Source organism: Bacteroidota bacterium, from assembly GCA_008933805.1.
GTDB lineage: Bacteria > Bacteroidota > Bacteroidia > UBA8524 > UBA8524 > SB11.
Genome location: WBUH01000020.1, coordinates 1 through 57,671, shown reverse-complemented (window position 1 = coordinate 57,671; position 57,671 = coordinate 1). Strand labels below are relative to the sequence as shown.

General features: G+C 42.0%; 59 protein-coding genes and 1 pseudogene (1 of these 60 running past the window's edge). 31 read left to right on the top strand and 29 right to left on the bottom strand.

Translation table 11 applies throughout. The features are described 5' to 3' along the window. The 6 genes from F9K23_16670 to F9K23_16645 all read left to right on the top strand — a co-directional run. Nucleotides 1-782, top strand: partial view of a hypothetical protein gene (locus F9K23_16670; protein ID KAB2913656.1) — the 3' portion only. 1,492 nt of this gene lie to the left of the window's left edge; the window shows 782 of its 2,274 coding nt (coding positions 1,493-2,274); its start codon lies off the left edge, out of view; the stop codon is at nt 780-782. A gap of 77 nt (nt 783-859) precedes the next feature. Beyond that, nucleotides 860-1,768: a DUF3078 domain-containing protein gene (locus tag F9K23_16665; GenBank protein KAB2913655.1), complete on the top strand. Its 909-nt coding sequence runs from the start codon at nt 860-862 to the stop codon at nt 1,766-1,768. 127 nt (nt 1,769-1,895) lie between these two features. Beyond that, on the top strand, nt 1,896-2,840 hold the full coding sequence (locus F9K23_16660) for a transcription antitermination factor NusB (GenBank protein KAB2913654.1): 945 nt from the start codon (nt 1,896-1,898) through the stop codon (nt 2,838-2,840). A gap of 40 nt (nt 2,841-2,880) precedes the next feature. Further along, nucleotides 2,881-3,390 carry a DUF1573 domain-containing protein gene (locus F9K23_16655; GenBank protein ID KAB2913653.1) on the top strand — a complete coding sequence of 170 codons (510 nt, stop codon included), beginning with the start codon at nt 2,881-2,883 and terminating at the stop codon, nt 3,388-3,390. Nucleotides 3,391-3,413: 23 nt separating this feature from the next. Then, the gene (yajC, locus tag F9K23_16650) at nt 3,414-3,746 is read left to right on the top strand and encodes a preprotein translocase subunit YajC (GenBank protein KAB2913652.1); all 333 of its coding nucleotides are present in this window, start codon (nt 3,414-3,416) and stop codon (nt 3,744-3,746) included. Nucleotides 3,747-3,820: 74 nt separating this feature from the next. Continuing rightward, complete coding sequence (locus F9K23_16645; protein ID KAB2913651.1) at nt 3,821-4,423, top strand: dephospho-CoA kinase; 603 nt, start codon at nt 3,821-3,823, stop codon at nt 4,421-4,423. Here the strand turns inward: F9K23_16645 and F9K23_16640 are convergent. After that, nucleotides 4,420-5,736 (bottom strand): hypothetical protein, encoded by a 1,317-nt coding sequence (locus F9K23_16640; protein ID KAB2913650.1) that lies wholly within the window; start codon nt 5,734-5,736, stop codon nt 4,420-4,422. The two genes, F9K23_16645 and F9K23_16640, sit on opposite strands and share 4 nt — an antisense overlap. 104 nt (nt 5,737-5,840) lie before the next feature. Further along, on the bottom strand, nt 5,841-6,656 hold the full coding sequence (locus F9K23_16635; protein ID KAB2913681.1) for a 2,3,4,5-tetrahydropyridine-2,6-dicarboxylate N-succinyltransferase: 816 nt from the start codon (nt 6,654-6,656) through the stop codon (nt 5,841-5,843). 66 nt (nt 6,657-6,722) lie between these two features. Here F9K23_16635 and F9K23_16630 point away from each other — a divergent pair, with 66 nt between their 5' ends. Beyond that, entirely contained in the window at nt 6,723-8,261 is a 1,539-nt protein-coding gene (locus tag F9K23_16630; protein KAB2913649.1) for a GNAT family N-acetyltransferase, read from the top strand. A 2-nt stretch (nt 8,262-8,263) separates the two neighbouring features. On the opposite strand, the gene F9K23_16625 is transcribed toward F9K23_16630, so the two are convergent. Further along, complete coding sequence (locus F9K23_16625) at nt 8,264-8,965, bottom strand: Crp/Fnr family transcriptional regulator (protein ID KAB2913648.1); 702 nt, start codon at nt 8,963-8,965, stop codon at nt 8,264-8,266. A 118-nt stretch (nt 8,966-9,083) separates the two neighbouring features. Between F9K23_16625 and F9K23_16620 the strand changes: the two genes are divergently transcribed. After that, nucleotides 9,084-10,466, top strand: coding sequence for a T9SS type A sorting domain-containing protein (locus F9K23_16620; protein ID KAB2913647.1), 1,383 nt, complete (start codon nt 9,084-9,086; stop codon nt 10,464-10,466). Between the two features lie 60 nt (nt 10,467-10,526). On the opposite strand, the gene F9K23_16615 is transcribed toward F9K23_16620, so the two are convergent. After that, nucleotides 10,527-10,907 (bottom strand): hypothetical protein, encoded by a 381-nt coding sequence (locus F9K23_16615; GenBank protein KAB2913646.1) that lies wholly within the window; start codon nt 10,905-10,907, stop codon nt 10,527-10,529. A gap of 10 nt (nt 10,908-10,917) precedes the next feature. Here F9K23_16615 and F9K23_16610 point away from each other — a divergent pair, with 10 nt between their 5' ends. After that, complete coding sequence (locus F9K23_16610; GenBank protein ID KAB2913645.1) at nt 10,918-11,850, top strand: hypothetical protein; 933 nt, start codon at nt 10,918-10,920, stop codon at nt 11,848-11,850. Here F9K23_16610 and meaB read toward each other — a convergent pair. Continuing rightward, nucleotides 11,847-12,836: a methylmalonyl Co-A mutase-associated GTPase MeaB gene (gene meaB / locus F9K23_16605; GenBank protein KAB2913644.1), complete on the bottom strand. Its 990-nt coding sequence runs from the start codon at nt 12,834-12,836 to the stop codon at nt 11,847-11,849. The genes F9K23_16610 and meaB overlap by 4 nt on opposite strands. Before the next feature lie 178 nt (nt 12,837-13,014). Between meaB and F9K23_16600 the strand changes: the two genes are divergently transcribed. The 5 genes from F9K23_16600 to F9K23_16580 all read left to right on the top strand — a co-directional run bounded on the left by F9K23_16600 (nt 13,015) and on the right by F9K23_16580 (nt 15,261). Beyond that, nucleotides 13,015-13,242: an SMI1/KNR4 family protein gene (locus F9K23_16600; protein ID KAB2913643.1), complete on the top strand. Its 228-nt coding sequence runs from the start codon at nt 13,015-13,017 to the stop codon at nt 13,240-13,242. A gap of 1 nt (nt 13,243) precedes the next feature. Next, a complete protein-coding gene (locus F9K23_16595) occupies nt 13,244-13,516 on the top strand; it encodes a hypothetical protein (GenBank protein KAB2913642.1) in 273 nt (90 codons plus the stop codon). 386 nt (nt 13,517-13,902) lie between these two features. Continuing rightward, on the top strand, nt 13,903-14,328 hold the full coding sequence (locus F9K23_16590) for an SMI1/KNR4 family protein (protein KAB2913641.1): 426 nt from the start codon (nt 13,903-13,905) through the stop codon (nt 14,326-14,328). Nucleotides 14,329-14,424: 96 nt separating this feature from the next. Further along, nucleotides 14,425-14,874 (top strand): SMI1/KNR4 family protein, encoded by a 450-nt coding sequence (locus tag F9K23_16585; GenBank protein KAB2913640.1) that lies wholly within the window; start codon nt 14,425-14,427, stop codon nt 14,872-14,874. A 75-nt stretch (nt 14,875-14,949) separates the two neighbouring features. Further along, nucleotides 14,950-15,261 carry a hypothetical protein gene (locus F9K23_16580; GenBank protein KAB2913639.1) on the top strand — a complete coding sequence of 104 codons (312 nt, stop codon included), beginning with the start codon at nt 14,950-14,952 and terminating at the stop codon, nt 15,259-15,261. Between the two features lie 207 nt (nt 15,262-15,468). Here F9K23_16580 and F9K23_16575 read toward each other — a convergent pair whose 3' ends face one another. From F9K23_16575 to F9K23_16545, 7 genes are all read right to left on the bottom strand, one after another. Next, on the bottom strand, nt 15,469-15,834 hold the full coding sequence (locus F9K23_16575) for an iron-sulfur cluster assembly accessory protein (protein ID KAB2913638.1): 366 nt from the start codon (nt 15,832-15,834) through the stop codon (nt 15,469-15,471). A 69-nt stretch (nt 15,835-15,903) separates the two neighbouring features. After that, nucleotides 15,904-16,404, bottom strand: coding sequence for a hypothetical protein (locus F9K23_16570; protein KAB2913637.1), 501 nt, complete (start codon nt 16,402-16,404; stop codon nt 15,904-15,906). A gap of 23 nt (nt 16,405-16,427) precedes the next feature. Next, nucleotides 16,428-18,077 carry a T9SS type A sorting domain-containing protein gene (locus tag F9K23_16565; protein KAB2913636.1) on the bottom strand — a complete coding sequence of 550 codons (1,650 nt, stop codon included), beginning with the start codon at nt 18,075-18,077 and terminating at the stop codon, nt 16,428-16,430. Further along, nucleotides 18,067-19,449 (bottom strand): M20/M25/M40 family metallo-hydrolase, encoded by a 1,383-nt coding sequence (locus F9K23_16560; GenBank protein ID KAB2913635.1) that lies wholly within the window; start codon nt 19,447-19,449, stop codon nt 18,067-18,069. The genes F9K23_16565 and F9K23_16560 overlap by 11 nt, the downstream gene beginning before the upstream one ends. Before the next feature lie 264 nt (nt 19,450-19,713). Continuing rightward, entirely contained in the window at nt 19,714-19,899 is a 186-nt protein-coding gene (locus tag F9K23_16555) for a hypothetical protein (protein ID KAB2913634.1), read from the bottom strand. Continuing rightward, entirely contained in the window at nt 19,886-20,125 is a 240-nt protein-coding gene (locus F9K23_16550) for a hypothetical protein (GenBank protein KAB2913633.1), read from the bottom strand. The genes F9K23_16555 and F9K23_16550 overlap by 14 nt, the downstream gene beginning before the upstream one ends. A 214-nt stretch (nt 20,126-20,339) precedes the next feature. Beyond that, nucleotides 20,340-21,467 carry a type IX secretion system membrane protein PorP/SprF gene (locus F9K23_16545; GenBank protein KAB2913632.1) on the bottom strand — a complete coding sequence of 376 codons (1,128 nt, stop codon included), beginning with the start codon at nt 21,465-21,467 and terminating at the stop codon, nt 20,340-20,342. 110 nt (nt 21,468-21,577) lie between these two features. On the opposite strand from F9K23_16545, the gene F9K23_16540 reads away from it, so the two are divergent. Next, nucleotides 21,578-22,861, top strand: coding sequence for an HlyC/CorC family transporter (locus tag F9K23_16540; GenBank protein ID KAB2913631.1), 1,284 nt, complete (start codon nt 21,578-21,580; stop codon nt 22,859-22,861). Between the two features lie 50 nt (nt 22,862-22,911). Next, nucleotides 22,912-23,493 (top strand): hypothetical protein, encoded by a 582-nt coding sequence (locus F9K23_16535; GenBank protein ID KAB2913630.1) that lies wholly within the window; start codon nt 22,912-22,914, stop codon nt 23,491-23,493. Between the two features lie 58 nt (nt 23,494-23,551). On the opposite strand, the gene F9K23_16530 is transcribed toward F9K23_16535, so the two are convergent. Next, nucleotides 23,552-24,118 carry a hypothetical protein gene (locus F9K23_16530; protein KAB2913629.1) on the bottom strand — a complete coding sequence of 189 codons (567 nt, stop codon included), beginning with the start codon at nt 24,116-24,118 and terminating at the stop codon, nt 23,552-23,554. Nucleotide 24,119: 1 nt separating this feature from the next. Continuing rightward, nucleotides 24,120-25,043, bottom strand: coding sequence for a tRNA epoxyqueuosine(34) reductase QueG (gene queG, locus F9K23_16525; protein KAB2913628.1), 924 nt, complete (start codon nt 25,041-25,043; stop codon nt 24,120-24,122). 159 nt (nt 25,044-25,202) lie between these two features. Between queG and F9K23_16520 the strand changes: the two genes are divergently transcribed. Beyond that, nucleotides 25,203-26,270, top strand: a complete 1,068-nt coding sequence (locus F9K23_16520; protein ID KAB2913627.1) for a hypothetical protein — start codon at nt 25,203-25,205, stop codon at nt 26,268-26,270. 31 nt (nt 26,271-26,301) lie between these two features. Here F9K23_16520 and F9K23_16515 read toward each other — a convergent pair whose 3' ends face one another. Then, complete coding sequence (locus tag F9K23_16515; protein ID KAB2913626.1) at nt 26,302-26,865, bottom strand: GNAT family N-acetyltransferase; 564 nt, start codon at nt 26,863-26,865, stop codon at nt 26,302-26,304. Nucleotides 26,866-27,246: 381 nt separating this feature from the next. Further along, the gene (locus F9K23_16510) at nt 27,247-28,230 is read right to left on the bottom strand and encodes a cation transporter (protein KAB2913625.1); all 984 of its coding nucleotides are present in this window, start codon (nt 28,228-28,230) and stop codon (nt 27,247-27,249) included. Between the two features lie 38 nt (nt 28,231-28,268). On the opposite strand from F9K23_16510, the gene F9K23_16505 reads away from it, so the two are divergent. Beyond that, nucleotides 28,269-28,691, top strand: a complete 423-nt coding sequence (locus tag F9K23_16505) for an acyl-CoA thioesterase (protein ID KAB2913624.1) — start codon at nt 28,269-28,271, stop codon at nt 28,689-28,691. 7 nt (nt 28,692-28,698) lie between these two features. On the opposite strand, the gene F9K23_16500 is transcribed toward F9K23_16505, so the two are convergent. After that, on the bottom strand, nt 28,699-29,985 hold the full coding sequence (locus tag F9K23_16500) for a M24 family metallopeptidase (protein ID KAB2913623.1): 1,287 nt from the start codon (nt 29,983-29,985) through the stop codon (nt 28,699-28,701). Between the two features lie 284 nt (nt 29,986-30,269). Between F9K23_16500 and F9K23_16495 the strand changes: the two genes are divergently transcribed. Genes F9K23_16495 through F9K23_16485 form a run of 3 tightly spaced genes read left to right on the top strand, consistent with a single transcriptional unit; the run spans nt 30,270 to nt 32,658 of the window. Continuing rightward, on the top strand, nt 30,270-31,238 hold the full coding sequence (locus tag F9K23_16495; GenBank protein KAB2913622.1) for a M23 family metallopeptidase: 969 nt from the start codon (nt 30,270-30,272) through the stop codon (nt 31,236-31,238). Then, a complete protein-coding gene (locus F9K23_16490) occupies nt 31,238-31,588 on the top strand; it encodes a MerR family transcriptional regulator (GenBank protein ID KAB2913621.1) in 351 nt (116 codons plus the stop codon). Before F9K23_16495 ends, F9K23_16490 begins: the two co-directional genes overlap by 1 nt. Next, complete coding sequence (locus tag F9K23_16485) at nt 31,585-32,658, top strand: CapA family protein (GenBank protein KAB2913620.1); 1,074 nt, start codon at nt 31,585-31,587, stop codon at nt 32,656-32,658. The genes F9K23_16490 and F9K23_16485 overlap by 4 nt, the downstream gene beginning before the upstream one ends. 99 nt (nt 32,659-32,757) lie before the next feature. Here F9K23_16485 and F9K23_16480 read toward each other — a convergent pair whose 3' ends face one another. The 7 genes from F9K23_16480 to F9K23_16450 all read right to left on the bottom strand — a co-directional run bounded on the left by F9K23_16480 (nt 32,758) and on the right by F9K23_16450 (nt 39,702). After that, complete coding sequence (locus tag F9K23_16480) at nt 32,758-33,069, bottom strand: rhodanese-like domain-containing protein (GenBank protein KAB2913619.1); 312 nt, start codon at nt 33,067-33,069, stop codon at nt 32,758-32,760. Nucleotides 33,070-33,076: 7 nt separating this feature from the next. Further along, a complete protein-coding gene (locus F9K23_16475; protein KAB2913618.1) occupies nt 33,077-34,951 on the bottom strand; it encodes a T9SS type A sorting domain-containing protein in 1,875 nt (624 codons plus the stop codon). A gap of 2 nt (nt 34,952-34,953) precedes the next feature. Continuing rightward, a complete protein-coding gene (locus F9K23_16470; protein KAB2913617.1) occupies nt 34,954-35,724 on the bottom strand; it encodes a PASTA domain-containing protein in 771 nt (256 codons plus the stop codon). Continuing rightward, nucleotides 35,724-38,399 (bottom strand): D-alanine--D-alanine ligase, encoded by a 2,676-nt coding sequence (locus F9K23_16465; GenBank protein ID KAB2913616.1) that lies wholly within the window; start codon nt 38,397-38,399, stop codon nt 35,724-35,726. Before F9K23_16465 ends, F9K23_16470 begins: the two co-directional genes overlap by 1 nt. Before the next feature lie 67 nt (nt 38,400-38,466). Next, the gene (locus tag F9K23_16460; GenBank protein ID KAB2913615.1) at nt 38,467-39,048 is read right to left on the bottom strand and encodes a HAMP domain-containing histidine kinase; all 582 of its coding nucleotides are present in this window, start codon (nt 39,046-39,048) and stop codon (nt 38,467-38,469) included. Nucleotides 39,049-39,135: 87 nt separating this feature from the next. Next, nucleotides 39,136-39,324 carry a hypothetical protein gene (locus F9K23_16455; GenBank protein ID KAB2913614.1) on the bottom strand — a complete coding sequence of 63 codons (189 nt, stop codon included), beginning with the start codon at nt 39,322-39,324 and terminating at the stop codon, nt 39,136-39,138. Beyond that, nucleotides 39,325-39,702, bottom strand: a complete 378-nt coding sequence (locus F9K23_16450) for a hypothetical protein (protein ID KAB2913613.1) — start codon at nt 39,700-39,702, stop codon at nt 39,325-39,327. It abuts the gene before it with no gap. Nucleotides 39,703-40,010: 308 nt separating this feature from the next. On the opposite strand from F9K23_16450, the gene F9K23_16445 reads away from it, so the two are divergent. Beyond that, nucleotides 40,011-42,554, top strand: coding sequence for a PIG-L family deacetylase (locus F9K23_16445; protein ID KAB2913612.1), 2,544 nt, complete (start codon nt 40,011-40,013; stop codon nt 42,552-42,554). Nucleotides 42,555-42,672: 118 nt separating this feature from the next. After that, entirely contained in the window at nt 42,673-44,367 is a 1,695-nt protein-coding gene (locus F9K23_16440) for a sodium:solute symporter (GenBank protein ID KAB2913611.1), read from the top strand. A 461-nt stretch (nt 44,368-44,828) separates the two neighbouring features. On the opposite strand, the gene F9K23_16435 is transcribed toward F9K23_16440, so the two are convergent. Both F9K23_16435 and F9K23_16430 read right to left on the bottom strand, forming a co-directional pair. After that, nucleotides 44,829-45,359, bottom strand: coding sequence for a hypothetical protein (locus F9K23_16435; GenBank protein KAB2913610.1), 531 nt, complete (start codon nt 45,357-45,359; stop codon nt 44,829-44,831). 350 nt (nt 45,360-45,709) lie between these two features. Further along, a pseudogene (locus F9K23_16430) lies at nt 45,710-47,806 on the bottom strand (sodium-translocating pyrophosphatase). Between the two features lie 372 nt (nt 47,807-48,178). On the opposite strand from F9K23_16430, the gene F9K23_16425 reads away from it, so the two are divergent. The 4 genes from F9K23_16425 to F9K23_16410 all read left to right on the top strand — a co-directional run bounded on the left by F9K23_16425 (nt 48,179) and on the right by F9K23_16410 (nt 51,376). Then, nucleotides 48,179-48,670 carry an NlpC/P60 family protein gene (locus F9K23_16425; GenBank protein ID KAB2913609.1) on the top strand — a complete coding sequence of 164 codons (492 nt, stop codon included), beginning with the start codon at nt 48,179-48,181 and terminating at the stop codon, nt 48,668-48,670. Between the two features lie 89 nt (nt 48,671-48,759). After that, nucleotides 48,760-49,227 (top strand): nucleoside triphosphate pyrophosphohydrolase family protein, encoded by a 468-nt coding sequence (locus tag F9K23_16420; GenBank protein ID KAB2913608.1) that lies wholly within the window; start codon nt 48,760-48,762, stop codon nt 49,225-49,227. 71 nt (nt 49,228-49,298) lie between these two features. Next, nucleotides 49,299-49,862, top strand: a complete 564-nt coding sequence (efp, locus tag F9K23_16415; protein KAB2913607.1) for an elongation factor P — start codon at nt 49,299-49,301, stop codon at nt 49,860-49,862. Between the two features lie 347 nt (nt 49,863-50,209). Beyond that, on the top strand, nt 50,210-51,376 hold the full coding sequence (locus F9K23_16410; GenBank protein ID KAB2913606.1) for a T9SS type A sorting domain-containing protein: 1,167 nt from the start codon (nt 50,210-50,212) through the stop codon (nt 51,374-51,376). 39 nt (nt 51,377-51,415) lie between these two features. On the opposite strand, the gene mtaB is transcribed toward F9K23_16410, so the two are convergent. After that, nucleotides 51,416-52,726: a tRNA (N(6)-L-threonylcarbamoyladenosine(37)-C(2))-methylthiotransferase MtaB gene (gene mtaB, locus F9K23_16405; GenBank protein ID KAB2913605.1), complete on the bottom strand. Its 1,311-nt coding sequence runs from the start codon at nt 52,724-52,726 to the stop codon at nt 51,416-51,418. 206 nt (nt 52,727-52,932) lie between these two features. On the opposite strand from mtaB, the gene F9K23_16400 reads away from it, so the two are divergent. The 3 genes from F9K23_16400 to F9K23_16390 all read left to right on the top strand — a co-directional run bounded on the left by F9K23_16400 (nt 52,933) and on the right by F9K23_16390 (nt 55,423). Next, on the top strand, nt 52,933-53,451 hold the full coding sequence (locus F9K23_16400; GenBank protein ID KAB2913604.1) for a hypothetical protein: 519 nt from the start codon (nt 52,933-52,935) through the stop codon (nt 53,449-53,451). A gap of 78 nt (nt 53,452-53,529) precedes the next feature. Beyond that, nucleotides 53,530-54,780 (top strand): FtsX-like permease family protein, encoded by a 1,251-nt coding sequence (locus tag F9K23_16395; GenBank protein KAB2913603.1) that lies wholly within the window; start codon nt 53,530-53,532, stop codon nt 54,778-54,780. Nucleotides 54,781-54,937: 157 nt separating this feature from the next. Further along, entirely contained in the window at nt 54,938-55,423 is a 486-nt protein-coding gene (locus F9K23_16390; protein ID KAB2913602.1) for a hypothetical protein, read from the top strand. On the opposite strand, the gene F9K23_16385 is transcribed toward F9K23_16390, so the two are convergent. Together F9K23_16385 and F9K23_16380 are read right to left on the bottom strand one after the other, a co-directional pair. Next, nucleotides 55,398-56,039, bottom strand: coding sequence for a carbonic anhydrase (locus tag F9K23_16385; protein ID KAB2913601.1), 642 nt, complete (start codon nt 56,037-56,039; stop codon nt 55,398-55,400). The genes F9K23_16390 and F9K23_16385 overlap by 26 nt on opposite strands. 9 nt (nt 56,040-56,048) lie before the next feature. Next, nucleotides 56,049-57,206 carry a homogentisate 1,2-dioxygenase gene (locus tag F9K23_16380; GenBank protein ID KAB2913680.1) on the bottom strand — a complete coding sequence of 386 codons (1,158 nt, stop codon included), beginning with the start codon at nt 57,204-57,206 and terminating at the stop codon, nt 56,049-56,051. A gap of 146 nt (nt 57,207-57,352) precedes the next feature. Here F9K23_16380 and F9K23_16375 point away from each other — a divergent pair. Then, on the top strand, nt 57,353-57,671 hold a 319-nt coding region (locus tag F9K23_16375), incomplete at its 3' end, for a hypothetical protein (protein KAB2913600.1).

The following is a 57,671-nucleotide window of genomic DNA, read 5'->3' as shown; positions in this document are numbered from 1 at the left end:
TTGGCGAAATGAAAGTGGTGTACCACGTAGGTACCTGCACACCCGGCAAAGTGGATAGCCTTGCCAATAAAAAGTTTATTGGTTTGCTCAACTACCTTCGCCGTCAAGCCGGGATGTATGATAGCTGTGTATTGGATGCCGAGCTGAATGAAATTGCACAGCAAGCTGCATTGATGATGACAGCCCGCGGCGACCTTGACCATTTTCCTGACAGCAGTTGGAAATGTTTTTCGGCTAAAGGCAAACGCGGTGCAGGTAGCAGTAACCTATCGTTAGGTCACAGCGGTACCGATGCCTTGTTGGGGCAAATGGAAGACCAAGGAGAAAGTAACTTTTCAGTAGGTCATCGCCGTTGGATTATTAACCCGCACAACAAGGTGTTTGGCCACGGCAGCACCGATATGAGCATGGCCTTGTATGTGTTTGGTAAATACTACAATAACCCTGAAAAAGACCGTTTACCCAAGTGGAACAAAGAAACCTTTGTCAGCTGGCCGCCTCAAGACTATGCTCCGTCAACATTAGTGCCTCGCAGGTGGTCGTTCTCGCTTGAAGACGGCGATTTCAGCAAAGCTAAAATAAGCGTTACCCTAAAAGGAAAGCCTGTAAAGATTAAAACCGAGCCGCAACAGCAAGGATACGGGCTTAATACCGTGGTTTGGAGAATGGAAAACGAGGTGAAAGCAGGCGAAGTTTATACCATAAAAATTACAGGGGTGGCCGCTTACGGAAAAACCACCACACAAAACTATACTTATACCATAGAGGTACTTGATTTATAGTGTTATTAACAGGTGGTAAAACTATCCACCATAAACCCTGTACAATAACTTTTATTTTTGTTGCAAAACTACTAGCCATGAAAAAAGTTTTGCTAACTGTTTGTAGTGTAGGGTGTATGTTGACAGCCTTTGCTCAAAATCAAAAAATCGAGATTAAAGAAGCCTCGTTATACTCAGATACGGGTAAGTGGAATAATACACTTGAACTGGGTATTAACTTTAACCAGTCAAGCTTTAGTCCTAACTGGAAGGGCGGGGGTACCAATTCATACGCTATTGGCGGTTTGCTAAACGGTACAAGCTCGTATACAAAAAAGAGGTTTGCGTTTGATGGTAAGATAAATGCACAACACGGTATTCAAAACACCAAAGGGCAAGAACTGCGTAAAACCATCGACGTATTATTGATAGATACCAAAATAGCCTACCTGTTTAAAAACCCTAAATGGAGCGGTTACTTGGGAGCCAACCTTATTACCCAGTTTACCCCCGGTTATGAGTATGACGACGATACCTTGTACATAGAGCGTCAAAGTAATCTGTTTGCTCCCGCATATTTAACCATTCCGCTGGGAGTGCAATACAAACCCAACAGCTACTTTTTTGCCCGCTTTGGGGTAGCATCTCTGCGCTACACATTTGTTACCGACCCTGAAATCCGTAAAACGGTAGCCAACAACTACGGAGTTGATACCAACAAAAAAGTGTATCGCCAGTTTGGTATGCAAATCGTTTCAGGCTATAACCGCGATATTACCAGCACTATTAACTTTAAGGCCAATTACTTCGGCTTTTTTGATTACGACAGGGTGAGAGTAACCGACTTTGTTCACCGTTTGGATATTGTGTTTACAGCCAAAGTAACCAAGTACATCAATACCACACTCTCATCCATCTTGTTTTACGACCTTACACAAGATAAAGACGTACAGTTGAGTCAGGTTTTGAACGTAGGCTTTTTGATGAAACTGGGCTCTACAGAATAACAAAGAGGGTATTTGTTTGAAAAACAGTGGGTTGCTTGTTTGCTAACAAGCAACCCACTTTGTTAATAAAAAGTAATCTATCACAGTGCATAATTGATTTATTACTCTATTTTTGCAGCCATTTTTTATGCTCAACAGACGTATTCTCAGAATCAAGGTCTTTCAAGTTCTTTATGCGTATTATCGGGAAGAGCAGCCCGTTATGCAACGCCACGAAACCTTTTTGCTCACCAGTATTTCCCGTATTGAAGAAATGTACCATTTTGTACTTAGCCTTCCGGGAGAAATTAAGTACTACATACAAAACGATGCTAACCCCGAGGAGGTAAAGTATTTTCCTACCGAAAGGGACATCGCCACCGGCCGAACTTTCGTTTACAACGAGATTATCACCAAGCTGCAACAAAACCAGTATTTTGTTGATAAGCTGAAAAAGGTGAAGTTTAACTGGCAGGAAAACAAAGACCTGCTTCGTATTCTATTCAGGGAGTTTAAAGGCGGTAAGTATTTCCAGCAATACCTTGATGAGCCTTTAAAAGACTTCGCAGCCCAAAAAAGGCTGATGAGTAACTTTTTCACTCAATTTTTGGCCGAATCTGAAGATTTTGAACAATACATGGAAGAACTCTCTATGCATTGGCAAGACGACAAGAAGTTGATTTTTAACTTCCTTGCAAAATCTGTAGAAGCCGTAAACGAAGAAAACGATAAGAATTTCTTATACCCGCTATCAGAAGATTGGGACGAAGATTGGGGATTTGCTTTGAAACTATTCCGCAAAACGGTTGTTAACAATCAGGAATACCAAGAGCTGATAGCCAAAAAGACTGAGAAGTGGGATAGCGATCGTATTGCGGTATCAGATTTGGTGTTGATGAAAATGGCGCTTTGCGAAATGATAGAGTTTCCCTCTATTCCTGTTAAGGTTACCATTAACGAATACCTTGAAATATCAAAAATTTACAGCACCCCAAAAAGTAACTCATTTTTGAACGGTATCTTGGATAAAATCAAAAACGAATTGCTGGACGAAAATAAAATAATTAAACAAGGGCGCGGTTTGGTGGAGTAAAGGTGTCTTATTATTTTTGAACTATAAACATAGAAACAAAATGAAAAAAATACTTATAGCAGTTACAGTTTTAGCACTTGCCGCTTGTGCCGAAAAAAAAGGTAATACCGACGGAGCTACTGATGGTGGCGCACAAAACAGTGCAACCCCAAACACCGATGTAATTAACAACCCGGCTACTCCGCAAAATCCTGCGGCGGCATCAGACCCTGCTAACTCACCGGCCATTAGCTTTGAGAACACCCACGTAACCGTAGAGCCTATTACCGAAGGCGAGTCAATAGAAATTGTTTATACATTTACTAACACCGGAAACGCACCGTTGGTGCTTAAAGCTGTACAGCCTACTTGCGGATGTACCGTAACCGATGATTGGCCAAAAGAACCTATTGCACCCGGTGCTAAAGGAAAAATCAAAGCGGTTTATAACAGCAAAGACAGGGGAACAGGAAGCATCACTAAAAACATCAGCGTGCAATCAAACGCTCCCTACCCCGGTGATGTTACCGACTTGAAATTTACCGTACAGGTGAACCCTAAAAAAGGATAATTTAATTAGCTATACTACACAAAATGACTTTAAGTATTTTATTAATGGCCGGCGGCCAACAAGGTGGAGGATTAGGACAATTAGTACCATTGTTACTTATTATGGTGGTGTTTTATGTGTTTATGATTTTGCCCCAAACCCGCAAAGCCAAAGCCCAACGTAAGTTTCGTGAAGAATTGAAAAAAGGTGACCGTATTGTGAACCTTGCCGGAATACACGGAAAAATTAAGGACATGGACGATACTACGTTGGTGATTGAATTAGAGGAAGGTGTGAAAATGCGTATCGAAAAATCTTCGATATCAATGGAAGCTACCAACGCCCTTAACAATCCAAAAACTGAAGAGAAAAAGTAATCTTTCAAACCATATTCATCAGAAAACTCAGGTACTTTTGTGCCTGAGTTTTTTGTTTTTAAAGGTAATAAGTAATGTTGAAAATAGGGATAACCGGTGGTATAGGCAGTGGCAAAAGCACTGTGTGCAAAATATTTGAACAATTGGGAATACCGGTATATAGTGCCGATTTGGAAGCCCGTGAGTTGATGAATACGGATGTAACGTTGGTAGCAGCCCTTAAAAAAGAGTTTGGTGCTGATATTTATGATGCAAAAGGCGAGTTGATACGCCCTAAACTGGCAACATTAGTGTTTAGAGATAAAACCAAGGTTGAGAAACTAAATGCGTTGGTGCATCCTGCGGTTAAAGAACATTTTAAGCAATGGGCTAATGCCCAAACCAATTGCCCGTATGTGATAAAAGAAGCAGCATTGATGTTTGAGAGTGAAAGCTACAAAGGCTTGGATTATGTGATTACCGTTACAGCACCCAAAGAAGTGAGATTAAAAAGAGTAATTGAGCGAGATGGAGCAAAGCGTGCCGATGTGTTGAAACGAATGAACAACCAACTTAGTGAAAAGGAGAGGGTGGAACGTGCAGATTTTGTCATTAAAAATGATGGTAAGCACCCGTTGATTCCTCAGGTAATGCACTTTCACCAGATGTTTTTAGAGGCAGGCCAGCCCTTGGTTTAGTAACGGGTATATTCAACAATAAAAGGGTAAGATGTTAGCCCTGCTTTCTTTTGTAAATCCGTAATAGTGATTAAGCTCACCCTATTTTTTGTATCGTATTCAAAGGCATATTCTAAGCAGTACGGGGTAGAGTTATAAGAAAACGTTTCTTCGTAATCATCTCCCCAAAACGTAAACACATACAAAAAGCACTTTTGTACCCTGCCCTTTGTATCGTACTGAAAATAGCGCGATAACTTATAATTTCCTGAAATATTATCTAAGCCGTAGGGCGATTTAGTATAGGAGTAATCGTATTTGAAATGCCAAGAATCCCATTGTGTAACCTGTCGGGTATTATTGTACGCGTATTTGTCAATTTGTTGCACATCATCCCCGTCAAACACCCCCGAAACGGTTAATAATCCGTTTTTATCATACATGTAGCCTGTGTAACTTTCAGCAAGCTCATTATAAATCTCAAGTATCGAGTCGTTCAAGTTTTCAATAGCCGTTTCATAATCATAAAATTCATCGCTACGGTCATTTTGCTCTAAACTGTCTGATAAATAACCGGTATTAGCAATAAAAGTACTGTCGTACCAAGCCCCCCAAGGGTTGGTCATCAAATAATACAGTAAACTGTCTTGTATGTTGTTTATAAGAGTATAATGTTCAGCACCAATATTGTTCCTTAATTTAAACTCCCCTTTGATACGGTTCTTAGGTCCATAAAACGTGCAAGATGTATTGGTGAGAGTATCGGAAGTTAAGTAGCTCACTTTTTCATTAAACACTGCATTTTTACGACTTATTTCATTGTAAAGTGTAGTTGAACCATCACTACTTTTTCCGTTGGTAATAAAACCTGAAACGGTTTTTATCAGTTTAGATTTTTTGTAATACAGATTGACATATCGGTGATAACTAGAAAACACGAAACCGCCCGTAGCGCAACCTTGCTGTATAGTTTCGACATAGGTATAAGAAACCGGCAGCCCTCGACGATTGTAGTTTACCACAGCATCTTTAGGGAAAACCCTTTTGGGTTGTCCGTTTTTTTCAAACTCAGAAAAAAGTACACTATCAGGGGTATGTTGCTCAAACCCGTATAAACCTATTCTGGGAAAAGTGCCGGTTTCTTTTATTGAGATAGTTTTTAAACCTGCTTTTGCAACAGCTGTTGATGCCTGTTCGTTTTTATAATCCCAGTTTACTTGCCCGTTGGCCAGTATTATAGGTATATCATTCTGTTGTAAGAAATCAATATCAATTTGAGCAGAAGCACAAAGGCTCGTTACCCAACTAAATAAACAGAGAAGCCATTTAATCATAATTGAGTAACGAACCTTTTAGTAAAATGGTTGCCATAAGCACAGCAGCCGGCAATTATATAATATTGAGTGCCGGCTCACAGTGCTTATAATATATGAGATACTTACACAGCTACACTATGCTCGCGTAGAGCGTCGTTCAAGCTGGTTTTAAGGTCGGTGCTTGGTTTGCGGCGACCGATAATCAATGCGCAAGGCACTTGGTATTCGCCCGCAGGGAACGTTTTTGTATAGCTTCCGGGTATCACCACACTTCTTTCAGGTACAACACCTTTAGTTTCAATCGGCGTTGGCCCTGTTACATCAATAATTTTGGTACTTTGTGTTAAAACAACACCGGCACCCAATACTGCTTCACGCTCTACACGTACCCCTTCAACCACTATGCAGCGTGAACCTATAAAACAGTTATCCTCAATAATTACAGGGGCGGCTTGTACGGGCTCTAATACCCCGCCAATACCTACACCACCGCTAAGGTGTACATTTTTACCTATTTGGGCACAGCTACCCACAGTAGCCCAAGTATCCACCATCGTTCCTTCATCTACATAAGCACCAATGTTTACATAACCGGGCATCATAATCACCCCTTTGGCAAGGTAGGCACCGTAGCGCGCAATAGCGTGAGGCACCACACGAACGCCTAATTGGGCATAACCGGTTTTTAGTTTCATTTTATCATGAAATTCCATCGGACCCACTTCAATAGTTTCCATTTGGCGGATAGGGAAGTACATAATAACGGTTTTTTTTACCCAATCGTTCACTTGCCAGCCGTTATCAGTGGGTTGTGCCACCCGTAAACGACCTTTGTCCAACTCTTCAATTATCGTGTTTATAGCCTCTTGCGTAGCAGAGTCTTTTAGTAACTCGCGGTTTTCCCAAGCACTCTCAATTATTGTTTGCAGGTTTTGCATCTTTATTCGCTCTTTTTCGGGCAAATTTGTTATATTAATTTCGCACAGCCAAAAAAAGTATCCATTATGTCGCAAATACGCCGTTCAAGAAAACCAAGGTTAAAGCAACGCCACGCCACACCCGATGATTTTCATGATATTATCAAACTCTCAAAAATATGCTTCCCCGAGCATCAACCTTGGAAACTTGAGATGCTGGAAAGCCAGTACACGATGTTTCCCGAAGGAATGCAGGTGATTGAATACGACGGAGAAATTGTGGGTAGTGCCACCAGTTTGATTGTGAACATGGAAGACTATACCGATAACCACACTTGGGCAGAGGTATGCGATAACGGTTACATTACCAACCACGACCCTGAAGGCGATACTTTGTATGGAATTGAGGTGATGGTGCACCCCGAATATCAAGGCTTGAAAATTGGCCGCCGTTTGTATGAAATGCGCCGCCAGCTTTGCGAGGATTTGAACTTAAAAGAAATTTTGATTGGGGGTCGTATTCCTAACTTTTTTAAGTACGAGGAAGAGTTTGGTGCGCGGGCATACCTGAAAAGGGTATTGGATAAGAAGATTAAAGACCCTGTGGTGAATTTTCAGCTTTCGCAAGGGTTTCAAATCCGTAAGATAATAAAAGACTACCTGCCCAGCGACTGGGAGAGCGGTGGCTATGGGGTGCTGATGGAGTGGAACAACATTGACTATGTGCCTGAAACACCGGAACGTAGCGTGTTGATGAAAAACATCCGTATTTGTTGCATACAGTATGAGTTGCGTAAAATACAGTCGTTTGAAGATTTTGCCACCCAATGCGAGTTTTTTACCGATGTGGCTTCTAACTACAAATCGGATTTTGCGTTGTTTCCTGAACTGTTTACCACCCAATTGCTATCGTTTATTGATTCTTCGGAAATGAGTATCGAGGATAGCATTCGTAAGCTGGATGATTACACGGGCGATTTTATTAACCTGTTTTCTCGTCTTTCGTTAGAGTATAACATTAATATTATAGCCGGAACCCACTTGGTGGTTGAAGGTGGAGATTTGTACAACGTTTCGTTTTTGTTTAAACGCGACGGTACTTTTGAGAAACAATACAAAATACACGTTACCCCTAACGAATCGAAATGGTGGGGTGTGAAAGCAGGGAATGAAATAAAAGTGTTTAATACCGATTGCGGTAAGATTGGTATAAACATTTGTTACGACTCTGAATTCCCTGAAATTGCCCGTATCATGGCACAAAAAGGAGCTAAAGTGATTTTTGTACCTTTTTGTACCGATGAGCGACACGGTTATTTGCGCGTAAAACTATGCTCACAAGCCCGCGCTATCGAAAATCAGATATATGTGGCAACGGCCGGAACGATTGGAAACATTCCTTCGGTAGAGAATATGGACATTAACTATGCCCAAAGCGGTATTTATACACCCAGCGATTTTGCGTTCCCGCCGGAGGCAGTTGCGGGTGAATGCAGTCCTAACTTGGAAACAGTGGTAATTGCCGACCTTGACTTGGCTACGCTGGAACGTACCCGCAAAAGCGGTACGGTTACTAACTGGCGCGACCGACGTGAGGATATGTATAGGGTGGTAGAAGTGGAGTAGGTTTATATCAGCTCTACGCTGTTACGGCCTAATTTTACCAATCCTTTTTGCTCCATCGTACGCAGTAATCGGCTAATTACCTCGCGGTGGGTATGCAGTTCATCAGCAATTTGTTGGTGGGTAATATCCAGTGTTTTAGTAGTAAGGGCCTTGCTGCGTTCGGTAAGGTAATGCAGCAACTGTTTATCGAGATTGCTAAATGCAATCAAATCCACCACTTGTAATAATTCAGCAAATCGGTTGTTGTAGTTGTTGCTCACAAAGGTTTTCCATTCGGCATATTTAAACCAGTCTTCGGTTTGCCCTACAGGTATTTGCAAAACCTCTGTATCGTCTTCGGCTACGGCTTTTATCATACTTTTTTTACCTATTTGGCAGCAAGTAAGCGACATAGCACAAGTTTGCCCCGGATACAAGTGATATAAGAATACCTCGCGGCCTTCCTCATCTTGTCGTATAATCCGTATGCAACCGCTTAATACAATGGGTATAAAAACAATTTCATCTCCGGTATTAATAAGTGCTTCGTCCTTGCCCACTGTTTTCAGTCGGCCATATCGGTTTATCTCATCAAGTAGGGCTGTATCTTTAAAAATCAGTTTTTCTTGTATAGGAAGGGGCAGCATACTGGCAAAGATACAATCAGACAGTATAAATGTTTTGTGCGTAACGCTAGACTTAATTTTTAGCAGCATTGATTGCATAAACGATAAAATACCCCCGATAAATTTTACGTGAGAAAGGTCATTCTTATTTTGTGATAAATATCACAAAATAAGATAGTTGTAGTGCGTAGGTTTGTTAAACCTAAATGCAAATACTATGAAACTAAAAACTTTACTTAGCCTTATAAGCGCATTTGCCTTTGTCGGTGCAATAGCGCAACCCGTTATTAAAAACGGAGCATTAGAAAACTGGAGCATCACCAACTACGAAGACCCTTCTGGATGGTTTACAGCTAACGAGGAGCAAAGCAACTCAGGAGGATTGGTTACGGTTTCAAAAGTGACTGGACAAAACGGAAACGCCATTAAGTTGGAAACCAAAGCCTCAGCAACCGATACCTTTCTCGGATATTTTAATTCCACTCAGGGCGACCCTATTGCGGGACAAGGTGGTTTCCCGTACTCGCAAAAGCCGGATAGTATTACAGGATATTACCAATGCAATATAGGTGCGGGTGATTCAGGCCTTATATTGATTGTATGTAAAAAGAACGGGATTGTGATTGGTTTGGATTTATTTAAGTTTGGCGGCACACAAAGCACCTTTAAGCGGTTTGCATTCCCATTATCATTAGCTGCAGTACCCGATTCTATTATTATTGCAGCAGCCTCTAGCAATGCAATTGATGAAATTGGCGTATTGCCGGGCAGCACGCTTACAATTGATGAGTTGGCCTTTACCGGTACAGGTATAACACAGGCTATTCCAAACGGAAATTTTGATAATTGGATAGCTAAAACCTACGATGTGGCTACCAATTGGGAAAGGGGAGGCTCAGGTGTTTCAAGAACAACGGATAAATACAGGGGAGACTATGCCGTATTGATGGAGACCAAAGATTTGAGTGATAACGGAGCCAATGCGTCAGCCATAACCAACGGAAAATTTAACGAAGATCAAGGCCCGAGTGGCGGAGTACCTTTTACAAATATGCAAGACACGCTGGTGTTTTATTATAAATATACTCCTGTAGGTAATGATTCGGCGGTGGTGTTTATCAGTTTGTTTAATCAAGGAAACTCAGTAGGCGGTAATGGTAAATTTTTGGCAGCCGCAAGCAGTTATACAAGAGTAGAAGTACCCTTTCAATCAATGACAGCACCTGATACATTTCGACTTGAGTTTATTTCTTCAAAATATCCTGCGTCAATCTCAAGTTTGGGAAGTAAACTATACATTGATGAAATTCAATTAAAATCACAACCGTTGAATACAGGAGTTAAGCAAATATTTACCAGCAAGGTGAGCGCATACCCTAATCCGGCAACAAGCAATATTACCCTAGCGTTTGGTGAGAACACGGCATTTACAACATTAACGGTTACCGATGCTTTGGGACGAATAGTGAATAGCATGGCGGTAGAAAGTGCTATCGGCAGTATTACTGTTGAAACCGACTTGATGCCTTCGGGAGTTTATTTTTACCAATTTTCGGGCACAGGAGTACAAGCCGCAACGGGTAAATTTTATAAGAAATAAAATAGTGTTTACTAATTTTCAGTCCCTTGCTTTTGAAGTAAAAGCAAGGGATTTTTTTGTTTAATTGGTTATAGAAGAGCTTTCCAATTCAGTCATTAACTCTTCAACTTGCACGATATAATTATTTCGGCGTATTGCACTACGTGATAACCAAACAATAATTCCTGAAATTGTTATAAAGAAAATTGAAGTACCCCGCATTGCTACCAAAAGTGCATCCATGGCTTCATAATCTTCTGCAGTAACAACCTCTTCAAAAGCAGGGAGCCACATCTCCCTTGAGAAGGTGGTCATTAGTACGGCAAAAGAAATTAGAATAATCAAGTTAAATAGAACCCTTAAAATCCAGAAAATAACTGAGTTTCTAAATGTTGAGGGGCGGTTTGGGTATAAGATACTCCACTTAGCTAAAATGTGTTGCAGCGCTTGATTAGATAGCATAAGAATTAATTTGATACGTGAAGGTAAAATTTTTTTTATACAGCACAATGTTTTAATAGGTTTTGAAGTTAATGAAAGGATGAAAATTGGTATAATAAAATGCTTTGTGGTTATATTTTTTTTTCTTGTAGCTATAAGCTGCGGTAAGGTCAACAAACATATAACTGCTGAAACTGTTGACGATACAACCGAGTCTACAAAAATTGTGTCGGAATTATTAGATAGTCATTCAGAAGAAATAGTACAGGTTTATCCTGATAGTTTTTCTAATGAAATTTTAAGTATGGTTGAAGATACAATAAGTCATTTCATTAATTATAAGTCATTTACTATAACAGAAAGAAAAGATTTTTACCCACTATTGATAAAAGGTTTTACCATTAATAGCCAAAAGTTTGTAGCTAGTATCATATTTGGAAATGATTTAATAATACACAAGCGAATTGGAAATGAGTATAAAAGAATTTTTTACAATGAAAACGCAGGAATGGACCCTTATCATTTAGATATTAAAGCTATGGATGTAAATTTTGACGGGTATAACGATGTTGTATTTACGGATATGCAAGGCGCTTGGGGAAACTCGTTCTCTACTACTTTTTTATACGATTTAAAACTAAATACATTAAAACGAACACCACAATTTGATTTACGTAATTTATCACTTGATAAAAACAGAAAGCTACTTCGAACGCATAGTTATAGAGGACTCTGTTGGACTATTGATAAGGAACTGTATAAAGTAGTTAATGATAGTATTGAGTTAGTAGCCAGCGCTGAATATATTCCGTTTGACGGATGTAATACAGATAGTTTATGGACAACAAAAGTTTATTTTTATGAAAACGGAAAGTTAAAGGACTCAACAGTAACAAAAGCTGAAAACTCTTGGGATGTGTACTTAAAAGCCCTTTGGGATTTAAGTGATGACTACAATCGTTAGTGGGTTTTTATCAACTCCTCAGCAGCACTGTAGGCACTTATTTTCTTATCGGCCACCTGTTGTTCCAATTCTTTAATCTTTTTAACTACTGCCGGGTTATGGTAAAAACGGTCTTTTAGCAGTTGCTCAATGGTTTCGTGCAAACGTTGTTTTTCCTGTTCGGTACGGTGGGTAGCAAAATATCCGTTTTGTTTCGTCAGCGTCTCGTATTCAGTAATAATATCCCATACTTCGGGCACACCTTCCCCCGTCAGCGAAGAACAAATACCCACCTTTGCTGCCCATCCTGATTGTGTTGGCGGGTACAAATGCAGCGCATTCCGGTACTCAACAATCGCCCGTTGTGCTTTGGTTTTGTTTTCGCCATCCGCTTTGGTAATAATCAGTGCATCGCACATTTCCATAATACCGCGCTTAATTCCTTGCAATTCATCGCCTGCACCTGCCAGCATCAGCAGTAAAAAGAAATCTACCATGCCGTGTACAGCCGTTTCACTTTGTCCCACGCCCACAGTTTCAATAATTACCGTGTCAAAGCCCGCTGCTTCACAAAGTATAACTGTTTCGCGGGTACTGCGGGTTACACCGCCCAAAGAGCCGCTACTGGGCGAAGGACGTATAAACGCATTGGGGTGCGATGAAAGGTTTTGCATACGGGTTTTATCGCCCAATATGCTGCCGTGTGAGATTTGCGAAGTAGGGTCGATGGCCAGCACACACACCTTACGGCCTGCCTCTGCCAAAAACATCCCGAATGACTCTATAAACGTGCTTTTGCCCACACCGGGCACTCCCGTAATCCCCACACGAATGCTGTTGCCGCTGTGCGGCAGGCAGCGTTCTATTACCTCATTAGCAAGTTGTTTATCAGTATCCAACGTGCTTTCAATCAAGGTGATAGCTTTGCCCAATACTGCACGGTCGGCATTTAAAATGCCCGTGTAGTATTCATCCGCCGTAAGGCGCTTGCGTTTATAAGAAGTCAAAATAGTATCGCAGCGGGTTGTTATACGCCCGTTCTACAAAAGTATTTAATACAAACTTCTTTTTTACAAGCAATACTTTAGCCGTTTAAACTTTGCAACAGGTTGTGCTATATTGGTACAAAAAACTTTTATCAGCGTGGGTGTTGAATGATTATTTCTGTAGGTAACACAAATTGGAATGAAAAAAATTGATTTTTATGATGTTGGTAATCCGATTATTCAAAAGGATATTGATGATTTTGAAGCCAAGTTTAACATAAGACTTCCTCAAAACTATAAGAAACTGCTGTTGAGGTTTAACGGGGGCATTCCTTCAGAAGATTGTATTTATATTGACATCAATAAAGTTCCAATTGTTAGAAAAGAAATAGACATTAATACAATACTAAATTCGCAAGTAAAATAGTATGATAACCAAAGAAGTTGCTAGAAAACTGGCAGAAGAGTATTTGAAACAAAACTCTCGTGATTTCACATTTATCGATTCCAATGATAAAATTTATTTTGAAGAAACCCATGTTATTCCTTTTGGAGCAAAACTTGGTGAAGTTCACAGCACTTATAGTATTGGCTTTGGTGAGGTTTGGGGTGATGAAGTTAAAGTGTCATTCGTCATGTTAGATGCAAAAGATGGTGCGATACTATATTTAATTACACCTCAAAAATTTGTTAACCCTTAATTTTTTTGCAGTATATAATTGAAAATATAATATAGTTTTGATATTGAAAAACACCCTAAAGTTTTAGAGAAATTGAAATTAATCAATTATTATATTGATTATGATAACACCAAAACAAGCATTGGAGATTGCTAAAAATTATTTAAAAGAGAAAAAGAGGAGTTTTACATCAATAAATTCTGTTGAGGAAATAGAAAGATTTTGGTTTTTAAAGAAATGAAAGTTTTCTATGGAGTAAGGGAAGGACAGTATATTGATACCTATGTTGTTGGGTATGGAGCCCCATGGGGAATGGGTGCGCGAGCGATGGGGGTTAGAATTGATGCAAATACAGGTGAAGTCTTGTACACTGTGGGACCCCATGGTCCTATTGAAGAATTAGAAGAATGAAAAAAATTGATTTTTATGATGTTGGTAATCCGATTATTCAAAAGGATATTGATGATTTTGAAGCCAAGTTTAACATAAGACTTCCTCAAAACTATAAGAAACTGCTGTTGAGGTTTAACGGGGGCATTCCTTCAGAAGATTGTATTTATATTGACGGCGAAGAAGGATCAATTGGAGGGTTCTACAGTTTAACAAGAAACGAAGCATTGTTAGAAAATGCAATTACTGATTTCCAATTAATTGAAGATATCATCCCTAAAAATTATGTTCCTATTGCATACGATGCGTTCGGTAATCCATATTGTATATCTATTGATAAAAAAAACTATGGTGAGATTTTTTGCTGGTTCCTTGATACAGGGGACGAGGAAGGAATTTTTGTTGCTAATACATTAGAAGAATTTTTAGGTGGTGAGATATGAAAACAAAAAAAATAGATGAATTTATCAGGCATTATTGAATTTGATTATCTTGAATAAGAGGGGTTAAACTTGCATTTAGTTATTTTAAGAAATTTAATGAGTAGCATTGAAACACTTATCGCAGAAATAAAAAATGATAGGGGAGAGTTTGGGCTTTCTATTCCTCAAGGACTGGACAATAAAGATGTTGATTCATTTCGCATAAAATTTAAAGAGTATTTTAAAACAAGTTTGGACGATGGATACTTAGAATTTTTGAAGATTTGTAATGGGTTGGAGGAAAATGGAGTAATAATTTATTCATCAAATGATTTTGATGTAAATAATGTTTTGTACGGCATTTTTGAAAACAACGAAGTTTGGTATGATCAGGATAAAGAAAACAGAAGGTATATCTTTTTTGCTGAATCAGGGCAATACACTTTTGTTTTTAATAAAACGGAAATGAATTTTGAGTTACTGGATCGTTATAGTGGGGATGTAGTTGAAGTTTTTGATTCATTTAACAAAATGCTAGAACGTATATTAAAGCTAATGCTTACTTAACGTATTTCTATAGTTTACCTACTATTCGGGGATTTTTTTTGTTAGCAGTACATTGCTGATAAATGAAATTTATTCATGAAACATACAGAAAAAGAAATTTTAGACATCGCAAAAGACGTTTTAAGGAAACTCGAATTTCCATATGACAAATCTGTTGAATTAAAAGCAATCGCAGTGGATAAAAAAGACAATAGATTTTCTAAACCTACTTGGGTTGTAGCTTATCAGATTGCGATACAATTTACCCCTAGGCGACTTGCTTTTTTGTATATTGATGATGAAACAGGGGCACCCTTGTTAATATTTCACAGTCATGCAAATGTGTATCTAACCCTTAATGAGGACGGAACAATAGAAAAAACGGTTAAACGCTATGGGGAGGATTAGCTCTATATGGGCATGGGAAACGGCCACAATAGTATAATTAAAAGGCATTGACGACAGCAGCTTGAAGGAACAAAAGTATTACCCATACGACACTGTGCATTGGTAGTACTATACTGAGTATATTTAATACAATCCCCGAAAGGTTTCCGTCCTATTCGGGGATTTTTTGTTCTTGGACGTTTTATTTGTTATCGCGTTCGTAAAATATTACCCCGCCGCAAACGAAGTGCCGCAGCCGCAGGTAGTTGTAGCATTAGGATTGCTAAACGTAAAGCCTTTGTTATTCAGTCCGTCTTCCCAATCTACCTGCATACCTACCAAATACATTAAGTGGGCTTTGTTCATCAGTATTTTAATACCGTCGGCCATGTACTCCGTATCACCTTCTTCCTTACTGTCAAAAGCCAACAGGTACGATAAGCCCGAACAGCCGCCGCCTTTTACACCAATACGTAGTCCCTGCTCGTCAGAAATACTCAGCGTGTTTATCAGCTTTAATAATTCGGTACGCGCACCTTCAGTAAACGTAATGGGCGAAGGGGCAAGGGTTTTGGGTGCATCTACTACTTCCATAATGGGTATGGTTTTATACTGCAAATATCGCAAAAACAAGGCCAATAGCACAGCCGTGTCAAATTGCCATTATTTGTAACGTTTAACGGTTACCAATTTATTAAACCCGGTAAACATAAGGTTTGCCTCGGCATGGTTGCTTAGAATATCCCTTATATCTACTGCCAAGGTGTACATGGCGGGTTTTTCTTCACACTCTTTGGGCTCACCCTTAGAAATACGGCAGCGCAAACGTACAGGGTAAGTTTTTAGCTCAATCTTACTTTGGTATAACTTAAAATCATCCTTTTTGCAGTTGAAATAACTACTGATGGTGATGAACAAAATACTGTCTTTTTGCTCTGTATGCACAATATTAAAATCAACTGAGCCTTCGTCAAGACCAAAAAGACTATCGCTTACAACAATTCGCTTCACAAATACAGTAAGTGTATCGGTTTGGTAGTTTACAAGCATTTTCAGTGTATCCGTGTGGGGCGAAAGAGGTTTTACGGCTGCATTTTTCCCCGTTTTGCAACTATACATACTGATTGCGGCCAGCAAACTAATAATTACTACAACTACTCTCATTATTCCTGTTACTCTTTATCCTGTTATTGTTTTATAAACCTGCCCGTGTAGGTAGTGTTGCCATTGTTGACACTCACTATATAAACGCCCGCAGGCAGTGTTTCTATATGTAACCAACCGTTTTGTAGCGCAATAGTTTGTAATTGTTGCCCCAAAACAGTGGTGATGGTGGCATTATCAAACTCACTGCCGCTAATACGCAGCCAATTATTGGCAGGGTTGGGGTATAGTGTCAGTTTATCTTTTTCAACAGTTTCGCCTACACTTTCGGGGTATAAGTATGCTCCGCTTACGCTGGTAACTCCGGTATTGGTCGAGTCTAGCCAATCTTTCAAACGGCTGCGCGGCGTTGAGCCGTTTTTGTCCCAATGCCAATCCAATCGGCCGTAAAAATCAGTACCGTTCAACTTATTACAAGATGCACTTCCGCCCGTAAGGGTTCCAATCAGGTACCCTTTTTTATTAAATAATGCTGAACCGGATGAGCCTGGTTCGGTAACTCCATGACCGTTGGCAGTGGCCGACCATAACACTTCCCAATGGGTATTATCGGGAGAAGTAGGGTAGGGAGCCCCTTTTTTAAGCGGCCATGTAGAGGTAGATATTTTTTTGATATCGTATTTAGGGTGATGGATGCATACTGCGCTATCGGTATAATCTTCGGTAGTATCCAAACTCCAACCTGAATAATACACTCCGTAGCTTGGGGGGATGGGTTGGGTAATTTCAAGCAACAAAAAATCGCTTCCCAGCTCGCCGCCTTTGTCTTCTGTATGTGCCAACACTTTTGAGCCTGTAATTTTATTATCGGCAAGATTGCCTTCGCTCATGGGGTTTGCACACGAGGGGGCTTGGTAGTTAAACGTAAACAACCAGTATTTAAACATGGTATCGTTGCTCAAACTATCATTAAAACCTAAACCGCAGTGCATGGCCGTTAACAAATACGGTTTAATTTTTTGCGAGGTATTGTTTACCATCGTCCCCGTGCACCATTGGGTATTAAAATCAGTATAACTTAAAATGCGCACCACCGAATTGCGTTGGTTTCTCCAGTTATCACCTTCGCTGCAATTTACATTTACATTACAGCTTGAGGCATCACCAAAGCCATCGGTTTGGGTTTCGTTGGGGTCGGTATATCGGTAAATGTAGCAAAGCCTTTCAATTGTTAAATGTGCAGTATTGCTGGTTCCGTTAGGCACAAAATACTCAATCACTGCTTCTTGCCCTGCAACGGGAGTGGTAGAGATGATATTTTGGGTAGAAAAATCAGCCGTTTTGTACGTGTTTTTTACTGCCGGTGTATTATTACCATAAACAATCAGCGATGCTCCGTTGGGCATATTTTCCATCTTACCCAGCAGGGTAACGGCTTTTGCTCCGTCAAGCTTCACTTTTAACCGCCAAACAGAACCTTTATCGGTTGTAATCCACTCACCCGAGTTGTAGGGGGTGAGGTTTACAACTAATAATCGGCCTACGTTCTCAGGGTGGTAAGGCTTTTTACGGCTGTTATCTTCGGCATACATTTGCTCGGCATCCAACCCATTTATGGTATGCACCGCGTTTGGGGCAATGGCAGGCAAGCCGTTTTGTTGCCCTTGTACAGACAAAGCAAGGCCAAAGGCCATTGCCAATGCAGTATATTTTGGTAACGATTTAATACCCATGTTGTGTTAATAAATACATAAACGCAGCAATGGATGCTGCACCTAATTCAAGTTCTCTTTTATTGACGTTCTCAAAGCGGTCGGTGTTGGCATGGTGGAAATCAAAATATCGTTGAGAGTCAGGCACGAACCCTGCCAGCAAAATACCTTTTTGTGATTTTTTTAGGGGACTGATGTCTGCTCCGCCGCCACCGTTGGCAAAATCATGCAGACCGTAAGGCTCAAACAATTTCACCCATTGGCGCACCAACTCTATCTTGCCCGAATCTCCCTCTAAATGAAAACCGCGGGGTGTGAAACCGCCTCTATCGCTTTCAATCGCTGCAATATGTTTTTCTTGCAAACTATCCGCTTGGCGGGCATATTGCAAGGCACCCTTTAACCCGTTTTCTTCGTTCATAAACAACACAGCACGTATGGTACGTTTGGGACGGATACCCAACGCTTTAAATATCCTTACAGCCTCTATCGAGTGTACACAACCCGCACCGTCATCGTGTGCGCCTTCGCCATTATCCCAAGCATCCAAGTGGCCACCTGTAATCACATACTCTTGCGGAAACTCTGTGCCGCGTATTTCTCCTACTACGTTGTACGAAAGTACATCGGGCAAGGTTTCACACGTTTGGCGGAAATAGAACTGCAATTCGGGCTCGCTTTGCAGCAGCAGGCTTAGTTTATCAGCATCCTCGGTGCTAATCGCCGCTGCGGGTATTTTCTGCACACTGTCATCATACACCAACGTACCCGTGTGCGGATGCTTATCTTGTGATAAATTCATCGATCGGACAATAACACCCACCGCACCGTGTTTGGCAGCTTCTTTGGCACCCCAAACCCGTTGATCGACACAACTGCCATAAGCGGCAAACGTATATATTTTACGGGCATCCATAGGGCGACTGTAAAACACAATTTTACCTTCTACCTTATCACGCCCCAGTTTTTCAACCTCTTCAATGCTTTTTACTTCGATTACTTGGGCTTTTATTCCTTTTTTGCCCGTTCCTATACTACCTCCCAAGGCACAAATGTTAACCTTCTCCTTTACGCGCTTACCAATAATTTTTGCTTCTTCAGCGTCGCCACGCACCCAATGGGGCACCATACAAGGTTGTAAAAACACGGTATCAAACCCCAAATCGCTCATGGTTTTATATCCCCATTCAACAGCTTTTTGTGCATTTGCCGAACCGCTTACACGTCCCGGTGCGGTTTTGCATAACTCGCCCAACATGGGGTGGGCTTTGCCACGCAGCAAGGCTTCATCAAACATACGGCGTATAACAGCACTATCAGAGTTGGGGTTTTGGGCTGAGAGGCAAAAGGGTATTGCAAGCAGCCAATAAATAGCAAGTAATTGTTTCTTCATTCGGTGTACCTCCAAATTAACACTAAAAAAACAAGAAGTTAAAATTTGAGTGGTTGCTCATACCTGCACAACAACCTATTGATAGGAGGAGGGCTTAAAGACAGGTATTTAAAATTCTAAAGGGAAACGCCTTATCCTGTCATTCTGAGCGCAGCGTAGCACCTTATAACAACTGTGTAAACAAGGCGAGATAAGATGCTTCTTCGTCAGCAGGACAGAGGTTTCCCCGTCATTGCGAGGTCTCCCGAAGCAATCCCTGCCCCATCAATACAAACGGATTGCTTCAAAACTCAAAAGCAGTTTTTCGCAATGACGATAGACAGGCGCAAGTGCTGTTGCCCATCCTGAGCCTGTCGAAGGGGTGCGGTTGGTATGAATGTGCGGTTTCACCCTATCAAGAGGGAAGGCTTGCGCCCTGCCCAACCACTCCTCGCCTTTAGGAGAGGGCAAAGTTGAGCAATTCAACCATCCTTGCCCTTCGGGTGAGGTAAGCTACAACCCCTAAATCCCCTAAAGGGGACTTTACCCAACGACGTGCAAGTGCTGTTGCCCATCCTGAGCCTGTCGAAGGGGTGCGGTTGGTATGAATGTGCGGTTTCACCCTATCAAGAGGGAAGGCTTGCGCCCTGCCCAACCACCCCTCGCGTTTAGGAGAGGGCGAAGTTGAGTAATTCAACCATCCTTGCCCTTCGGGTGAGGTAAGCTACAACCCCTAAATCCCCTAAAGGGGACTTTAAGCACGACGAACAAGTGCTGTTGCCCATCCTGAGCCTGCCGAAGGAGTGCGGCTGCAATAGCCCTGTCCTGCTGACAAAGGAAGCCTCTTATCCCGCTCTGTTGGCACAATTGCAATAAGGTTCTTCGCTGCGCTCAGAATGACAATACAAACCCTACAAAATGGGGCAGTTAATAGGTTTCCAGCCTACACGGCGTTTTACACACCACTCGATAGAAACCGAGATTTCATGAGAGCCCGGTGCAGCTTGCCGTGCGCTTGATACAGTAATGTCATAGCTATACCCAATTTTAAATTTATCAAACTTAAACCCAACCAACGCAATAATAGCATCAGAGTTAGGGGCAGTTTGCCTAAACCATAACCCCGATACAAAAGAGCCTTTGTTCAGGTAAAATCCGATATTGGTTTGAAAAAATCGCTGCTGCGCCATTATCAATATATTTGGAGAAATGGTCATTGGTTGTTCCATTGGGTTGGGCTTCGATTTCTTTAAAGAGATTACAGTACCCGCGTGCAGCGTATAACGGCGTGGTAGCGTAGTACCCTCGCCGGTATTGTGAAAAAACGATTGGTTAGGCTCGGTAATATTGTGTACTGCAACCCCAGCATAAAACGACCCTGAATAAATGAGCCCGCCTGCCGAAAAGTTGGGATAGGTTACCGTGTTGGTGGCAAAGGTTTCTTTGGTAGGCTCAACAAAACCTCTTTTGGGCACAATTTCATCGCCAAAATGCAGTCGGCTAAAGTCAATAGAGCGCTGCATAATGCCCGCTTGTATAGCCAAACTAAACCCAAAGCGTTTGTGGTTGTGGCCGCCAAACATCCCCATAAATGAATAAACGCCGCTTACTGCCGTGGTAGTTAGCAGCCCGTCTCCGGCTACATCACGCAGGGCAAGCATACCCACACCGCCGTGTGCCCCGCCCGCATATTGGTCGAAAGATGCCGCGAAGGTTTTAAAGCTACCCGGTAACGATGGCCACTGATTACGGTAATTAAGCACCATACGTCCGCCTGCCTGCTTATCGCTGCAAGCCGAAGTACCCGCCAAAGCCGGGTTGGTGTACACGGGTGCTGCATAAAACTGTGTAAACTCAGGGTCTTGGGCGTTTGCAATGCAACAAACCATCAATAAAGCCATTCCGGTAATAGCCCTTTTAGGACTTACTTTTTTAAGTACAAATAGTGCCATTGGAGTAGGTTGGGGCTTAGTTAATAAAACAGGTGTAATATTTAATTGGATACAGTGCGCGCTGGTTTTCGTTGCCCCTTTTACCATATTTTAGACAAATGCCTATTACTGTCACCGTCAAGGTTTCCCGATTGTGGATATGAGGATTTATAATCTATCGCTGTTATTGCTGTTTTACTACCTTTGCTCATATTCCTATGGAAATACTGTTTATTTTTTTATTGATTTTACTGAACGGGGTATTCTCGATGGCCGAAATCGCTTTGGTATCAGCCCGTAAATCAAGACTTGAAAGTGCCGCTAAAAAAGGTAGTTCAAAAGCCAAACTGGCATTAGAGTTATCCAATGCACCCAATAAATTTCTTTCAACCGTACAAATCGGCATTACGCTGATAGGCATTTTAACGGGTATTTATAGTGGTGAAAACATTACCAATCAATTACAGGCCAATGTTGAGAAAATAGAGTCATTAGCCCCTTACAGCAATACCATTGCCATTGTGGTGGTGTTGGTGTGTATTACGTTTTTCTCGTTGGTATTAGGCGAATTGCTGCCAAAACGTATCGGACTTACCAATCCTGAAAAGATTGCCAAAGCGGTAGCACAGCCCATGAATATTATTTCAAAAATCACAGCTCCGTTTGTATGGCTGCTTACCAGTGTTACCGATGGGTTGATAGCCTTGTTGGGTATTAAACCTTCTACCGATAGCAAAGTAACGGAGGAGGAAATAAAATCGATTATACAGGAAGGAACTACTTCGGGTGAAGTGCAGGAGATTGAGCAGGATATTATGGAGCGGGTATTTAATATGGGCGACCGTAATGTAAGCTCGCTGATGACTCACCGACAGGACGTAGTATTGCTAGATATTAATTTTTCTCCCGACAGGATTAGGGAAGAGGTAGCCAAGGGGGTGCACTCGGTATATCCGGTGTATGAAAACGATAAATACGAGATTGAGGGATATATTTTGCTGAAGGATTTGTTTATGCACCTGCAAAAGCCTGATTTTAAAATAGCCGAGCACATGCACCAGCCGCATTTTATCAGTGAGCATCTATCGGCATACGAGGCGTTGGAGAATTTTAAGAAAAGCCGCATACACCATGCGATAGTGAGCGATGAATACGGCCAGATGCAGGGGTTGATAACTATGAATGATTTGCTAACGGCGTTGGTGGGCGATGTGGACGAGTTTTATAAAGAAGATTACACGCTGCAACAACGCGAAGACGGCAGTTGGATTATTGACGGGGATTATCCGTTTTACGACTTTTTGAATTATTTTGAAGTGGACGATAGTAATATGCAGCACACGTTTAATACAGTGGGCGGCTTAATTATCCATGAATTAAAAAATATACCCAGCGAAAAAGATACACTTGTGTGGCAAAACCTGCGCCTTGAGGTGATAGATATGGACGGTGCCCGCATTGATAAAATTATGATTACACAGGTGAAAGAGAACGGGGACTAAATTATCCGTTAGCAGGTTAAAATTCTCGGTATAAGTTTTATTTTTAAAACGTGAATGACTTATATGAAGGTATTGGAGTAGTTCTATTCGAATACCCCCTTTATTGGGTAATTCCTGCTACATTTTTTGTGTTGTATAAATATAACGAGAATACTATTAGGGAGTATGTACTCAATAAAAACTATCTATTCAGCGCTTTATTTGTAGTAATACTAATAGGGTTTTTAACAAACATGGACAACGACCAGCAATACGGTTGTATTATTGATAGACAGCCAATATTTGCACCTCAAAACATCTTGTACACGACGATTTCATTGCTATTGGCTCTTTCAGCTACATTAATACAAAACACCAATTACCGACTACTGTTTTTATCTATCGAATTATTATACTGGTTGTATAAATTGTATTATATAAATAAAGTAAATGTTGTTGGTTTTGTTGGTGTTAGTGTGCCTAATGTTTCTGTGTTTGAGTTCTTTGCCTTAGCGATACGTTTGCAGTTGATAAATCTTTTAATGAACCTCAATAAATCCTTAAAATTTGTATTTGGTATTTCAGCCGTTTTAATAATTTTAAAAATTGTAATTGATTTATCAGGCATATTCAAAGTGACAACTGATTTTTAACGTAACCATAGTATTGATAAAATCATAATTACACAGGTGAAAGAGAATGGAGATTAAGTTACTCCCTTACTTCAATTACCCTATATATCTCAGGCCAACGGGTTGAATATTCTATTTGAAGCGTTTCTCCTGCTTTGTATTTAGAAAAAGTAATAGGGCGCATTACCAACGGCCCGTTAGGAATACGATACGATAGGCGTTTATCGCAATACCAGTTATTGTTATAGTATACCCTTCCTCCTCTACGGCTGTATGGCATACAAAGCACATGCGCTTCGCATTTACCGGTAGTACTATTTAGCAGCAGGTATTTTGTTGTATATGCCGAAGAAATCACAATAATAATAAGCAGGGATTTTGTGAGGATAGATAATTTACGCGAGGAAAGGTTTTTTATAAGACTGAATCGGGCGTTTCGGGTGCTGTTTCGTTGTTTTAGCAGTATGTATAAAGCGTTGCAAAACAAGCTTGAAAAGAAGTATCCGAGAATGGCCGATGCGGGAAGAAGAAATAGGTGTGGCTTTTTTGTATTAATAAAAAACGAAAAATAGGCGGCTACAACACATAACAGCACTAATGCGGCGTAAAAAAATAAATACTGTTTTGTTTTTTGCGGGGTAATCAAATCAATCTCCTTTTAAAAAAGTAAGAGTACGCTTTAAGCCTTTGTATCCGGTACGTTTCACCGGACTGTTTTTAAACAGTTGCTTAAACACATCTTCGGTTATTTCGTGCCATTGGCGGGCATCCATCGTCATCAAATCAGGGTGAGGTTCAAACTCAGGTTCGTTGTGGGGTTGGCTAAAACGGTTCCAAGGGCATACCTGTTGGCATATATCGCAGCCAAACGCCCAGTTATCCATTTTCCCTTTAAACTCGGCAGGTATCTCGTCCTTCAACTCAATAGTAAGATAGCTGATGCACTTGCTGCCATCTACCCAATAGGGGGTAATCGCCTCCGTAGGGCAGGCATCAATGCAGGCGGTGCAAGTACCGCAATAGTCCTTAATAGGGGCATCAGGCTCCAATTCAAGGTCAATAATCAACTCCCCCAAAAAAAAATAACTGCCCCGTTGTTTATTAATCAGCAAGGTATGCTTACCCGTCCAGCCCAAACCACTTTTCTTAGCCCAAGCCCGCTCCATCACAGGGGCACTGTCAACAAACGCCCGTCCGTGCACCTCGCCAATCGTATCGGTAATAAATTGCAATAGTTGTTTCAGCTTATCCTTCACCACAAAATGATAATCCGTGTGGTAGGCATACTTGCTTATTTTGGGAGCATCAGCGTGTTGTTGTTGCTGCGGGGTGTAATAATTATATAGAAACGACACCACTGATTTTGCCCCCTCCACCAGTTTTGTAGGGTCGAGGCGTTTATCAAAATGGTTTTCCATGTACCCCATTTGGCCGTGCATTCCTTGCTGCAACCAACGCTCTAAACGGCGGGCTTCATCGTCTAAAAAGCCTGCTTTACTCACACCGCAAAAGCTAAAACCCAATCGGCGGGCTTCTTCTTTTATCAGTCGGGTATGCAGGGCTTTGTCCATTGCCCAAAAATACTAACAGATACTAACATTATCACACCTTGTTAGTAGTAACAGTAGTAACAAGGTGTTTATAGTGTTACTATATTTTTGTTATTTGTGTTAATTATCTTTGATAAGATGATACAGTCCATACAAACTGCTTTTCGACTTTTAAGAGCATTGAAAAAAAGTTACAGCCTAATTTTAGTAGGCTTTTTCATTGTATTTAGCTTACTTATAAAGTACCCAATTGAAAAGGAAACTGAGTTAGATGATCTGGTAGGGAAAATTATTGATTTTACTGCGATATTTTCAGCGTTATTGATAACCTTTATCATATCAAAAGCATATCAGATAAGGCAAGAGAAAAATATTCTTATTCAAGAAGCTCTACCTTTATCAAATAAGGTAACTTATCTAAGAAGCATTGCGCATATTCTTATCACTTATGATTTTTTTAATACAGAAATGAAAAGAAATATCGACAATAGGTTTCCAAATCTGACAATAATAGAATACAACGATACAAGTGGCAAATATGAAGAAATACAGAACGAAATATCCAATGAGGAAGGAAAAGATTCTGAAGATTACAAATACTATGGTTTTCGTCTATATATGAAGTTTAAAGCTTTGGTTTCAAAAAGAGTGGTGTCCCGAGACGCTGATAGAAAATTAACAGAGCTAGATAAAGTTCCGAAGCGAATACATTGGTCTGAAGAAACGTTCTTATATCTTGACACGGCTAGGGATAAATTGTATCCTTTCTTTTTTATAGATGCATGCGTCGTCAATAATGTAGCGAGCTTTGGGATTAATAAGACTCCAAATAGATTTACCTTAGGTAATATTCCCAAAGAACCTTTTGACAGAATATTAACTCTAGCAGTTAAAATAGATGAAAAATTTAAAAATAGGCCATTAACTTTAGACTTGCTGGATGAAATTGGAAATGATTTTGAAAGCTCCTATTTGCCTAAACTATGGGAGAAGATGTACGAAATTGAAAAGGGTGCTGATAGATTGCTGATAACATTGCTCAATTCATTGTTAATTATTGTTTTATTTGGTGTAGTTATTCCATTAATTATCTCCTCCATTGGTTGTAATTTTTTTCTTAAAAGGGCTGTTGTTTATATATGTTTTCTAATATTACTAATACTGATTTCTTATTTCATAGTTGAGTTAAAACGCATGATACTTTCAGTTATTAAGCCAAAGAAGAATAAATATATCAGAGTGCACTAGTAACAGTAGTAACAAGGTGTTATTACTGTTACTATGTTACTATATCGTAGGGATTGAAAAGGGTATAGATGGCAGAATCTAAGAATTTGCCGTTGTAGTAATAATTTTCTTTAAAATAGGCTTCTCGCACAAAACCTACGCTTTCGGCCAACTTTATCGATGGAATATTTGCAGGGTTTATATTGGCCTCAATGGTATGCAGTTTTATGGTTTTAAAAGCATAATCGGCAGCAGTTAATAAGGCTTCTTTCATTATCCCTTGGCGGTGGTAATCAGCGTGCAGCATATAACCCACCTCGCCCCGGTAGTGTTCTTTCACCAATCGCCAAAAGCCAATGGTACCAATCAACCTGTCAGAGCCTTTAAGGGTAATTGCCCAGCTGATACCCTCGTTAGCAGCCACTATATCCATCATGCGCTGTACCAATATTTTGGCATCGTCGATAGTTTCGGCACGCGGACGGTCGATGTATTCCATCAACCCTCTGTTTGAGCGCAGTAAAAACACGTCTTCATCATCTTTGTGACTTATTTCGCGCAGCACCAATCGTTCGGTGTGCAACGTGGGGAAGGGGCTGAAATTAACGGTTAACATAGTTTACTGCATAGTTAGTATTTACTAACCAAATCTGTAAACTTTTTTTAGGGGGGCTGTGCGCAAGACTTCCCCCTGCTAAGGGGGAACACAAGGGGGTGTCGGCCAGTTTGACACCCCCTTACTCCCCCTTGATAGGGGGAAACCGCCGCGCTTGCCTGCCAACCGCACCCTTCGGCAAGCTCAGGATGGGCAACTGCACTTGTCTCGTCTATCGTCATTACGAAAAACCGCTTTTGGGTTTTGAAGCAATCCGTTTGTATGGATGGGCAGGGATTGCTTCGGGAGACCTCGCAATGGCGGGGATTCTCTTTTTTTAGAATTTAGTAATTAGAGTTTAGAATTTGGCTATTGCAGCCGCACCCTTCGACAGGCTCAAGACTACAGCCCGTGTTTTTTGTTTTGCATTACGTTTTCAAGACTCCAATCCATCTTGTTTTCAAAGGGATGCTTGCGCTCTTTGCAATCGGCTATCTGACATATCTTGCAAGAGGTTTCAATACAGCCGTCGGTATGGATAAAAAACTCCACGCCTTGCTGATAGTGTTCGCTTATTAATTTATCTATGGCTTCTACCTCTGCATGGGCTTCTTTGATGGTAAAATACCACGGCAGGGTAATGTGACAATCAACGTGCAAACTGCTGCCGTACTTAATAATCCGCATGTTGTGTATATCTACCCAAGCAGGCCTGCGGTTATCATTCACAATTTTTATCACATCAACCAGCAAATCGGTGTCAGCTTCGTCCATAATACCTGCTACCGAGCGGCGTAAAATGCCAATCCCTGTGTAGATAATCAGTCCGCCCATCGCCATTGCCAAGGCATTATCCAGCCAGTTAAATCCCGTAAAATACAAAACGGCCAAGCCTGCCAGTACGCCAATGGTGGTGTAGGCATCAGATTTTAAGTGTTTTCCGCTGGCGATAAGAGTGATAGAGTCGGTTTTTGTTCCTTGCGATACTAAACGCCATCCCAGTAAATAGTTTAATAACCCTGCTGCCGAGGTGATGTACAGCCCTATATCGAGGTTGGTTAGTTGGCTGGGCTGAAAAAAGTTGATGGTTGATTTTACTATCATCATCAACCCAGTAGCGGCAATTAACGTTCCCTCTACCGAGGCTGAAATAAATTCTACTTTACCATGACCGTAGGGGTGGTCGGCGTCTTTAGGTTTGGCGGCCAAATACAAGCTATACACCCCCATTATGCCTGCGGCAATATTTACAATACTCTCGAGGGCATCAGTAAGTATAGTGTTTGAGTGGGTAAGAAAGTAAGCCACAAATTTGCCTGCCATAATAACGGCACCAATGGCAAGAGTGTTTACTTGTAAGCGTAAATTGGGGTTTTGACGAAGCATTTTAACACATCAAAAATAACAATTTGTAACTTGCCTGCATGAATGTTGTTTTTCCTGTGGTGCTTACTTTGAGGATTGATTGGAGCGAAATTGATATATACGGGCACGTAAATAATGTTTCGTATTTTAAATATGTGCAGGCTGCAAGGGTAAATTACTGGGAGCAGGTGGGCATAACAGATTATCATGCTGAAACGAATATAGGGCCTATGCTGGCAGGCAGCAAATGCACATTTAAACGTCCGTTGTTTTATCCGGGTACGGTACGCATTGAATCGAGGGTAGAGTTTATTAAGAACACAAGTTTTGGTATTGTGCACCGGTTGCTTGACGGTGAGGGTACTATTGCCGCCGAAGCCGAGGATGTGATTGTGATGTTTGATTTTAATAAACACGAAAAAAGCCCCTTTCCGCCGTTTATTAAACAACGGATTGAGGAGCTTGAGAAAAAAACGTTTTAGCAGATAATCAGGCGTTCATCAATGTTTCTATATGTTCGGCCTCAATGGGAGTGTTTTCCATCAGATTTTTATTACCGTTTTCGGTTATTAAAATGTTGTTTTCTATCCGTATGCCAATGTTTTCGGTAGCTATATAAATACCGGGCTCGTTGGTAAGTACCACGCCTGCCTGTAAGGGTTGTTTCATATCGCCCACATCGTGTACGCTTAATCCCAACAGGTGCGAAAAATTATGGTAGCAATAGGTTTGCAGGGCTTCCTTTCGCAGCGAAGGATTGTGTATCGCCTCTTTTGAAGCCAATCCCAAATCCACCAATTCTTTTAACAATAAGTCAAAACAATGTTGTTGTAAATCGGCCAGTAAAGCCCCCGCAACCATAAGGGTTTGCATGGCTTTGTTTACTCTCAGTACTGCATTGTACACCTGTTTCTGGCGTTGGGTAAACTGTCCGCTTACGGGTATCACACGGGTAAGGTCGGCATTGTAGTTGGCCCATCTGGCAGCGGCATCAACCAATAAAACATCGCCTGCTTGGCATTGCTTACTGTTGGCATTGTAATGCAATATGCAGCTATCGGCACCGCTGGCAATAATGGGATGATAATCAGCCGTGGCAGTGCCGTGTTTGTAGTATTGATGCAGTAGTTCGGCCTCAATTTCATACTCCCACACACCGGGTTTTACTATTTGCAGCAAACGCAAAAAGCCTTGTGTGGTTACATCGGCAGCTTGTTGCAGCAAATCAGCTTCCACAGCACTTTTAATCAACCGTAAACTACTGATAATGGGTGCAAGGCGTTTGTACGTGTGCGTTGGGTATTTTTGACGGCACCATTGTGCAAATTGCGCATCTTTATCCTGCACCTCAAGCACAGCGCGTAAATGCTCGTTGGCATTTAGGTAAATGGTTTGCTGTTGCAAAGCATGGGTGTGCAGGGTGGTTTCAAACTCGGTGGTAAGTAGCACAGTATCAATGTCGGCAATACGTTGTGCATCTTCAACCGTAAGTAGCCTGCCCATCCATTTTTCATACAAAGGGTCAAATGGTTTGATAAATAAAATGGTTTTTGACGCCGTTTCACTTTCTCTTACCAGCAACAAGGTAGTTTCTTCCTGCTCAATACCCGTTAGGTAAAACAAATCGCTGTTGGGTTTGTAGGGGTAAGTCCCATCTGCATTGGTAGGGTAGGTTAGATTAGCATTTATCACCGCCACGCTATAGGGTTTCATTTTACTCAAAAGCCGCTCACGGTTTTGTTTAAAAAGGGAGGTATCTATCAGTATCTTTTTCATACCTGCAAGTTGACTACTGTAGGGGGCTTTTTTGGTGTAAAAAAGGGACAATCTTTACATACTAACGATTATCGAAGGGGTGCGGCTGGTAAACGCTTCCTTGTTTACTTAAGTGCTAACAATGGATTACTAATAACCAATAACTGTTAACAAACAACTACGTAGGATTTGCTAAGCATATCTCCCCGCAAATTCTTACCTTCGCTACAAGTTGATGTTTGGAAATAACAGGCAGGCACAAATGTTGCTGCTGTTTTTATCCCTTCTAAAACCTTACACACACAATGGCTAAAAAGACCAAGTACTTTTTCGACCCGCATAGTCTTACTTATGAAATTGCCCATACCAGTTGGGGTAAAATGGCGTTGCGTGTATTTGGTTTCTTGAGTGCATCGGCGGTGTTGGGTGCTATAATTATGGCAGTGTCGTACACTTATTTCAGTTCACCCAAAGAAAAAATACTGGAAGATAGGCTTGATGAATACAGGCTACAGGTATCACTCTATGAAAAAACTGTTGATGAATTATCAGCCTCGCTTGAACAACTGAATAAACGCGACGAAGAAATATACCGCGTAGTGTTTGAGGCTCCTCCATTGCAAGACAGTACTAAGAACCCGCAAAGCATTTTTGAACGTTATAAAAATAAGGTGGGGTTGGACGAAGAGGATAATATGGAGCGGATGAAGACCAAGTTGGCTAATCTTGCTTCAAGAATGAAGGTGCAATCGGCATCGTTTGATGATATTTTAGAACGTGCCAAACGCAAGCAGGATATGTTGGCAAGCATACCTGCCATACAACCCATTTCAAACAAAGAGCTTGATCGTGTGGCATCGGGTTTCGGGTATCGTATCCATCCCATTTACAAAACGGTTAAAATGCACTCGGGTATGGATTTTACGGCCAGTAAGGGTACTCCTATTTATGCCACAGGAAACGGTACGGTTACTTTTGCAGGCTATAACGAAGGCTACGGCTACCACGTGATTATTAATCACGGCTACGGTTACGAGAGTTTATATGCCCACATGACGAAGATAGAGGCCAAGCAAGGTCAATCTATCAATAGGGGACAGCGTATAGGCACTGTAGGTTCTTCGGGCTTATCAACCGCACCGCATTTGCATTACGAGATTATTAAAAACGGAGATAAGGTAAATCCTGTACACTTTTACTACAACGATTTGTCGCCCGAGGATTACGAACGTATTAAAGAACTGGCTGCGGCCAATAACCAATCATTTGACTGATGCTGCCTGAAGAAGAAAACCCCGACAAAATGTACTATTCTATCAGCGAGGTTTCTACCATGCTGAATGTGAATGCTTCACTCATCCGCTTTTGGGAAAAGGAATTTGATGTATTGCGACCTAAGAAGAACAGCAAGGGAAACCGTCAGTTTACCCGTGATGATGTAGCTAATTTGAGATTGATATACCATTTGGTGAAGGAGCAAGGCTATACATTGCAGGGAGCTAATGAGAAATTGAAGCTGGATAAAGGCCAAGGCACTAAAAAGGTGGAGATTATAGACAGCTTGTATAAGATACGCAACTTATTAACCGATATTAAAGATATACTGGACAAGGAAGCCAAATGAAATACATTGTAACCTCGTTATTAATCGCTTTTACACTTTTTAACGCTACAGCACAAGTAGAAACCTACCCCACATCACACGATACTTCTTTGCGTGTGGTAACGGTAATTGGCGTAGGGGATATGATGCTGGGCACCAATTATCCCAGCGAAAAACATTTGCCCCCAAACGATGGTAAAAATCTGTTGGACAGCGTGCGTGAAATTTTGCTGGATGCGGACATCACTTTTGGCAACCTTGAAGGTACGTTGGCAGGTGATAAGGGCAAGGTGAAAAAATGCAGTAACCCCAAAGTGTGTTATGCTTTCCGTTCGCCCGTTCATTATGCAAAATACTACAAAGAGGCAGGTTTTGATTTGTTGAGTATTGCCAACAACCACAGCGGTGATTTTGGTGCCGAAGGTCGTGAAATTACCATGACTACTCTTGAGGAATATGGCATACAGTACGCGGGTTTGCTAAGCTGCCCAACAACTGTGATTGAAAAAGACGGTGTTAAATACGGCTTGGCCGCTTTTGCACCTAATAGCGGAACGGTAAGCATTAAAGACATTGAAGGGGCAAAAGCTATTGTAGCTGCCTTGGATAGTTTGTGCGATATACTGATTGTATCGTTTCACGGGGGTGGGGAAGGCCGCGACCGACAACACGTAACCCGTGATACTGAAATGTTTATTGGAGAGAACAGGGGCAATGTGTATGAGTTTAGCCACGCAGTGATTGATGCAGGTGCTGATATTGTTTTCGGGCACGGTCCGCACGTTACCCGCGCAATGGAGTTATATAACAACCGTTTGATTTGCTATAGTTTGGGCAATTTTGCCACCTACGACCGTTTTAGCCTGACTGCCGAAAGCGGAGTTGCACCGATAGTAAAGGTTACAACGGATACAAAAGGGAACTTTATAGGAGCGAAAATCACCCCGATAAAACAAATGGGAGAGGGAATACCCGTGATAGATACCGAAAAACAATGGGCGTTGAAGCTGATACAAGAACTTACCAAAGCTGATTTTCCTGAAACACCGCTATTGATAGGCGACGACGGCGAGGTAGTGAAAAAGCAATAATTGTTGAACTTGCCTATGAAATGTTGAGCTTGCCGAAACAAGGATATAAACCAAAAAAGCCCCAAAACGGAGCTTTTTTATTATATAAAGTTTAAATTCTTATCGCATGGTTGAGCCATACTTAGCTTGCCAATCCATCACACCGCCCAACAAATTGCGAACGTTTGTGAAACCGATTGAACCAAGGTATGCTTTTGCCTGACCGCTGCGGGCACCACTGCGGCAGTGTACAATTATTTCTTCGCCTTTAAGGTCTTCCAACTCATCCACTACGGTAGGCAATGTACCCAATGGAATAAGGCGGCCGCCAATATTAAACTCTTCGTATTCGTGAGGTTCACGCACATCAATTACAATAAGGTCTTCACCGTTATCCATGCGCGTCTTTAATTCTTCGGAGGTAATGTCCATATACTATTTACTGTTTTATGAATTTAGTCGTATTAAATCCTATTGAAGGATTATGTAAAGTTAAAAAATATAATCCGTTTGGCAATATACTGATAGGCAGTGTATTTGTTTCAAAAGTGTTTATAACCCCTGTGTTAATTGTTTTTCCTGCTATATCCGTAATAGTGTAGGTGTATATATCTTGTTGGGCAATATCTATTGAAATTTCTGTTGAAGCGGGATTTGGGTACACATTTATTGCATTAAATCCTTTTGCGGTCAAGGGGATTATACCCACTAAAGTAGTGTCTTTAATAAAGTTTTTACCTACGTGGGGGCGCATCATCAGCGTACCGGGTATTTCTGATAAATACCATTTTCCGGTAGTATTAAAGTACAAACCGGGATTGCCAATGGCTTTGCGGTTGCTGGTGTAATTCCTGTCCCAGCCTACGTTTAGGTGGAAAGTAGAGGTTTGCACCCAGCCTATGTAAAACTCGCCGCTTACAGCTATAGCACTATCCAGAATATATGTGTGATATCCGTTAATAGAATCGGTATAAGTAGGGTAAGTTACCAACTTGGTGTACAAAAGCGTTTCTTGTGAACCATTGGGTGTAATGTTTTGCCAAACAGCAAGGTTAAAAGCCCTTTTAATGGTGTCTTCTGCCTGAAAATAATAAACTGAAATTGCACGTAAACTGTCGGGTTTGTTAAGCCTGAAACGGTAGGCAATTTTACCTGAACCGCGTTTTAGTCCGTAACCTGTTTCAGCAGTGCCATCGTCGTAGGCATAATAATTGGCAAACGTAAGTTTTCGGGTAACGGAGTCGTTGGCAATTCTAAAGTTTGCTCCTGTTATTTTTAAAAACTCAGCAGCAGTGTAGGTTACTGTGTCTTCTGTACGGGCTACTACATTGTAATTTGAGGCAACCCCGAATCCTTTTTCGCTGAACGGATTGATAGAGAAACCGCTACCGGGTTGGTTAATTACCAAATTACCGGCATCATCACGCACCTGACGGTTGAAAACGTCCACAGTACGACCTTGGTCAAATAAATTACTCAAATAACCAACAGTACTATCTGTTACTTCCAACGATTCAAAAGTTTTGAATTGGTCGTAGGGCATTTCTTGGTATTCTTTCAAAAACGACATCGGTTTTTGCGAAACCGCTACATCGGCAAAAATACTGTCGGCTGCCGTGCGGTTACGCTCCATATAAATATAATCAAGATGCCATTGGCCTACGCCGCCTATGTAGCTTTGATAATTAATAAAACGGAATTGGAAACCTGCATGAAAATATTCAGGAGCTTCAAGTTTTAGCAAAGCAGGTTTAAAATCGCTTAGTGCAATACCGGGTGTAGACCATACGGTATACCAAAACCCTAAGTTGTTTTTAAATTGCAGGATTAAAGAGTCTTTTCCTTGTAGGGATTGAAAACTCAAACCCTGTGCCTGGTAAAAAAAGCTCAGGAAAATATTATTACCGCTGCTGTATGCAGAAATATCAATGGGTTGTGAAGTAAGGGTGTCGCAAGGGCCGTGTATATCCGCACGAATGTTTAAATAGGGGCGACCAGTACTGTCCAATGCGTCTAAAGTAGCAACCCCGATGCTGGGAGCTTTTACCGGAAAATCAGTATTTACATACGCCAAACGGTTGGTCCAGCGGCTTTCATCCGGAAAAACCTCTCCCTTAGAAAAATCTTCGAAAAAAGGTAATAACAACGTATCTGTAATACCGCTTTTGCGTATAAAGGTTGAGTTTTTAAGTTGTAATTGCTGTTTAAGTGCAGGGTTCGCCGTCAGGGGTACCAGTACCTCCTCATTCAGCTGCGCATTTACACCAACACCAATACATATAAGGGCTATAGCGCCCGATAGCTTTTTAAACATTGTTAGTCGCTTTGCTTTAAGAACAAATCTATTTCTTGACCAATATACGCGCCTCTACCCGCTTCAGGGGTTTGACGGTATACTTTGGCCGTTATTTTATCGGTAACGTTTTTATCGTACGATACCGCACCTATATTTAACCCTAAAAGGCTCAATTCTATTGTGGCTTCGTCTAAAGTTAATCCCCCTAAGTCGGGCATTACGATGTTTTTATCACCGTCATCCTCGCCTTTACTTATCACCAAATCTATTTTGCTGCCTTTTTCAATCCCGTCGCCGGCCTTTACTTTCTTGCCGTTAAAACTCATCCCCAACACCCTGTTTACTGATAAATCGGCACGGGTGGTTATCTCACCCACTTCCAAACCCTCGGCAGTAAGTTTGCTCACCGCTTCACGCAGGCCAATATCCAAAATGTCGGGCACCTTCACAATAGGTACAGGACGGGCGTTGATGGTAAGGTACACAATGCGGTTCTTCTTCACCTTAGTGCCTTCGGCAGGGTTTTGGTCAACTACTTGGTTGGGTTTCGCCTTTGGCATATATACTGAGTCAAACACAACATAGCGCAAGTCTTTTTCATCCAGCAAACGGGTGGCTTCGTCATACACCAAACCTTTTACTTTAGGGACTGGTAAACTTTGCCCGTGGTTGGTCATAAACTTCAACAGCCAGTTTATTACTAATAAAAACAGCAGTATTGAGGCTATGCCTATGAGCAGCTTTGCCCACCATTTTGAATGTAAAAAGCCCGTAACGAATTTATTTGCCATCAGTTTGCTTGCTGTGCATTGTTTTTGGTGAAACCGTATTGTAGTATTTTATCAATAAAATCATAAGGCATATACCCGTTTAGTGCACTTTGGTGGAAAATGCAAGTTGCGGGAGTCATACCGGGCAACGAATTTACTTCAATAAATATTACTTCCACTTTGTTGTTGTGGTGCACTTTTACAAAAGCATCTATTCGTGCATAGCCTTCAATATTCAACAATTTTGCGGCACGTTCCAACTCTGTTTTTACAGCATCGGCAATGTAACGGTCTTCTGTAGGCTCTTTTGAGTAACGCGCAGGGGTAATGTTTTGCCCTTGTCCCGCTAAAAATTTCTCTTCTAATGATAAGATTTCTTTTTCGGCCAGTGTTTCGCTCGGCTCAAACATTTCATAGCGTATTCCGCCGTTTTCTGTGCGGTGGGTTAATAAACCGCCCGTTACTTCTAAAAATATCTTAGCATCCGATTTGTCAATGAACTTTTCGGCCAAGAAGTAGCTTTTACGCGGAAACTCTTCTTTGGGCAACAGTTTCAATCGTTGTTCCAATTCAGGTTCGCGGGCTTCGGTTTCCCTAAACATCAATCGGGCAAACGCATCCAACTCCTCGCGGGTTTTTATTTTCTTCACAGCACTGCTGCAACCGTCGTCGGCAGGTTTTGCAATCATCGGCAACCCTGTTACTGACAGTATTTTATCATAAAATGCTGCGCTATCAGCTGCCCAATCTTCTTTTTTGGCCAATACGTGCGGTGCTACCGAAAAACCGTTGGCGGCAAGCAACTCAGCCGTATCGTATTTATTTATGGTGATTTGTGAGCTGTAATAGCCAGAGCCGTTGTAGGGCAATCCCACTTTTTCAAGTTGTACTTGCAAGCTCCCGTCTTCTCCCGGTCTTCCGTGCAAAGCAATAAATACCCCATCAGCCAGCTGTGCCAGTTGCTCAAAGCCAATTAGGTGCGGAGCTGCATCGTGCTTTTGTCCGTTGCCAAAACGTTGCAAAACGGGAAGGCACTCGTCAGCTATTTTTTGCAGATACGGGTTAGGGTGATAGTTTCTCACCTTTTCGGCAATATCATCAGCATTGTCTTTCAACATCATGCTCACCGGCACTAAGTACATTTGGTAAGCATCATCACTGCCTGTTAAAAACACAGGTACGGGAGTGTATTTGGGCGATGAAGAAAGCTTTTCGTAAATATTGCGGCCACTTTCCATAGAGATGTGTCGCTCGGTAGAGTAACCGCCCATAATTACGGCAATGCGTTTCTTTTCTTGGGCTTGGTTTGCAGTACTGTCCAGTTCAGTCTTTAAACGGTCATACACAGCCTTGTAATGAAAGTTTTCCATGCTGGTTTCAGCACGTTCTTTCAAGCTGGTATATAATATAAAGGTTAGGAATTGAGAAGGGTTCAATCCTATTTCGGCCGCTTGGTGGAAGAAGAACGACGAAGGCATCATACCCGAAGTGGTATTAGGGTCGTTCAGGAATATTTTTCCATCAGCCGTAATAAATCCGTCCAAACGGGCATACGTATTAAAACGGAAGTAACTATACAGTTGTTGCGCCTTTTGGCGGATGGCTTCTATTTGTGCATCGGGTAAATCGATAGGGGTTACTTTGCGTGATAAACCGGGCAAATATTTTGAGCGGTAATCAAACACCTCTTGTCCCTTTACAATTTCAGTAGGAGGGAGTGCAATGGGTTTTTCATCCAAACCCCTGATAACAATACACGAAAACTCACGCCCTTTTACAAACTCTTCTATCAGCACCTCGCTCTCGTTTTGCAGTGCTTGCAAAACCACATGGGGCGCATTTTGTAATTCGCTTTCAAGGGTGTGCAGCACATCGTCGGGCAGGTTAATCAGGCTGTTGTTAAATAACAAAGGCAATCCTAATCCTTCACGGATATCACATACTGAACGTACGTATTCAATTTTTTGAAATTGGTTCAGATGGTTCCACTCAAATGCAGTAACGGTAATGTTAAAGAACGCTTTATCAATAGCCGCAGCTAATTCGTCAGCCGTTTTTACAACACTAACTCCCAATGAAGAACCTTGATTGGCAGGCTTCACTACCAACGGGTAGGTAAGTGAATCAGTATTTATTGAACGGTTTTCTTCCCAGCGGGTACGGGTTACTAAAGTATAATTGGGCGTATCAAATCCGCCTGCCTGCAAAAATTGTTTTTGTATGGCCTTGCTGATACCAATAGCAGAGGGTAGTATTCCTGAACCTGTATAGGGTATTTTCAGCCATTCAAGCATCCCTTGTATGGTGCCGTCTTCGCCGTAACTGCCGTGCAGGGCTAAAAAAGCAATATCAATCAGTTGGGGTAATTCGTCAACGGTAACCCTGCGGCCTATTTGGCCTATCATGGCATCGTAGTTTAGTTTGCCGCTTTTTACATCGGCTTCTAAACTCTCTACATATACCTGAAAATTGTATTGACTTTCGGGCAGGTATTGCACCGGCGGGTAAAAATCGCGGATGCTGCCTTTGTATATCAGTTCTTTGTTTAAAAGAATAAGGGTGTTGAAGCTATCTACAAACAATGGAACGGGTGTAAACAATAACTTATTAAGGTTATCATATACCGTTCTACCGCCAGAAAACGATACTTCCCTTTCGCGGGATGCCCCGCCGAAAAATATTCCAACTTTTATCACGGCGCAAAGATACGCTTTGGGGCTATTGCTAGGTAGTGGTTTAGTAAAGTGTGTAAACAGTTAGCTATTATAAACTTTTGGCGATAGTAAACACAAATTTTGCCCCTTGTGGAACATTGTTATGCACCCAAATATGACCGTTTGCTTGTGTAACCAGCTTTTTAACTATCGATAGGCCGATACCGTAGCTGTCGGTTTTAGTATTCTTAAGGTTTTCGAACAGGTTGAATATTTTTTCACTGCTTTCTTCGGGTATTCCGGGCCCGTTATCAGCTATTGAAAACTCAAAGTAATCGTCTTTGTCAATGCATTGTAACTCTATTGCACACATCGGTTTGTCGTTGTGTTTAATGGCGTTATTAATAAGGTTTGCCACAATTTGTTTTAGCGCAACGCTATTGTAGTAAACAACAGGCAGTTTTGTTGGGTAAGTAATGTTTACCCGTTTGTTTACGGTATACTCTTCAGCTATTTGATGGCAAAGAGACTGTAAATCAATTTCCTCCATGTGCATGTTGTTAAAGTTTGTACGAGAATAGTCCAAAATCCCGTTTACCATATCGCGGGTTTGTTCGTTTATCAGTTTTAACAATTCAATGTATTGCTTTAGCGAATCGTTTTTTATCCCTTCAAGCTCTGCTTCAATCAAAGCAATTAATGTGTGGGTAGAATTGAGGGGAGATTTAATGTCATGAGCAACTGTAAAGCAAAAACGCTCAAGACTTTGGTTGGTTTCTTACAACATCGATTTTTTTACCACGTTGGCCTCCAATTCCTCACTCAACATATTCAGGCCATAAGCCATTACATCAATCGGGTCGTTTGTAATTTCCGTTACTATGCGTTTAGAAAAATTAAGACTGGCTATCGCCCCAATCATTTCTATCAAATCATTAATTCGTCCCTCTTCTACTTGTATATCCATCTATAAAAAAGTCTTTAACCATTCAATAGCTTTTGCTTCATCCTTGAATAACTTCACAGGAAACTTGGTTTTATTAAGGCCAAGAAAAAAGTTGCCGATTAATTGAGATAGGGAAGAACTTATTAGAAGTCCACAAGCACTTTGTACCTTAGCTACTTCAGCACTTGCCAAGTAAGCTCTCGCTTCTTTTGTAGCACCTTTGGATTGGGTGATGTCAACTAATACAGGAACTATTTTGCCGTTTGCTATAGATTTAACAGCTTCAATATTTTCTTTGGCCTCGTCTAACCCCATAAGAATATCGGGGAGCGCGATACATTTTACAATACCGTCATCGGTATAGCTCAACTTTTCAGTCCTAGTTACAATCTCCCTCATATTAGATTAATAACGAGAAAAAACAATAAAAACACTTACCACCGCCAAATTTGTGGTTAAAGGTAATACATTAAAATTAAACAGCATAGAATTGCGTGTTAAAACATTGATTGTTAGTTTTTTATTGTTCTGTAAAGAGGTGTTTTGTCTGCTTAATAGATTTTGATTTTTTTGATTTCAAGTGTGTATAAAATTAAAGAGGTTGTTCAGGTCTTAACAAATATTGGCCTGATTTGTGCGCGGTAATTGGGTTTGTATCGAAATAATTTACAACAGAACCTTAAATCAATACATTTGCTGTTACAACAATGAAACGTAGCACTATTTTCCTATACCTCTGCCTGCTTATTAGTATAAGCGTAAAGGCTCAAAACTCGCCTCAGTATAACTCAGCAGAAATATTACAAAAGCTATACAAGCTAAACACAGTTGGCTCGGTGCTGTATGTAGCCGCCCATCCCGATGACGAAAATACCCGATTGCTGGCCTATCTTGCCAACGAACGCAAGCTGCGCACCGGGTATTTATCGCTTACAAGAGGTGACGGTGGACAAAACCTGATTGGCAAAGAATTGGGAGAACAACTGGGCTTGATACGCACCCAAGAGTTGTTGGCAGCACGCCGTACCGATGGTGCTGAACAGTTTTTTACCCGTGCAAACGATTTTGGGTATAGTAAAAACCCGCAAGAGACATTTGGGTTTTGGAACAAAGACAGCATACTGGCCGATGTGGTATGGGTGATTCGTAATTTCAGACCTGATGTGATAATATGCCGTTTCCCAACCGATGGCAGGGGCGGGCACGGGCATCATACTGCTTCGGCAATATTAGCAGAAGAAGCGTACGAAGCCGCCGCCGACCCTAACCGTTTTCCCGAGCAATTGCAGTACGTACAAGTATGGCAGGCCAAACGGGTGTTTTGGAACTCATACAATTTTGGAACAACCAATACCACCACGCCTGAGCAAATGCAACTGAATGTGGGGTTGTTTAACCCGCTACTGGGTAAAGGATACGGAGAAATTGCCGCCGATAGCCGCTCTAACCACAAAAGCCAAGGCTTTGGCTCGGCAAGGGGCAGGGGCGAGGTGATAGAGTATTTTCAGCAAATAAAAGGTGATTCAGTAAGTCGCGATTTGTTCGAAGGCATCAACCAAACATGGGAAAGGCTTGTAGGAACTAAAAAAATCCAAAAGCTAATTGATAAAATAATTGAAGAGTTTAAACCGCAATCGCCTGAACGCTCAGTTAGCGGGCTGGTGGCATTATACAAAACCCTGCAACAATTGGATGAGACCGATGCCGCGTTGCGGTACTGGAAAGCCCAAAAGCTGAAAGAAACCGAAACACTTATACTTACCTGTGCAGGATTATGGATGGAAGCATACGCCGCTGATTATACAGCAATCCCGGGCGAGGATATTACAATAACAGCTCAGATAGTAAATAACAATGGCCTTGACGCACAATTAAATAGAATCAACTACTTAGGTAAGACAGACACAATATGTTATATTGGTTGGTATCCTTCTCGTAAACTCCAAGGGAAAGACGATAAACCAAAGCCTTTTGTGTTTAAACCTCTTTTACATTCCTTTACTCATACCGAAAAACTAGCAGCCAACACACTTTACTCAACACCGTATTGGTTGCGTGATAATCACACGTTGGGGTTGTATGCTGTTAACGACTTATTAATGATAGGCAAACCTGAAAACGACCCACAGGTGGCCGTAACGTTTTACGTAAGTATTGATGGATTGGAATTGGCTGTTAAACGCCCCGTGGTGTATAAATATACCGACCCTGTTAAAGGCGAAGTGTATCGTCCGTTAGAGATATTGCCGCCAGCTACTGTGAATATTGCCGAACAATCGTATGTGTTTGGAGATACAACTCCGCAAACCGTTAAGTTTATTGTAAAGGCCAATAAAAATAACGTACAAGGCACCTTAAAAGCCGAAATACCCGCCGGTTGGCAAATCACCCTCAAGAATGCCTCTTTTTCTATTGCTAATAAAGGAGAAGAGCAGGTGTTAGAAGCGGTATTACGTGCCACTCCAAACAGCGTGAGCAGCAGTATTATAGCCTCGATAAAAATTGACGGGAAAACCTATAACAAGGCCATACAACGGGTGCAATACGACCACATACCGTATCAATTTACCCTGAGCGATGCCGAAGCTAAATTGGTTAGTATTCCGCTACAAAAAACGAACATTACCATTGGATACATACCCGGTGCCGGCGATGAAGTGGCTAATTGCCTGCGTTTAATAGGCTACAAAGTGGTAGACCTTACTGACGATATGCTGGCTAACGATGATTTGAGCAAATACGGAGCAATTATAACCGGAATACGAGCCTACAACACCAATGCCCGTTTGTTGCAACTTAACAACCGCATCAACGAGTATATAAACAACGGGGGTAATTTTATCGTACAATACAACACCAACAGCAGGGTGGGTCCTTTTGCAGGTAAAATCGGTCCTTATGATTTCACCATTTCACGCAACAGGGTAACCGATGAAACCGCTTCGGTAAAATTCCCCAATCCTGAACATCCGGCACTCACTTATCCCAACAAAATCGGTGATACTGACTTTGAAGGCTGGGTGCAAGAGCGCGGTATTTATTTCGCAACAGAGTTGAACGAAAACTTTGTACCTGTGTTGGAGATGGCCGACCCTAACGAAGAAGCACAAACGGGGAGTTTGATTATAGCCCCTTACGGCAAAGGAAACTTTGTATATACCGGACTTTCGTTTTTTAGAGAATTACCCGACGGTGTACCCGGAGCCTACCGTTTGTTTGTGAATTTACTTAGCCTACCTCAAAACAAATAATGCAGGAAAACGAAGAAAAACCACCGTTTTTAAAATCTTGGGCCAATGTGTATGCATTGGTAGCAGGCACTTTGGTCGTACTGATGGTATTGTTTTACCTATTTAGCGAGTATTTTAAATGAGTTGGATTGATTGGGTGGTATTAGTAGGAACCTTGCTGTTCATAGCTCTTTACGGGATGTGGAAAAGCAGGGGAATGCGCAATATTGAAGGCTACCTGCTGGCCGATAAAAAACTGCCTTGGTACCACGTAGGACTTTCGGTAATGGCAACACAGGCAAGTGCTATCACCTTTCTTTCTGCACCGGGATTGGGATATGCTGATGGTTTGCGCTTTGTGCAATTCTATTTCGGGTTGCCGCTGGCCATGATTGTGATATGTATTGTTTTCATTCCCATCTTTAAAAACCTAAACGTTTATACCGCCTACGAATACCTCGAAAACCGTTTTGACATAAAAACGCGGTCACTCACTGCTTTTTTATTCCTGTTACAGCGAGGTTTATCAACGGGTATAACCATTTATGCACCTGCAATTATCCTCTCAAGCATACTCAACATAAGTATTATTTACACCACCTTTATTATGGGCGGTATCGTGATACTTTATACGGTGTATGGCGGTACAAAGGCCGTTTCTTACACCCAAATGTTCCAGATGATTATCATCTTTTCAGGCCTGTTTATGGCCGCGTTTATGGTGGTGTATATGTTACCCCAAGGCGTAGGCTTTACCGATGCCTTGCACATTGCCGGAAAAATGGGGAGAACCAATGCAATCGATACTACTTTCGACCTTAACAACCGCTATAATATATGGTCGGGCATCATTGGCGGGTTCTTTTTGCAGTTATCGTATTTCGGTACCGATCAGTCGCAGGTAGGTCGTTATCTTACAGGGAGTTCCGTAAGTCAAAGTCGTTTAGGTTTGGTAATGAACGGGTTGGTGAAAATCCCCATGCAGTTCTTTATCCTGTTGATTGGCGTATTGGTTTTTACTTTTTATCAATTTCACACCCCGCCTGTTTTTTTTAACAGTGTTGAAGTGAACTCTGTTGAGAATAGCGAATATGCTCAACAGTTTAAACAGCAAGAGGAGTTATACCAAAGCACCTATACCGAACGCAGGCAATACGTGGATGGCTTGGTTGATGCATTGCACACGGACAATCAATCAAAAATTGATGAAATGCGCACCGCTTTGCAGCAATCGGATAGTAAAGCAAACGAAGTGCGCGATTCAGCCATACGCATCATTAGTGCCCACAACAAACTGGCTGATAAAAACGATAGTAACTATGTTTTTTTAGGCTTTGTAACCCAATACCTGCCAACGGGTATGGTAGGGCTGCTGATAGCCATTATATTCTTGGCAGCCATGGGTTCTACCGCCAGCGGACTTAACTCGTTGGCATCTACCTATATTGTTGATTTTTACAAGCGGTTTACACACAAAAACGGCAGCGACCAACGCTATTTAAATGCCTCGCGATGGGCAACGGTGGTATGGGGCTTGTTTTGCATGGTGGTTGCTCTATATGCAGGCAAATTGGGCAATTTGATAGAAGCTGTGAACATTCTCGGTTCCTTATTCTATGGGGTGATATTGGGTATTTTTATCACTGCTTTTTTCGCCAAACACGTAAAAGGCACTGCTGTGTTTTATGCAGCCTTGTTAGGCGAAGTGTTTGTTGTAGCTGCTTGGATTACCGATTTAACCTCATTCTTATGGCTCAATCTTATAGGCTGCGTACTTGTATTTACCTTCGCAGTATTGATACAAGCGTTTAGTATCGAAAAAACACAATCTTAATTGGTAATTTATTCCCCCTCACCCTTCGACAGGCTCTATCCTTCGACAGGCTCAGGATGGGCAATCGCGCTTGTCCGTCGTTCGTAAAGTCCCCTTTAGGGGATTTAGGGGTGAGATTGCTTCGGGAGACCTCGCAATGACGGGGAAACTACTGTCATGCTGACGAAGGAAGCATCTTACCCCGTTTTGTTAACACAGTTGTTATAAGGTTCTTGGCTATCGCTCAGAAAGACAGGGTGGGGTACAAAGGCCAGTGCGCAAGCCTTCCCCCTGCTAAGGGGGAAACCGCCGCGCTTGCCTGCCACCGCGCCCTTCGGCAGGCTCAGGATGGGCAACCGCATTTGCCACTGTCCTGCTGACGAAGAAGCGTCTTACACAACTTGTTACAGAGTTGTAACGAGTTTGCCTTAAAGGTGAACGTTAGCGGGGTATGGTTAAGAGAATATCGATATATACGCGGATCAGTTATACATCGATTTAAGGCTTTCAACAACGGCTAATTGAATTTCTTCAAGTTCCTTATACTCTTTAGTGTAAATACCGTCTCGTTGTTTTACATCAAAGAAAAATTTACTTAAAGAAATATATGCTTCCTTAATATCTGCTCCTTCAATATAAAATTCAGATGCAATGAACATATCATGCAACTTTTTATTACTTGGGGATTGACTTTTATAGTGCTTTATGTATTCTTTAGGCAAGCTATCTAGATAGTTTTTGCAGTAAATTCCTACTAACTCTGACAGTGCCCCGTCAGATTTACTAACTATCACACCAAAAACTTTACTATAATATTCTCTTGTTGTAAGGTTGGCTGAAAACAGACTATCCAGACAACAACCAGTTAATTTATCATCTGTCGGAGTTACAACACCCTCTAAAATCTGTTTCGCATGGGCTGCAATAGCACTATCTGAAGTGCCAACATATGATTGAGCCTTTGAAAAAATCATCGTACTAAAGAACACTACTAACAGCGATAAATATTTCATTGAGCCAAAATAACAAAAAACCCCGCTGTTGGGCGGGGTTTGTATAGATTTAATAAAAGTTAATCTTAGTGTTTGTGGTCACCATGATCTCCATCGTGATGATGAGGCTCGGCGGCACCGTCTTTTTTGCCTTTAGCGTGTTTCACGCACTCAGCTTTTTGCTCAGGGCTACAACCTACGCTATCGCAATAAGCAGCACACTCTTCGGGGGTCATTTCCATACACTTGTCCATATCGCATTTAGCGTTTGCACTTGCATGGTGTCCGTCCATTGAGCAGCAAGCCTCAGTTTTAGCTTTACTACCGTCTGTGCAGCAATCAGCAGCACTCGCACCATGACCGCCGTTTACAGCAATGTGTGGAGCAATAATCAATGAAACGATTGACATCAATTTAATCAAAATGTTCATTGAAGGACCTGATGTATCTTTAAAAGGATCTCCCACTGTATCACCGGTTACCGATGCTTTGTGAGGTTCTGATTTTTTGTAGAAAGTTTCGCCGTTTATCACAACGCCCTTTTCAAACGATTTTTTTGCGTTATCCCATGCACCACCTGCATTGCTTTGGAACATACCCATCAACACACCGCTAACGGTAACACCGGCCAACAAACCGCCCAATACTTCAGGGCCGAAGATAAAGCCTACAATTACAGGTACTATAAGTGCAATAGCACCGGGTAGTATCATTTCACGGATAGAAGCTTTAGTTGAAATCTCAACGCATTTTTCATACTCAGGCTTGGCTTTGTATTCCATAATACCGGGTATTTCGCGGAACTGGCGACGAACTTCGTTCACCATATCCATAGCAGCGCGACCTACCGCAGCAATTGCTAATGAAGAGAATATAAATGGTATCATACCGCCTACAAACAGACCGGCCAATACATTTGCTTTGTAAATATCGATAGCATCAATGCCTGCAACACCCACAAATGCCGCAAACAGTGCTAATGAGGTAAGTGCTGCTGAAGCAATGGCAAAACCTTTACCGGTTGCAGCAGTAGTATTACCTACAGCATCTAAGTTATCAGTACGTCCACGAACTTCTTCGGGCAATTGGCTCATTTCAGCAATACCACCTGCGTTATCAGCAATTGGACCAAAAGCATCAATTGCCAACTGCATAGCAGTAGTAGCCATCATACCGGCAGCTGCAATAGCCACACCGTACAAACCGGCCAAAGCGTATGAGCCGTAAATACCACCTGCCAATACTAATATAGGCAACACGGTACTTTCCATACCTACTGAAAGACCACCGATAATGTTAGTAGCGTGACCTGTACCTGATTGTTTAACGATTGAAAGCACCGGACGTTTGCCCATTGCAGTATAGTATTCAGTAATGATACTCATTAAAGTACCTACTACTAGACCTAATAAGATGGCCCAGAATACATTCATGTTGGTGAATTCATATCCACGGATAGAAAGGTTTTCAGGCAGCATCCACATTACAAGGAAATAAGATACTATACCGGTAATGATAATTGATGACCAGTTACCCATGTTAAGGGCTTTTTGTACATCACCTTTATCATCTTTCACTTTCACGAACCACATACCTATAATAGAGAATATGATACCCAAACCTGCCATTAACATTGGCAGCAATACAGGAGCCATACCGCCAAAGTTATCAGCCGAAACAATTTCGCGGCCTAATACCATGGTAGCAAGAATGGTAGCAACATAAGAACCGAAAAGGTCAGCACCCATACCGGCAACGTCACCTACGTTATCACCTACGTTATCGGCAATAGTAGCAGGGTTACGAACATCGTCCTCAGGAATACCTGCTTCAACTTTACCCACAAGGTCAGCACCTACGTCGGCAGCTTTGGTATAGATACCACCGCCCACACGTGCAAACAAGGCTATACTTTCAGCACCCAACGAGAAACCTGCAAGTACTTCAAGGGCTTTTGCCATATCAGGACCGTTAACGTTTCCGTTTTCGCCAACAAACATTGTATAAAATAAGATAAACAATGAGCCAAGACCCAAAACTGCCAAACCTGCAACACCCAAGCCCATTACCGATCCACCGGTAAATGATACTTTAAGTGCTTGTGCAAGGCTGGTACGTGCCGCTTGTGTTGTACGCACGTTAGCTTTGGTAGCTATATTCATACCTATGTAACCGGCTACTGCCGAGAAAACTGCCCCAATTAAAAATGCCACTGCGATAATTGGGCTTGAATTAGCAGAAGGAATAGTTCCGCTCCATGCCAGCAATACTGCCGCAATAACAGCAAAATACGATAGTACTTTCCATTCGGCTTTCAAAAAGGCCATTGCACCTTTGGCAATGTAACCAGCCAATTCTTTCATGTTTTCGTCGCCCGCGTCTTGCTTGCTCACCCATGCTGATTTGATGGCCATCACCAGCAATCCAACCACGCCAAGTGCGGGTATTAGGTAGATAAGGTTTTCCATATAGTCTATAAATACGATTTTTTACAGGACGGCAAAAATAAGGTTTTGCATTAACAAAGTGAAAAATAGTTGAACTATCGTGGTTTTAATCTCTCAACATTGGATTATCTGTTATCTTTTTGAGACTATGATACCGTTTTACAACCCATACCATTGCTGCATTGTTTCTTCTCAAACAAAAAAATTAAAAACTACTGAAACCACTCTGTTTAAAACGCTTGTGGAAAAAATATGAATAACTGCAAGGGGTTTTTCACCCTCTCGGGTTTCCCCTTTTCCCTTTTTGGCCCTATATTTGCAAACGTTTTATTACAACCGACTTAAAAACGGTTTAAGTTCTTGTACAGTAAGTTATACATATCCGCACTAGCTATGCTTGTGGCCTTATTAATGTCGGTTTCGGCATTCGGGCGCACAGGCAACACTCCTGCCGACAGTTCTGAGGCAGCGGATAGTCTCGTATATATACCATGTTCACTTACTGATTCTCTTTTAGATTACGCAGATAATTATTTAGGTACCCGTTACCGCAGTGGTGGCAAAACCCCAAAAGGTTTTGATTGCTCAGGCTTTGTATATTATGTATTCGGAAAATTCGGGTATAAAACTTCGCCCTCATCATCTGCAGTTCGAACCATAGGTAAAGAAGTAGATAAAGAAGATGCCCGCCCCGGTGATATTATTTACTTCACAGGTCGCAACTCACGTTCAAAGCGTCCCGGCCACGTTGGTATCATTACCGAAATAAAAGACGGCACAATTTATTTTATCCATGCCTCGGTAAATTTGGGTATCTCATATTCTACCAACCAAACCCCGTATTACAAAAAGCGTTTTATGGGCATCCGCAGGGTGCTGGATTAATCTTACCCGCCCCTCTGCTCCTCTTCTCAATCTGTTTTTGTTAATAAAATGTAAAAAACACACGCTGTGTTGCTTACTATTTTTGAGGCATGGAACAACCACAAAGCCTTAAACAAGTAGCAGAATTTCACCGCACTTTCCGCCATCCCATTATTGAACAACCTGCCATACCCAGCGCCGCCCGCAGCGAACTGCGCGTGAGCCTGATAGCCGAAGAGTTAGAAGAACTGCGCCAGGCCATTGCAGATAATAATATAGTAGAGATTGCCGATGCTTTGTGCGACATACAGTATGTGCTGAGCGGTGCAATACTTGAGTTTGGCCTCGGACATAAGTTTAAAGCTTTATTTGACGAAGTGCAACGCAGTAATATGAGTAAAGCCTGTCAAACTGAAGAAGAAGCGCAAGCAACTGTTGTGCATTTTAAAGAGAAAAAAGGCGAAGATTGCTATTATAAAGAGGTAGAAGGCTTATACCTTGTGTACCGCACCAGCGACGACAAAACCATGAAGTCTATTAACTATAGTCCCGCTGATTTAGCTTCAATTTTAAAATAGAAACGGTTTATAACGGGCAGGGTTTTGCCAATTAGATGGTAAAACTTATTTTTGCCTCCAAAATTTACACAATGGCAAATACATCAGATGTTTCAGTAGGAATGTTTTTGCGCCACAACGGCGAGTTGGTGCAACTTATAGAATACATGCACCGCACACCCGGCAACTTGCGTGCTTTCTATCAAGCAAAAATGCGCAATGTAAAAACAGGGAAATTAGTTGAATACCGCTATCGTAGCGGCGAAGAGGTTGAAATTGTACGTGTGGAAGTACGCGAACTGCAATACTTGTACAAAGACGGCAATAGTATTGTTTGTATGGACAATGATACTTTTGAGCAGATATATGTGGACGAGATTATGTTTGGCGATGGTGCTAAATTTATGAAAGAGGGCATGACTGTGAAGATTTCTTTTGAAGAAGATGCTCCTATTGCTGCTGAAGCCCCAACGTTTGTTGAGCTTGAAATTACCTACACCGAACCCGGTGTGAGGGGCGATACTGCTACCAACACATTGAAACCTGCTACCCTTGAAACAGGAGCAATTGTTAACGTTCCTTTGTTTGTTGATACCGGTGAAATCATCCGTATTGATACCCGCACCAGCGAGTACATGGAACGTGTGAAGAAGTAATATCTTTAAACCCTATAATGAAGGCTGCCCAAAAGGCGGCCTTTTTTTGTTTATGCATTGTACGTCGGGTATAAAACCCGATTCTATTGATAAAATTGAGCCCTTAATCATTATCAATAACATAGGGATTTATTCCCTATGATAACCCAAGACATCGGGTATAAAACCCGACGCTATTGAGAGTATTGCACCATCAATCATTATCAATAACATAGGGAGCTATTCCCTATGATGACCTAAGACATCGGGTATAAAACCCGACGCTATTAAGAGTATTGCACCATCAATCATTATCAATAACATAGGGATTTATTCCCTATGCTATCCCAAACCCGTACCTTTGCCGTATGATTAAACGGTTTTGTTTGGCGTTGGTAGTTACAGCAGTTTCAGATTCGGCAGTGGCCCAAATACCCAAATTGGGCAATGATACTTTGCTGGATATTGCCACTTGGAACGTGGAATGGCTGGGTGAAAGCGGCTATGGTCCTACCGACGAGAACCTACAGTTTAACAATGTTAAAACCGTTATCAATCAAACAGGGTTTGATATTATTGCTTTGCAGGAAATGGCCAATACCAATACCTTTTTCAACCTTAGCGATGCTTTGTTTAGCACCTACGGCAGCATTAACTCTACCTTTCAGGCAACACAAAAAATGTGCTTATTGTATAAGAAAAGTATGTTTGAGTTAATACCCGATTTAAGCAAAAACATATTGAACCAGTATGCTAACAGTGCTTTTGCTACGCGACCACCATTGCAAGTGGCTCTTAGGACTAAACAAAACGACCGAGTAGACACTTTATATTGTATAGTGGTGCACATGAAGGCACACACGGGTTCTACAACAGAAAAACAGGACTCGTACAATCGTCGCAAAGAAGCTGCGGGGCATTTAAAAACCTATGTTGAGCAATACCTTGCTGGAAAGAAATACATAATACTAGGCGATTGGAACGATGATTTGAATACCTCGCTTTACAACAATATGCCTACCCCTTACGGTAATTTTTTGGACGCTGGTTACCTTTTTGCCACCAAACAACTTACCGATGCCGGCAAAAACTCGTGGGCGTTTGGCAATAAAATGATTGACCACATTATGATGGCAAAAAGCATGGACAGTTTGTACATTCCTGCATCATCAAAGGTGTTTGACAATGCAGGTAGTTACATTACCAATTTTAGCAACAATACTTCTGACCACTACCCCGTATATGCTTATTTTGATTGGAAACGATTGACAACCAACCCTAAACCTCCTTCATCGTTAGGGATTGATAACGCACAAACAGGAGTAACCGTTTATCCCAATCCTGCCAATGAAACTGTTTATATGGAAGGTATTGTGGACGAGTTAACCATTTACAACCTATTAGGGCAGCCTTGCTATACAGAGAAGCAACCGCTAAACCCTATAAACATTAGCGAATTACCCAACGGGATTTATACAATTGCCATTACCGTTAACGGAAACACTACCGTATCAAAAATGGTCATCAGCAGGTAGGCAACCCACTGTTTTAAAATCACTTGTAAATAGCTTGAATTAATGGGCTACAGGGATGGCCGTTTCTTCCACTGTTACTTCACCGTCAGCATCAATGCCCGTTAGTCTCACCTCCACCAGTTCATTTACCAGCAACGGATCGTAAGGCGTTTTTACCTTGATGTAGTTTTCGGTAAAACCGTTCATCATACCGCCGTTTTCTTCGGCCTCAAACAATACTGTAAACGTACCGCCAATGTGCTGCTCGTAAAAGCTGCGGCGTTTTTTCTCAGATAAAATGCGAAGCATCTCTGCCCTGCGGGCACGTTCTTTTTGGGGTACTACCCCTTCCATACGCACAGCGGTGGTATTCTCACGCTCGCTGTAAGGAAACACGTGCAAATACGATATATCCAACTCGTTAATAAAACGATAGGTATCTAAAAAGTCTTCTTCAGTCTCACCCGGAAACCCAACAATCACATCCACACCAATGCAGCAATTGGGCATTGCAGCCTTAATGCGTGCTACACGGTCGGCATATAACTCGCGTACATAACGACGACGCATCAACTTCAAAATCTTATTGCTGCCGCTTTGCAGAGGAATATGGAAATGAGGCACAAACTTTTGCGACTTCGCCACAAAATCAATAATGTCCTCATTTAATAAATTAGGCTCGATCGACGAGATACGGAAACGGTCAATCCCTTCCACATTATCCAACTGTTGCACCAAATCAAAAAAGGTTTCCCCGTTTTGTCGGCCAAAATCACCAATGTTTACTCCCGTAAGCACCACTTCCTTCACCCCTGTTTGAGCTACATTGCGGGCTTGCGCCACTGTTTTTTCAATGGTATCGCTGCGGCTAAAACCACGTGCCAAAGGTATTGTACAAAACGAGCAGAAGTAATTACAGCCGTCTTGCACTTTAAGAAAAGTACGGGTACGGTCGCCAAACGAAAAGCCGGGCACAAATACATTCGTCTCTTTAATCGGGCTGTTGTGCACAATGGCTTTTTCAGCATTGCCTAATTCTTTTAAGTGGTGGGCCAGATTAAACTTCTCTGCAGCACCCAACACCATATCCACGCCGGGTATTTCGGCAATTTCCTGCGGTTTCAACTGTGCGTAGCACCCAATAATCACCACATTGGCAGCAGGATTATACTTTAACGCTTCTTTAACCACTTTGCGGCATTTTTTATCCGCATTATCCGTTACAGAGCAGGTATTTATTACATACAAATCAGCACCTTGGGTAAACTCTTTACGGGCAAAGCCTTCCCCCTCCATTTGGCGGGCAATGGCACTGCTTTCGCTAAAGTTTAGCTTACAACCCAATGTATAAAAGGCTACCGATTTCTGCATTTTTTTAAAGGTCGCAAAGATAAGCAATTTGTAATTAACCTCTAATTTTACACACGATAGACGAGGGCGGTGGCAATAGCCAAATACTAAATTCTAAAAAAGAAGGAACACCCCAACCACCAATCACTAACAACTACTATGCTTGGTATAAAATACGGTGGCGGGTATGGCAAAAAACCGATAACTTAGCAAAAAACCTTACTACGTTGAGAGTCCTGCTTGCCCTTATACTTGTTGTTACCACGTTTTTCGGCTGTACCGATAAAACCCCTTTGTTGCAAATTACCGCTACGGCAAAGGTTACCGATGGCTACGCTATCCACAACCTTATACAAACGGGAACATATACGCCGCTTACCGATAGTGCGCAACTGGCCAAGTACCTAAGCCCCACCGAAACTGCCGATGCGTTGCAAAACCGCCTCACCAAAACGTATAGTTTGTATAAAGATTTGGGGACAATGGATGGTTTTTTGGTAAGAGCGTTACTGCTTAGCCAAAACAAAAACGGTAAAGAATGCTACACCTTCCAGTTGCGCAGTTACGATAAGGCAAGTAAACCGGTTGATATGTTTGAATTTGCCGTGTGGGACGGTGCAGCTAACCGCTATTGTTCGGGTACACTTAGCCGCCAGTGGATTATTAACCGCACTTGCGATACTACTACCGAGGTTTGGCAACTAATAAACAGCGGTCGTTTTGTGGCTTCATCTTTCCATAAATAATCTTTTATCGAAGGTTTGGGGCTCTATACAGATAATTTTTTTGCCCCTTGGGGTTAATTTTCCACTTTTGAAAGTGTAATTAGCCACCCCTTGAACTTTAAAGACACTTTAAATCTCTCGCTTGACTCGATAAAGATAAACAAGCTGCGCACCGTAATTACCGCGCTGATTATGGCTATCGGTATTATGGCCTTGGTGGGCATTTTGTCTTCGATAGATGCAATGAAGGTGTATCTTACCAAAAGCTTCTCAGAAATGGGGGCAAACACGTTCAGCATCAAAAACCGAGGCGGTAACTTTAGGATGGGTGGCCCCGGCAAGCGCATCAATTACCGCAAAATATCGTACGAAGAGGCCGTTGATTTCAGGATGGCGTACAACTTTCCATCGGCCACCGTTTCGGCATCGGTAAACGTATCGTTTGCCAGCACGGCCAAGTACCAATCACGCAAAACCAATCCCAACACCCTAGTATTAGGGATAGATGAAAACTACCTGCTGGTATCGGGCTATAAAATCTCTAAGGGACGTAATATAAGTACGGGCGATATGGAGGCCATGACCCCCGTGGCTATTATAGGTACTGACATTGCAGGTAAATTATTTCCGAATAAAGAAAATCCTATCGATAAAGAAATATCAGTAGGCGGGGTGAAAATGAGGGTGATTGGCGTGCTTGAATCCAAAGGAAACTCGGTAGGGTTTGGCGGCGGCGATAAGCTTATTTATGTGCCCCTTACGTTTGCCAAATTCAGGCTGATAAACTCGCCTCCTTCCTACGCACTTTCAGTAATGGTGAATGACCCTGAAATGATTGACCCTGCGATGTCTGAAGCCGAAGGGATTTTTCGCAAGGTGCGCAAGGTGAATGCTTTTGACGATAATAATTTCCAGATGACTAAAAGCGACGGTTTGGCGCAAGAGTTTATTCAAAACCTTGGTATGCTAACCTTTGCGGCTACCATTATAGGGGCTATTACCATTTTTGGGGCAGCCATCGGGCTAATGAATATTATGCTGGTAACGGTTACTGAGCGTACCCGCGAAATCGGTATCCGTAAATCATTAGGGGCTACTCCTGCCATTATCCGCAAGCAGTTTTTGTATGAGGCCGTAACCATCTGCCAGCTGGGCGGTGCGGGCGGTATTGTACTGGGTATTATCATTGGTAATATTATCTCGGGTGCATTGGGCGTTGGCTTTATCATGCCGTGGGTGCCTATTATTATTGCCCTTATACTGTGTACACTGGTAGGACTGGCCGCGGGCTACTACCCTGCCCAAAAGGCTGCCAAGCTTGACCCTATTGAGGCGTTACGCTTCGAATAACCACTCGGTCACAACACCCCTACTACACTTAGTCGGTATTTCTCAACCTATTTATTTACTGCTTTTTAAGCAATCCTGTACGATTATTTAGGGTAAATGATTTCTATCATAGTAAACCTTGATTAATAGCTGTAACTCGCATAAAAAAATGGATGGGATGAAAAGCTTTTTAACAGTTTGTTTGATTGCATTATTGATAATACAATCGATAACGGGCTTGTGGGGCGGAGCGGTTTTAATTGCCGCCCCTGACGGTAGCTTGTTTAATATGCCGCTTACGGCACTAAAAAACAGCCCTTTTCCAAACTTTTTGATACCCGGCTTTGCGCTGTTTGTTTTGCTGGGAATAGTACCGGGCATAGCTGCCTATGGGATGATTACCCGCCCAACATGGAAATGGCCTCAAAAACTGAGTGCCTACCCCGACCAATTTTGGGCATGGACTTTTGCCCTGTACGTGGGGCTGATGCTGATAATATGGATTGATGTACAAGTAGCGGTTATTGGCTACGGTGATGTGCTGCAAGCTATATATGCAGTGGCCGGGCTGGCTATTACTATACTTAGCCTGCTGCCTGCCGTTAAAAACACCTATAAAGTGGGAAGAAAAAACCGTACTAAGCCAGCTTCAAATCATATATAGAGCGTATTTCTTCAAAACGCGCTTCCATATTAAGGTTAAGGTCTTTTAGATTACCGGTGCGCACATCAAACACCCAACCGTGCACCGTAGGAAAACCTGTTTTGTACCACATACGCTGCACGTGGTCAATCTTAATAATGTTAAGGCATTGCTCAAGCACATTCAGCTCCACCAAACGGTCAAAGCGGCGTTGCTCCTCTATAATAGCGTCCAGTTCTTCCCTGTGCAAGCGGTACACATCGCGCAAGGTTTGCAGCCAACTGTTCAGTTGCCCCATATCGCTTGGGTTAAGGGCTGCTTTTATACCTCCGCACTCGTAATGGCCGCACACAATAATGTGTTTCACCTTTAAAAACTCAACAGCATATTGCACCACGGCATTCACGTTGGTATCAGTGCTTACCACCAAATTGCCCACGTTGCGGTGTATAAACACCTCGCCCGGTTTCAACCCCATAAGGTCTTCGGCAGTTACACGGCTATCAGAACAGCCTATGTATAAAAACTCAGGGTGTTGGCCTTTAGAAAGCTGATTGAAATAGTCAGGGTCAACCGATAGTTTCTCGGCTACCCATTTCTTGTTGTTTTCAAATATTTTATCAAAAGACATACTAATGGCGATTAACTATTCTACCCAACTTTTCCAGTAACTTGGGTCTTCAAGGGCAAGCGCCTGTTCTGTAATTTGCAGCGGGTAAAAGGGGTCTATCATCACCGCTAATTCTTTGGTTTCCTTCGCTCCTATCGATTTTTCAACCGTGCCGGGGTGTGGTCCGTGAGGTATGCCTTTGGGGTGAAGGGTAATCATACCGCGCTCTACGTGTTTACGGCTCATAAAATCACCGTCAACATAGTACAAAATCTCGTCGCTATCCACGTTGCTGTGGTTGTAGGGTGCGGGTACAGCTTCGGGGTGGTAATCAAACAAACGGGGGCAAAACGAGCAGATAACAAAGTTGTGCCCTTCAAAAGTTTGATGCACCGGAGGCGGTTGGTGCACACGGCCAGTAATAGGCTCAAAATTATGGATTGAAAACCCGTAGGGATATACGTAACCATCCCAGCCAATAGCATCAAACGGATGAGTGGCGTAGGTGTACGGCCACATCATGCCCTGCTTTTTAATCATCACCTTATAATCCCCCTTTTCATCGTAGGTTGTAAGGTTTTCGGGCAGTTTAATATCGCGCTCGCAATACGGGCTGTGCTCAAGCAATTGCCCGAAATTGTTGCGGTAGCGTTTTGGCGGAACTATGGGACTAAACGATTCGGTAATAAACAAACGGTTATTTTCACCGTCAAACTCAAGCTGGTAAATAGTACCGCGGGGTATCACCAAATAATCGCCGTATTCAAAAGGAATTTCGCCGTACAAGGTTTTTAGCTTGCCGGTACCCTCGTGTATAAAAATCACCTCATCCGCATCGGTATTTTTAAAAAAGTAATCAGTGGTTGATTTTTTAGGAGCAGCACTGCTGATGTGCAAATCGTTGTTTACCAATAAAGGCACACGACTTTCAAGGTAATCATCTACAGCAGGTACATTATAGGTTAAAAAGCTGCGGTGCTGCATATTTTTAGCAACGGCTACTTTTGGCTCAACACTGTAAGGTGTGCCGATATCCTTTACCAGCGTGGGCGGATGGCAATGATATACCAATGAATATATGTTTGAGAAACCTTCGGTTGATACAAGTTCTTCTGCATACAAATTGCCATCAGGCTTGCGGTACACAGTGTGGCGCTTTTGGGGTATAGCCCCCATTTTATAATAAAACGGCATATTGCAAAGATATAGCATTTCGCATTTATCCTCCATCATTTAGCTATTAGCCGTAAGCATTTAGCAGCGGCATACCGCAGTTTTTACTGCTACGCAACACGCACAAACTGCCAACTATCAAATTACCCTTATAAAAAATCAATTGCATGAACCACTACACTAGCCCGCAGTCTGCCCTTGATGATTTTAGCAGGGTGATTGACCAACTTGCTGCCGAGTTGCAGCTATACGCCAAACGACCGCAACCCAACGGGGCGTACATAGATAAGCAAAACCTACTGATACTGCGCCTTACCGAGATATACAACGGTATCACCGCTTTGCAGCATTACGATGCGTGGACAGCCCTTGAAACCCTAATGAAACGCCTGCAACAAACTGACCCAAACATTAGCGGCTACTACATACACCTGCGCACCCAACCCCACGGAAACAATTTTGCTTTGATAGAATACAACCCGTTTT

Coding starts and splice junctions, on each gene's coding strand:
- F9K23_16665 (KAB2913655.1), top strand. CDS start 860: ATGAAAAAAGTTTTGCTAACTGTTTGTAGTGTAGGGTGTATGTTGACA.
- F9K23_16660 (KAB2913654.1), top strand. CDS start 1,896: ATGCTCAACAGACGTATTCTCAGAATCAAGGTCTTTCAAGTTCTTTAT.
- F9K23_16655 (KAB2913653.1), top strand. CDS start 2,881: ATGAAAAAAATACTTATAGCAGTTACAGTTTTAGCACTTGCCGCTTGT.
- yajC (KAB2913652.1), top strand. CDS start 3,414: ATGACTTTAAGTATTTTATTAATGGCCGGCGGCCAACAAGGTGGAGGA.
- F9K23_16645 (KAB2913651.1), top strand. CDS start 3,821: ATGTTGAAAATAGGGATAACCGGTGGTATAGGCAGTGGCAAAAGCACT.
- F9K23_16640 (KAB2913650.1), bottom strand. CDS start 5,736: ATGATTAAATGGCTTCTCTGTTTATTTAGTTGGGTAACGAGCCTTTGT.
- F9K23_16635 (KAB2913681.1), bottom strand. CDS start 6,656: ATGCAAAACCTGCAAACAATAATTGAGAGTGCTTGGGAAAACCGCGAG.
- F9K23_16630 (KAB2913649.1), top strand. CDS start 6,723: ATGTCGCAAATACGCCGTTCAAGAAAACCAAGGTTAAAGCAACGCCAC.
- F9K23_16625 (KAB2913648.1), bottom strand. CDS start 8,965: ATGCAATCAATGCTGCTAAAAATTAAGTCTAGCGTTACGCACAAAACA.
- F9K23_16620 (KAB2913647.1), top strand. CDS start 9,084: ATGAAACTAAAAACTTTACTTAGCCTTATAAGCGCATTTGCCTTTGTC.
- F9K23_16615 (KAB2913646.1), bottom strand. CDS start 10,907: ATGCTATCTAATCAAGCGCTGCAACACATTTTAGCTAAGTGGAGTATC.
- F9K23_16600 (KAB2913643.1), top strand. CDS start 13,015: ATGAAAAAAATTGATTTTTATGATGTTGGTAATCCGATTATTCAAAAG.
- F9K23_16595 (KAB2913642.1), top strand. CDS start 13,244: ATGATAACCAAAGAAGTTGCTAGAAAACTGGCAGAAGAGTATTTGAAA.
- F9K23_16590 (KAB2913641.1), top strand. CDS start 13,903: ATGAAAAAAATTGATTTTTATGATGTTGGTAATCCGATTATTCAAAAG.
- F9K23_16585 (KAB2913640.1), top strand. CDS start 14,425: ATGAGTAGCATTGAAACACTTATCGCAGAAATAAAAAATGATAGGGGA.
- F9K23_16580 (KAB2913639.1), top strand. CDS start 14,950: ATGAAACATACAGAAAAAGAAATTTTAGACATCGCAAAAGACGTTTTA.
- F9K23_16575 (KAB2913638.1), bottom strand. CDS start 15,834: ATGGAAGTAGTAGATGCACCCAAAACCCTTGCCCCTTCGCCCATTACG.
- F9K23_16570 (KAB2913637.1), bottom strand. CDS start 16,404: ATGAGAGTAGTTGTAGTAATTATTAGTTTGCTGGCCGCAATCAGTATG.
- F9K23_16565 (KAB2913636.1), bottom strand. CDS start 18,077: ATGGGTATTAAATCGTTACCAAAATATACTGCATTGGCAATGGCCTTT.
- F9K23_16560 (KAB2913635.1), bottom strand. CDS start 19,449: ATGAAGAAACAATTACTTGCTATTTATTGGCTGCTTGCAATACCCTTT.
- F9K23_16545 (KAB2913632.1), bottom strand. CDS start 21,467: ATGGTAAAAGGGGCAACGAAAACCAGCGCGCACTGTATCCAATTAAAT.
- F9K23_16540 (KAB2913631.1), top strand. CDS start 21,578: ATGGAAATACTGTTTATTTTTTTATTGATTTTACTGAACGGGGTATTC.
- queG (KAB2913628.1), bottom strand. CDS start 25,043: ATGGACAAAGCCCTGCATACCCGACTGATAAAAGAAGAAGCCCGCCGA.
- F9K23_16515 (KAB2913626.1), bottom strand. CDS start 26,865: ATGTTAACCGTTAATTTCAGCCCCTTCCCCACGTTGCACACCGAACGA.
- F9K23_16510 (KAB2913625.1), bottom strand. CDS start 28,230: ATGCTTCGTCAAAACCCCAATTTACGCTTACAAGTAAACACTCTTGCC.
- F9K23_16505 (KAB2913624.1), top strand. CDS start 28,269: ATGAATGTTGTTTTTCCTGTGGTGCTTACTTTGAGGATTGATTGGAGC.
- F9K23_16500 (KAB2913623.1), bottom strand. CDS start 29,985: ATGAAAAAGATACTGATAGATACCTCCCTTTTTAAACAAAACCGTGAG.
- F9K23_16495 (KAB2913622.1), top strand. CDS start 30,270: ATGGCTAAAAAGACCAAGTACTTTTTCGACCCGCATAGTCTTACTTAT.
- F9K23_16490 (KAB2913621.1), top strand. CDS start 31,238: ATGCTGCCTGAAGAAGAAAACCCCGACAAAATGTACTATTCTATCAGC.
- F9K23_16485 (KAB2913620.1), top strand. CDS start 31,585: ATGAAATACATTGTAACCTCGTTATTAATCGCTTTTACACTTTTTAAC.
- F9K23_16480 (KAB2913619.1), bottom strand. CDS start 33,069: ATGGACATTACCTCCGAAGAATTAAAGACGCGCATGGATAACGGTGAA.
- F9K23_16475 (KAB2913618.1), bottom strand. CDS start 34,951: ATGTTTAAAAAGCTATCGGGCGCTATAGCCCTTATATGTATTGGTGTT.
- F9K23_16470 (KAB2913617.1), bottom strand. CDS start 35,724: ATGGCAAATAAATTCGTTACGGGCTTTTTACATTCAAAATGGTGGGCA.
- F9K23_16455 (KAB2913614.1), bottom strand. CDS start 39,324: ATGGATATACAAGTAGAAGAGGGACGAATTAATGATTTGATAGAAATG.
- F9K23_16450 (KAB2913613.1), bottom strand. CDS start 39,702: ATGAGGGAGATTGTAACTAGGACTGAAAAGTTGAGCTATACCGATGAC.
- F9K23_16445 (KAB2913612.1), top strand. CDS start 40,011: ATGAAACGTAGCACTATTTTCCTATACCTCTGCCTGCTTATTAGTATA.
- F9K23_16440 (KAB2913611.1), top strand. CDS start 42,673: ATGAGTTGGATTGATTGGGTGGTATTAGTAGGAACCTTGCTGTTCATA.
- F9K23_16435 (KAB2913610.1), bottom strand. CDS start 45,359: ATGAAATATTTATCGCTGTTAGTAGTGTTCTTTAGTACGATGATTTTT.
- F9K23_16425 (KAB2913609.1), top strand. CDS start 48,179: ATGCTTGTGGCCTTATTAATGTCGGTTTCGGCATTCGGGCGCACAGGC.
- F9K23_16420 (KAB2913608.1), top strand. CDS start 48,760: ATGGAACAACCACAAAGCCTTAAACAAGTAGCAGAATTTCACCGCACT.
- efp (KAB2913607.1), top strand. CDS start 49,299: ATGGCAAATACATCAGATGTTTCAGTAGGAATGTTTTTGCGCCACAAC.
- F9K23_16410 (KAB2913606.1), top strand. CDS start 50,210: ATGATTAAACGGTTTTGTTTGGCGTTGGTAGTTACAGCAGTTTCAGAT.
- mtaB (KAB2913605.1), bottom strand. CDS start 52,726: ATGCAGAAATCGGTAGCCTTTTATACATTGGGTTGTAAGCTAAACTTT.
- F9K23_16390 (KAB2913602.1), top strand. CDS start 54,938: ATGAAAAGCTTTTTAACAGTTTGTTTGATTGCATTATTGATAATACAA.
- F9K23_16380 (KAB2913680.1), bottom strand. CDS start 57,206: ATGCCGTTTTATTATAAAATGGGGGCTATACCCCAAAAGCGCCACACT.